The sequence below is a fragment of the Halocynthiibacter styelae genome (assembly GCF_016123485.1).
Classification (GTDB): Bacteria; Pseudomonadota; Alphaproteobacteria; order Rhodobacterales; family Rhodobacteraceae; genus Halocynthiibacter; species Halocynthiibacter styelae.
Genome location: NZ_JADCKQ010000015.1, coordinates 1 through 55316, shown reverse-complemented (window position 1 = coordinate 55316; position 55316 = coordinate 1). Strand labels below are relative to the sequence as shown.

At 55.8% G+C, this 55316-nt stretch carries 62 protein-coding genes (1 of these 62 running past the window's edge); 32 read left to right on the top strand and 30 right to left on the bottom strand.

All coding sequences use genetic code 11. The annotated features are described in order from the left end of the window. Together rsmD and H1D41_RS16150 are read left to right on the top strand one after the other, a co-directional pair. A protein-coding gene (gene rsmD / locus H1D41_RS16155; protein WP_228849890.1) for a 16S rRNA (guanine(966)-N(2))-methyltransferase RsmD crosses the window boundary here: on the top strand, window positions 1–393 show its 3' portion. 171 nt of this gene lie to the left of the window's left edge; the window shows 393 of its 564 coding nt (coding positions 172–564); the start codon falls outside the window, past its left edge; it ends in the stop codon at window positions 391–393. 92 nt (window positions 394–485) lie between these two features. Next, the gene (locus H1D41_RS16150; RefSeq protein ID WP_228849889.1) at window positions 486–1136 is read left to right on the top strand and encodes an HAD family hydrolase; all 651 of its coding nucleotides are present in this window, start codon (window positions 486–488) and stop codon (window positions 1134–1136) included. 51 nt (window positions 1137–1187) lie between these two features. Here H1D41_RS16150 and map read toward each other — a convergent pair whose 3' ends face one another. Together map and sfsA are read right to left on the bottom strand one after the other, a co-directional pair. After that, on the bottom strand, window positions 1188–2045 hold the full coding sequence (gene map / locus H1D41_RS16145) for a type I methionyl aminopeptidase (protein WP_228849906.1): 858 nt from the start codon (window positions 2043–2045) through the stop codon (window positions 1188–1190). 45 nt (window positions 2046–2090) lie between these two features. Beyond that, a complete protein-coding gene (gene sfsA / locus H1D41_RS16140; protein ID WP_228849888.1) occupies window positions 2091–2798 on the bottom strand; it encodes a DNA/RNA nuclease SfsA in 708 nt (235 codons plus the stop codon). A 43-nt stretch (window positions 2799–2841) separates the two neighbouring features. Here sfsA and H1D41_RS16135 point away from each other — a divergent pair, with 43 nt between their 5' ends. Genes H1D41_RS16135 through H1D41_RS16120 form a run of 4 tightly spaced genes read left to right on the top strand, consistent with a single transcriptional unit; the run spans window position 2842 to window position 5811 of the window. Further along, complete coding sequence (locus H1D41_RS16135) at window positions 2842–3573, top strand: competence/damage-inducible protein A (protein WP_228849887.1); 732 nt, start codon at window positions 2842–2844, stop codon at window positions 3571–3573. Further along, window positions 3570–4301 carry a GNAT family N-acetyltransferase gene (locus tag H1D41_RS16130; RefSeq protein ID WP_228849886.1) on the top strand — a complete coding sequence of 244 codons (732 nt, stop codon included), beginning with the start codon at window positions 3570–3572 and terminating at the stop codon, window positions 4299–4301. The genes H1D41_RS16135 and H1D41_RS16130 overlap by 4 nt, the downstream gene beginning before the upstream one ends. Window positions 4302–4303: 2 nt before the next feature. Then, window positions 4304–4873 (top strand): peroxidase-related enzyme, encoded by a 570-nt coding sequence (locus H1D41_RS16125; protein ID WP_228849885.1) that lies wholly within the window; start codon window positions 4304–4306, stop codon window positions 4871–4873. Continuing rightward, window positions 4870–5811 (top strand): OmpA family protein, encoded by a 942-nt coding sequence (locus H1D41_RS16120; RefSeq protein ID WP_228849884.1) that lies wholly within the window; start codon window positions 4870–4872, stop codon window positions 5809–5811. Before H1D41_RS16125 ends, H1D41_RS16120 begins: the two co-directional genes overlap by 4 nt. Window position 5812: 1 nt before the next feature. Here the strand turns inward: H1D41_RS16120 and H1D41_RS16115 are convergent, their stop codons facing one another. From H1D41_RS16115 to ilvD, 5 genes are all read right to left on the bottom strand, one after another. Continuing rightward, a complete protein-coding gene (locus H1D41_RS16115; protein WP_228849883.1) occupies window positions 5813–6718 on the bottom strand; it encodes a LysR family transcriptional regulator in 906 nt (301 codons plus the stop codon). Between the two features lie 165 nt (window positions 6719–6883). Beyond that, a complete protein-coding gene (locus H1D41_RS16110) occupies window positions 6884–8908 on the bottom strand; it encodes an NADPH-dependent 2,4-dienoyl-CoA reductase (protein WP_228849882.1) in 2025 nt (674 codons plus the stop codon). A gap of 96 nt (window positions 8909–9004) precedes the next feature. Beyond that, window positions 9005–9640: a DUF6478 family protein gene (locus H1D41_RS16105; RefSeq protein ID WP_228849881.1), complete on the bottom strand. Its 636-nt coding sequence runs from the start codon at window positions 9638–9640 to the stop codon at window positions 9005–9007. A 218-nt stretch (window positions 9641–9858) separates the two neighbouring features. Beyond that, window positions 9859–10485: a hypothetical protein gene (locus tag H1D41_RS16100; RefSeq protein ID WP_228849880.1), complete on the bottom strand. Its 627-nt coding sequence runs from the start codon at window positions 10483–10485 to the stop codon at window positions 9859–9861. Further along, window positions 10485–12212: a dihydroxy-acid dehydratase gene (gene ilvD / locus H1D41_RS16095; protein ID WP_228849879.1), complete on the bottom strand. Its 1728-nt coding sequence runs from the start codon at window positions 12210–12212 to the stop codon at window positions 10485–10487. Before ilvD ends, H1D41_RS16100 begins: the two co-directional genes overlap by 1 nt. A 168-nt stretch (window positions 12213–12380) precedes the next feature. On the opposite strand from ilvD, the gene H1D41_RS16090 reads away from it, so the two are divergent. The 4 genes from H1D41_RS16090 to H1D41_RS16075 all read left to right on the top strand — a co-directional run bounded on the left by H1D41_RS16090 (window position 12381) and on the right by H1D41_RS16075 (window position 16316). Then, window positions 12381–13271 (top strand): CPBP family intramembrane glutamic endopeptidase, encoded by an 891-nt coding sequence (locus H1D41_RS16090; RefSeq protein ID WP_228849878.1) that lies wholly within the window; start codon window positions 12381–12383, stop codon window positions 13269–13271. Window positions 13272–13348: 77 nt separating this feature from the next. Continuing rightward, window positions 13349–14263 (top strand): acetyl-CoA carboxylase, carboxyltransferase subunit beta, encoded by a 915-nt coding sequence (gene accD, locus H1D41_RS16085; RefSeq protein WP_228849877.1) that lies wholly within the window; start codon window positions 13349–13351, stop codon window positions 14261–14263. A 161-nt stretch (window positions 14264–14424) separates the two neighbouring features. Next, window positions 14425–15696, top strand: a complete 1272-nt coding sequence (locus H1D41_RS16080) for a bifunctional folylpolyglutamate synthase/dihydrofolate synthase (protein WP_228849876.1) — start codon at window positions 14425–14427, stop codon at window positions 15694–15696. Then, the gene (locus H1D41_RS16075) at window positions 15693–16316 is read left to right on the top strand and encodes a LysE family translocator (protein WP_228849875.1); all 624 of its coding nucleotides are present in this window, start codon (window positions 15693–15695) and stop codon (window positions 16314–16316) included. Before H1D41_RS16080 ends, H1D41_RS16075 begins: the two co-directional genes overlap by 4 nt. 55 nt (window positions 16317–16371) lie before the next feature. Here H1D41_RS16075 and zapE read toward each other — a convergent pair whose 3' ends face one another. After that, window positions 16372–17442 (bottom strand): cell division protein ZapE, encoded by a 1071-nt coding sequence (zapE, locus tag H1D41_RS16070; protein ID WP_228849874.1) that lies wholly within the window; start codon window positions 17440–17442, stop codon window positions 16372–16374. A 118-nt stretch (window positions 17443–17560) separates the two neighbouring features. Between zapE and H1D41_RS16065 the strand changes: the two genes are divergently transcribed. After that, window positions 17561–18802, top strand: coding sequence for an MFS transporter (locus H1D41_RS16065; protein ID WP_228849873.1), 1242 nt, complete (start codon window positions 17561–17563; stop codon window positions 18800–18802). Window positions 18803–18809: 7 nt separating this feature from the next. Here the strand turns inward: H1D41_RS16065 and H1D41_RS16060 are convergent, their stop codons facing one another. From H1D41_RS16060 to H1D41_RS16045, 4 genes are read right to left on the bottom strand one after another with little or no spacing between them, the layout of a single operon-like run. Next, a complete protein-coding gene (locus H1D41_RS16060) occupies window positions 18810–19742 on the bottom strand; it encodes an alpha/beta fold hydrolase (RefSeq protein WP_228849872.1) in 933 nt (310 codons plus the stop codon). 24 nt (window positions 19743–19766) lie between these two features. Continuing rightward, window positions 19767–20555: a phytanoyl-CoA dioxygenase family protein gene (locus H1D41_RS16055; protein ID WP_228849871.1), complete on the bottom strand. Its 789-nt coding sequence runs from the start codon at window positions 20553–20555 to the stop codon at window positions 19767–19769. After that, complete coding sequence (locus H1D41_RS16050; RefSeq protein WP_228849870.1) at window positions 20552–21199, bottom strand: HAD-IA family hydrolase; 648 nt, start codon at window positions 21197–21199, stop codon at window positions 20552–20554. The genes H1D41_RS16055 and H1D41_RS16050 overlap by 4 nt, the downstream gene beginning before the upstream one ends. 59 nt (window positions 21200–21258) lie before the next feature. Next, window positions 21259–22233, bottom strand: coding sequence for a DMT family transporter (locus H1D41_RS16045; RefSeq protein WP_228849869.1), 975 nt, complete (start codon window positions 22231–22233; stop codon window positions 21259–21261). 114 nt (window positions 22234–22347) lie between these two features. Here H1D41_RS16045 and H1D41_RS16040 point away from each other — a divergent pair, with 114 nt between their 5' ends. Both H1D41_RS16040 and H1D41_RS16035 read left to right on the top strand, forming a co-directional pair. Continuing rightward, window positions 22348–22659, top strand: a complete 312-nt coding sequence (locus tag H1D41_RS16040) for an ArsR/SmtB family transcription factor (protein ID WP_228849868.1) — start codon at window positions 22348–22350, stop codon at window positions 22657–22659. A 53-nt stretch (window positions 22660–22712) separates the two neighbouring features. Continuing rightward, window positions 22713–23762: a permease gene (locus H1D41_RS16035; RefSeq protein WP_394355418.1), complete on the top strand. Its 1050-nt coding sequence runs from the start codon at window positions 22713–22715 to the stop codon at window positions 23760–23762. 50 nt (window positions 23763–23812) lie between these two features. Here H1D41_RS16035 and H1D41_RS16030 read toward each other — a convergent pair whose 3' ends face one another. The 7 genes from H1D41_RS16030 to mbfA all read right to left on the bottom strand — a co-directional run bounded on the left by H1D41_RS16030 (window position 23813) and on the right by mbfA (window position 29977). Continuing rightward, window positions 23813–24394, bottom strand: a complete 582-nt coding sequence (locus tag H1D41_RS16030) for a DUF4274 domain-containing protein (RefSeq protein WP_228849867.1) — start codon at window positions 24392–24394, stop codon at window positions 23813–23815. A gap of 73 nt (window positions 24395–24467) precedes the next feature. Further along, window positions 24468–24920 carry a YaiI/YqxD family protein gene (locus tag H1D41_RS16025; RefSeq protein WP_228849866.1) on the bottom strand — a complete coding sequence of 151 codons (453 nt, stop codon included), beginning with the start codon at window positions 24918–24920 and terminating at the stop codon, window positions 24468–24470. Beyond that, on the bottom strand, window positions 24917–26374 hold the full coding sequence (gene sthA, locus H1D41_RS16020; RefSeq protein WP_228849865.1) for a Si-specific NAD(P)(+) transhydrogenase: 1458 nt from the start codon (window positions 26372–26374) through the stop codon (window positions 24917–24919). The genes H1D41_RS16025 and sthA overlap by 4 nt, the downstream gene beginning before the upstream one ends. A 22-nt stretch (window positions 26375–26396) precedes the next feature. Next, window positions 26397–27227: an S-formylglutathione hydrolase gene (gene fghA / locus H1D41_RS16015; protein ID WP_228849864.1), complete on the bottom strand. Its 831-nt coding sequence runs from the start codon at window positions 27225–27227 to the stop codon at window positions 26397–26399. An 85-nt stretch (window positions 27228–27312) separates the two neighbouring features. After that, complete coding sequence (locus H1D41_RS16010) at window positions 27313–28032, bottom strand: nitroreductase family protein (protein WP_228849863.1); 720 nt, start codon at window positions 28030–28032, stop codon at window positions 27313–27315. A gap of 4 nt (window positions 28033–28036) precedes the next feature. Next, window positions 28037–28963: an AEC family transporter gene (locus tag H1D41_RS16005; RefSeq protein WP_228849862.1), complete on the bottom strand. Its 927-nt coding sequence runs from the start codon at window positions 28961–28963 to the stop codon at window positions 28037–28039. Window positions 28964–29017: 54 nt separating this feature from the next. Beyond that, window positions 29018–29977: an iron exporter MbfA gene (gene mbfA / locus H1D41_RS16000; protein ID WP_228849861.1), complete on the bottom strand. Its 960-nt coding sequence runs from the start codon at window positions 29975–29977 to the stop codon at window positions 29018–29020. 158 nt (window positions 29978–30135) lie between these two features. On the opposite strand from mbfA, the gene H1D41_RS15995 reads away from it, so the two are divergent. The 3 genes from H1D41_RS15995 to H1D41_RS15985 all read left to right on the top strand — a co-directional run bounded on the left by H1D41_RS15995 (window position 30136) and on the right by H1D41_RS15985 (window position 31580). After that, the gene (locus H1D41_RS15995) at window positions 30136–30282 is read left to right on the top strand and encodes a hypothetical protein (protein WP_157947031.1); all 147 of its coding nucleotides are present in this window, start codon (window positions 30136–30138) and stop codon (window positions 30280–30282) included. Window positions 30283–30410: 128 nt separating this feature from the next. Beyond that, window positions 30411–31028, top strand: a complete 618-nt coding sequence (locus H1D41_RS15990) for a TetR/AcrR family transcriptional regulator (protein WP_228849860.1) — start codon at window positions 30411–30413, stop codon at window positions 31026–31028. A gap of 204 nt (window positions 31029–31232) precedes the next feature. Further along, complete coding sequence (locus H1D41_RS15985; protein WP_228849859.1) at window positions 31233–31580, top strand: DUF2794 domain-containing protein; 348 nt, start codon at window positions 31233–31235, stop codon at window positions 31578–31580. An 8-nt stretch (window positions 31581–31588) separates the two neighbouring features. Here H1D41_RS15985 and H1D41_RS15980 read toward each other — a convergent pair whose 3' ends face one another. From H1D41_RS15980 to H1D41_RS15970, 3 genes are all read right to left on the bottom strand, one after another. Next, window positions 31589–32416, bottom strand: a complete 828-nt coding sequence (locus tag H1D41_RS15980; protein ID WP_228849858.1) for a C40 family peptidase — start codon at window positions 32414–32416, stop codon at window positions 31589–31591. Then, complete coding sequence (locus tag H1D41_RS15975; protein ID WP_228849857.1) at window positions 32413–33798, bottom strand: leucyl aminopeptidase family protein; 1386 nt, start codon at window positions 33796–33798, stop codon at window positions 32413–32415. The genes H1D41_RS15980 and H1D41_RS15975 overlap by 4 nt, the downstream gene beginning before the upstream one ends. Before the next feature lie 75 nt (window positions 33799–33873). Beyond that, a complete protein-coding gene (locus H1D41_RS15970) occupies window positions 33874–34299 on the bottom strand; it encodes a hypothetical protein (RefSeq protein ID WP_228849856.1) in 426 nt (141 codons plus the stop codon). 110 nt (window positions 34300–34409) lie between these two features. On the opposite strand from H1D41_RS15970, the gene H1D41_RS15965 reads away from it, so the two are divergent. After that, complete coding sequence (locus tag H1D41_RS15965) at window positions 34410–35057, top strand: carbonic anhydrase (protein WP_228849855.1); 648 nt, start codon at window positions 34410–34412, stop codon at window positions 35055–35057. On the opposite strand, the gene H1D41_RS15960 is transcribed toward H1D41_RS15965, so the two are convergent. Next, window positions 35044–35967, bottom strand: a complete 924-nt coding sequence (locus H1D41_RS15960; RefSeq protein ID WP_228849854.1) for an MYG1 family protein — start codon at window positions 35965–35967, stop codon at window positions 35044–35046. The two genes, H1D41_RS15965 and H1D41_RS15960, sit on opposite strands and share 14 nt — an antisense overlap. A 79-nt stretch (window positions 35968–36046) precedes the next feature. Next, on the bottom strand, window positions 36047–37069 hold the full coding sequence (locus H1D41_RS15955) for an aspartate-semialdehyde dehydrogenase (protein WP_107498448.1): 1023 nt from the start codon (window positions 37067–37069) through the stop codon (window positions 36047–36049). 144 nt (window positions 37070–37213) lie between these two features. On the opposite strand from H1D41_RS15955, the gene H1D41_RS15950 reads away from it, so the two are divergent. The 6 genes from H1D41_RS15950 to H1D41_RS15925 all read left to right on the top strand — a co-directional run bounded on the left by H1D41_RS15950 (window position 37214) and on the right by H1D41_RS15925 (window position 43111). After that, window positions 37214–38068, top strand: coding sequence for a DMT family transporter (locus H1D41_RS15950; protein ID WP_228849853.1), 855 nt, complete (start codon window positions 37214–37216; stop codon window positions 38066–38068). 299 nt (window positions 38069–38367) lie between these two features. Then, window positions 38368–39666: a DEAD/DEAH box helicase gene (locus H1D41_RS15945; protein ID WP_228849904.1), complete on the top strand. Its 1299-nt coding sequence runs from the start codon at window positions 38368–38370 to the stop codon at window positions 39664–39666. A 237-nt stretch (window positions 39667–39903) separates the two neighbouring features. After that, the gene (locus H1D41_RS15940; protein ID WP_107498445.1) at window positions 39904–41436 is read left to right on the top strand and encodes a flagellin; all 1533 of its coding nucleotides are present in this window, start codon (window positions 39904–39906) and stop codon (window positions 41434–41436) included. 93 nt (window positions 41437–41529) lie between these two features. Then, window positions 41530–41910, top strand: a complete 381-nt coding sequence (flaF, locus tag H1D41_RS15935; protein ID WP_107498444.1) for a flagellar biosynthesis regulator FlaF — start codon at window positions 41530–41532, stop codon at window positions 41908–41910. Continuing rightward, window positions 41907–42320 carry a flagellar biosynthesis repressor FlbT gene (gene flbT, locus H1D41_RS15930; RefSeq protein WP_228849852.1) on the top strand — a complete coding sequence of 138 codons (414 nt, stop codon included), beginning with the start codon at window positions 41907–41909 and terminating at the stop codon, window positions 42318–42320. Before flaF ends, flbT begins: the two co-directional genes overlap by 4 nt. Next, window positions 42317–43111 (top strand): DUF1217 domain-containing protein, encoded by a 795-nt coding sequence (locus tag H1D41_RS15925; RefSeq protein WP_228849851.1) that lies wholly within the window; start codon window positions 42317–42319, stop codon window positions 43109–43111. Before flbT ends, H1D41_RS15925 begins: the two co-directional genes overlap by 4 nt. Window positions 43112–43116: 5 nt before the next feature. On the opposite strand, the gene H1D41_RS15920 is transcribed toward H1D41_RS15925, so the two are convergent. Next, the gene (locus H1D41_RS15920; protein ID WP_228849850.1) at window positions 43117–44472 is read right to left on the bottom strand and encodes a FliI/YscN family ATPase; all 1356 of its coding nucleotides are present in this window, start codon (window positions 44470–44472) and stop codon (window positions 43117–43119) included. 92 nt (window positions 44473–44564) lie between these two features. Between H1D41_RS15920 and H1D41_RS15915 the strand changes: the two genes are divergently transcribed. From H1D41_RS15915 to H1D41_RS15875, 9 genes are read left to right on the top strand one after another with little or no spacing between them, the layout of a single operon-like run. Continuing rightward, window positions 44565–44951: a FlgB family protein gene (locus H1D41_RS15915; RefSeq protein WP_228849849.1), complete on the top strand. Its 387-nt coding sequence runs from the start codon at window positions 44565–44567 to the stop codon at window positions 44949–44951. A 9-nt stretch (window positions 44952–44960) separates the two neighbouring features. Then, a complete protein-coding gene (flgC, locus tag H1D41_RS15910; protein WP_107498440.1) occupies window positions 44961–45353 on the top strand; it encodes a flagellar basal body rod protein FlgC in 393 nt (130 codons plus the stop codon). An 11-nt stretch (window positions 45354–45364) separates the two neighbouring features. Beyond that, window positions 45365–45655, top strand: coding sequence for a flagellar hook-basal body complex protein FliE (gene fliE, locus H1D41_RS15905; RefSeq protein WP_107498439.1), 291 nt, complete (start codon window positions 45365–45367; stop codon window positions 45653–45655). Window positions 45656–45665: 10 nt separating this feature from the next. Then, a complete protein-coding gene (locus tag H1D41_RS15900; protein ID WP_228849848.1) occupies window positions 45666–45932 on the top strand; it encodes a flagellar biosynthetic protein FliQ in 267 nt (88 codons plus the stop codon). 1 nt (window position 45933) lies between these two features. Continuing rightward, complete coding sequence (locus H1D41_RS15895) at window positions 45934–46653, top strand: flagellar hook-basal body complex protein (protein WP_228849847.1); 720 nt, start codon at window positions 45934–45936, stop codon at window positions 46651–46653. Window positions 46654–46665: 12 nt separating this feature from the next. Beyond that, window positions 46666–47451 (top strand): flagellar basal-body rod protein FlgG, encoded by a 786-nt coding sequence (gene flgG / locus H1D41_RS15890; RefSeq protein ID WP_228849846.1) that lies wholly within the window; start codon window positions 46666–46668, stop codon window positions 47449–47451. Beyond that, on the top strand, window positions 47451–47876 hold the full coding sequence (gene flgA / locus H1D41_RS15885; protein WP_228849845.1) for a flagellar basal body P-ring formation chaperone FlgA: 426 nt from the start codon (window positions 47451–47453) through the stop codon (window positions 47874–47876). The genes flgG and flgA overlap by 1 nt, the downstream gene beginning before the upstream one ends. A gap of 12 nt (window positions 47877–47888) precedes the next feature. Beyond that, entirely contained in the window at window positions 47889–48617 is a 729-nt protein-coding gene (flgH, locus tag H1D41_RS15880) for a flagellar basal body L-ring protein FlgH (RefSeq protein WP_228849844.1), read from the top strand. 15 nt (window positions 48618–48632) lie between these two features. Beyond that, window positions 48633–49142, top strand: coding sequence for a flagellar basal body-associated protein FliL (locus H1D41_RS15875; RefSeq protein ID WP_228849843.1), 510 nt, complete (start codon window positions 48633–48635; stop codon window positions 49140–49142). Here the strand turns inward: H1D41_RS15875 and H1D41_RS15870 are convergent. The 5 genes from H1D41_RS15870 to H1D41_RS15850 all read right to left on the bottom strand — a co-directional run bounded on the left by H1D41_RS15870 (window position 49139) and on the right by H1D41_RS15850 (window position 54557). After that, window positions 49139–50689, bottom strand: coding sequence for a polyamine aminopropyltransferase (locus H1D41_RS15870; RefSeq protein WP_228849842.1), 1551 nt, complete (start codon window positions 50687–50689; stop codon window positions 49139–49141). The genes H1D41_RS15875 and H1D41_RS15870 overlap by 4 nt on opposite strands. Before the next feature lie 82 nt (window positions 50690–50771). After that, a complete protein-coding gene (locus H1D41_RS15865) occupies window positions 50772–51359 on the bottom strand; it encodes a hypothetical protein (RefSeq protein WP_228849841.1) in 588 nt (195 codons plus the stop codon). Window positions 51360–51389: 30 nt separating this feature from the next. After that, a complete protein-coding gene (locus H1D41_RS15860) occupies window positions 51390–52658 on the bottom strand; it encodes a rhomboid family intramembrane serine protease (protein WP_228849840.1) in 1269 nt (422 codons plus the stop codon). A 23-nt stretch (window positions 52659–52681) separates the two neighbouring features. Next, the gene (gene speD, locus H1D41_RS15855) at window positions 52682–53083 is read right to left on the bottom strand and encodes an adenosylmethionine decarboxylase (RefSeq protein ID WP_228849839.1); all 402 of its coding nucleotides are present in this window, start codon (window positions 53081–53083) and stop codon (window positions 52682–52684) included. A 304-nt stretch (window positions 53084–53387) separates the two neighbouring features. After that, window positions 53388–54557 carry a sugar transporter gene (locus tag H1D41_RS15850; RefSeq protein ID WP_228849838.1) on the bottom strand — a complete coding sequence of 390 codons (1170 nt, stop codon included), beginning with the start codon at window positions 54555–54557 and terminating at the stop codon, window positions 53388–53390. Window positions 54558–55316: the final 759 nt, after the last annotated feature.

The following is a 55316-nucleotide window of genomic DNA, read 5'->3' as shown; positions in this document are numbered from 1 at the left end:
TTTGCAGGCACCGGTGCGCTTGGATTTGAGGCCCTGTCGCGCGGCGCGGCGCATGTGACGTTTGTTGAGAACGGGCGCGTGGGGCAGCGGCTTATTCAGGCGAATGGCAAGCTTTTGGGCGCAGAGGGCGCGATGACGCTTTTGCGTGTTGATGCCGCACGTCTGCCGACATGTCCGGGGAACAGGGCTGATCTGGTATTTCTGGATCCACCTTATGGCAAAGGCCTTGGGGAAAAGGCGATGGCGGCGGCGATGGCCCAGGGCTGGATTGCACCTGGCGCGCTGATTGTCTGGGAAGAAAGCGCTGAAATTGAAGTGCCAGATGGCCTTGAGCTTCTGGATCAGCGCAAATATGGCGACAGCCGGATTAACTTTCTCGAGTACCTGGGGTAGGTGAAGGTAAAACAGCCTGAACCCACCAACCAGAAAACCAGAATTTTGTTTTTGTTAACTCTGCAAGTGTAAATACACAGGAAAGGCCCGATATGATCAACACACTGCCAAAGCTTGTGATTTTTGACTGTGATGGTGTGCTGGTCGACACTGAGGGCCCGGTGAATGAAGTCATTGCCGACAGCCTGACCCGATACGGCCTGCCCGTGTCTGCCCATGAATGCCAGGAGCTTTTTGTCGGCGGCACGATCTTTGGTGTGCATGACGAAGCAAAACGCCGGGGCGCGGATCTGCCGGACAACTGGGTGGATGAAACCCTGCTGGCAATTTTTGCCCGGATCGAAGCCGGTGTTGAAGTGATTGACGGCATTCCTGAGCTGCTGGATCAGCTGGAAGCCCAGGGCATTGCGACTGCCATTGCATCAAATGGGCCGATGGGGAAAATGGAACGTTCCCTTGGGCCATCAGGCCTGTGGCAGCGGTTTGAGGGACGGATTTATTCCCGCGAAGGCTTCACGCCCAAACCTGCCCCTGACATGGTTATCCAGGCCCTGAAAGATGCCGGTGTGGACGCCGCAGGTGCTGTGATGATTGATGACAGTTCAAACGGCTGCCTTGCCGCTGTACGGGCGGATGTGCGGGCGATTGGGTATGCTGCGGAAGGGCAGGACGAAACCTTGCGCGCGGTTGGGGCCGAGGTTGTCACATCCATAGATCAGATCGCGGAACTGATTGGTCTTTAGCGGGGGCCAGCCCCCCACACCCCCGGGATATTTACAGAGACAAAATAAGGATCAGCCCGGGTAGTAGATGCCTTTGGGGGATTCTGTGAAGATTTCGAACCCATCGGAGGTGACTGCGATGGAGTGTTCGAACTGGGCGGACAGGGTTTTGTCCACGGTGATCGCCGTCCAGTCATCGGACAGGACTTTGGTTTCCGCACGACCCAGGTTCAGCATGGGTTCAATCGTGAAAATCATGCCTTCTTCCAGCACAGCACCAGTGCCGGGCTTGCCGTAATGCAGCACATTGGGCGGTGAGTGGAAGACGCGGCCAATGCCGTGCCCACAGAAATCACGCACCACAGACATTTTACGGGCTTCAGCGAATTTCTGGATCGCATGGCCGATGTCACCAAAGGTATTGCCCGGCTTCACCGCATTGATGCCTTCAAACAGGCTGTCATGGGTGATCTGCACCAGGCGTTCTGCGAATTTCTTTTGCGGGCCGACGGTGTACATGCGGGAGGTGTCGCCAAACCAGCCATCGACAATCACGGTAACGTCGACGTTCAGAATGTCACCATCTTTCAGGATGTCATTCTTGCGTGCCACTTTTTCATATTTGCTTTTCGGGATCTCACTGCCGGGAATGCCGTGACAAACCACATGGTTCACCGAAATGCAGGAAGCGTGCCTATAGCCTTTATACCCAATCGTTGCGGACAGCGCGCCGGCGTCATCGACCATCTGTTCAACCGCAGCATCAATCGCGTGGGTCGTGGCGCCGGCTTTGACCAGAGGACCCACCGCATCCAGAATTTCCGCCGCCAGTCGCCCGGCCTTACGCATGCCGTCAAAATCGGCGGGGTCATAGATGCGGATGCCTTCGCGGGTCTCGCGCAGATGCGTATCGTTCACGTGTCTCTCCATCACTGAGTGGCGCATAAATAGTGCAGCCAGTGAAAATGTAAAAGCTTAATCGAAGCTGAAGGGCACGGACCTGTGCAGGGTGATGCCTTCGGGGGTGATTTTACAATCGTAAGCCAGCACTTCCAGCCCGGCCTGACGCGCTTCACGAAACGCCTGGGCATAGGTCGGGTCGATGTCGTCCGCCAGGGTGACGGCGGTGCAATCTGTACGCTGGATCAGGTAAAACAACATGGCACGATCCCCCTTGCGCGCCTGTTCCGCGAGATCGTTCAGATGTTTTGTGCCCCGCGCGGTCACGCTGTCGGGGAATTCTGCCAGGCCTTCCTTACGGCACAGCGTCACGGATTTTACCTCAAGCCAGAGATCGGGTTTATCTTCATCCGTCAGCAAAAAATCCACGCGGGAGTTTTCGCCGTATTTCACCTCGGGCTTCACCCGCGCATATTCCGCAACTTCCGGCACCTCACGCGCCATGAAGGCGGCTTTCAGGGCGCGGTTGGGCAGGCTGGTATCAACCCCCGTGAAATGGCCGTTTTCATGATCCACCAGACGCCAGCCATATTTCAGCTTTTTCTTCGGGTCGTCATTGGGTTCCAGCCAGCAGAGCTGCCCTTCCTCCTTCAGCCCCATCATGGAACCGGGATTGGCGCAATGGGCAGTGACTTCCTGCCCATCCGGCAGGCGCATATCAGCAAGGAAGCGCTTGTAGCGACGAATGAGCCTGGCGGGGACAAGCGGGGTTTGAAATTCCATGGGGCGGGCCTATACCGGGGTGACGATCTTCAGGGAACAGAACATGACAAATCCTTCGGCTGCAATGCTTGTTATCGGTGACGAGATCCTTTCCGGGCGCACGCGCGACGCAAATATGCATCATCTGGCGCAGGTGCTGACGGAAAAAGGCATTGATCTGAAAGAGGTACGGGTTGTGTCTGATGATGCGCTAGCGATTGTTGCGGCGATCCGGGCGCTGAGTGGCAGTTATGATCATCTGTTCACCTCCGGCGGGATTGGCCCGACCCATGATGATATCACGGCGGATTGCGTGGCAGAGGCTTTTGGTCAGTCGATTGATGTGCGGGATGATGCCCGCGCCCTGCTGGCGGCGCATTATGAACGGCAGGGGTCGGAACTGAACGTGGCCCGTCTGCGCATGGCGCGGATCCCGGAACATGGGGTGTTGATTGATAATCCGGTGTCGGTTGCGCCGGGGTTTCAGGTTGAGAATTGCTATGTGATGGCCGGGGTTCCGTCAGTGTTCCGCGCGATGGTGGAAAGCGTGATGCCGGGGCTGACCGGGGGTGCGCCGCTGCTGTCTGAAAGTCAGCGGTTCCTTGTAGGCGAAGGCGATATTGCCGCGCCGCTGGGGAAACTGGCGAAAGAGAACCCGGATCTGTCAATTGGGTCCTATCCGTTCCATTTTGAGGGACGCTACGGCACGAATATCGTGATCCGGGGCACGGATGCGGTGGCTGCAAAAGCGGTGATGGATGTGCTGCGGGAAAAGTTCGCGGGAGAGATGATATGAGCCAGCCTGATGTATTTGCACTGTATGACGTTTGTGAAAACACTTGGCCTGCGAAAGCGGTGACAGAGGAAAACGGCTGGAGCATCCGGGATGGGGCTGGCGGTGGGCAGCGGGTCTCTGCTGCAACGGCTGTGAACCCCGGTGAAGTTCCCGATATCGCTGAGGCAGAGGCCGCGATGGACGCCTTAGGGCAGAATCCGCTGTTTATGATCCGTGAAGGGGAAGACGCGCTTGATCAGGCGCTGGAGACACGCGGATATAAGGTCAAAGACCCGGTTACGCTGTGGCTGGCGGAAATTGATGAAATCGCCAGTGAAGATGCCCCGCGCATGTCGGCTTTCACCGTCTGGCCGCCCGTCGGCATTATGGAAGAATTATGGGTTGAGGGCGGCATTGGCCCGGCGCGCCTTGATGTGATGCACCGGGGTTGCGATCCGAAAACCGGCATCTTCGGGCGTACAAATGACAGGCCCGCAGGCGTTGCTTATGTTGGCATCCATAACGGTATCGCCATGTTACACGCCCTTGAAGTCACACCATCCCAGCGCCGTAACGGCAGTGCGGGACGCATCCTGCGCAAGGCGGCGACCTGGGCGAAGCATCATGGGGCGAAGCATTTCTCTGTGATTGTGACGCAGGAAAACCAGGGGGCCAATGCGCTCTATTCTTCCCTGAACATGCGTTCTGTGGGACAGTATCATTACCGCGTAAAACCAGTTGAGGCCTGAACATGACAGATAAATCCGTAACCGCCCTTGATCTTCCCATGGTCGACCCGCTGCCGGAGGCGACAGCAAAATATTTCGATATCTGCCAGGACAAACTGGGGCTGATCCCGAATGTGTTGCAGGCCTATGCATTTGACATCAACAAGCTGAACGCCTTCGCAGCGCTTTATAATGACATGATGCTGGCGGAGTCAGGCCTGACCAAACTGGAACGCGAGATGATCGCTGTTTGTGTATCATCCATCAACAAATGCCATTACTGCCTGGTCGCCCATGGGGCTGCGGTGCGCGAACTGTCCGGTGATCCGCAGCTTGGCGAAGCCCTGGTGATGAACTGGCGCGTGCTGGATCTGCCGGAACGCCAGTGGGCGATGCTGGAATTCTCTGAGAAGCTGACAAAGACAAGTTCAGAAGTTGTGGAAGCTGACCGTGCGAAACTGCGCGATGTGGGGTTCAGTGACCGCGATATCTGGGACATTGCGTCTGTTGCGGGGTTCTACAATATGACCAACCGGATCGCGTCTGGCACCAAAATGCGCCCCAATGACGAATACCACGCGAGCCACCGATGAAATCTGCGCTTTCCTTTATTTTTTACCTGGTCGCATGTATTCCGGGGGCAGCTTTTGCGTTTACACCGGCTTTCCCTTTGCCTGCGCAACCGAATGCCAGCGAGGTGTCTGATCTTAGCAGTTTTGGCCTGATTTCCGGGCCCTGGGATGGTGACAAACTGCCTGCGGTGCAGCTTGAGGGGCAGGTCAGCAAACAATCCTGGCGTATCCCGACATCAGAGCTGACCAGCCTGCAACTGCTGAGCCCGCTGCGCGATCAGTTGACCGAACAGGGCTATGATCTGGTGTTTGAATGCGACACAGAGGCATGCGGCGGGTTTGATTTTCGCTTTGCCGCTGATGTGTTTCATGAGCCGGGGATGCATGTGAACCTTGGCGACTACAGGTTTCTGTCTGCCCGGAGAACTTCAGCAAACGGGGACAGCCAGGCGCTGAACATTATGATCAGCCGCACGCCTGAGACAGGGTTTGTGCAGATCAACCAGCTTGGATCAGCCGCCGACACGCCATCAACAACTGAACCCGTGATCACCCCGGTCCCGGTGACGCCTGTGGTGTCTTCCGATCTCGGGCAGGCCCTTGAAACCCGTGGGCACGCTGTGCTGGAAGGTGTGACATTCCGCAGTGGCGGCACGACGCTGGCGGAATCCGGCATGTCATCGCTTGCAGCGGTTGCCGAATACTTGCAACAGAACCCCAGCCGTCGCGTGACCCTGGTCGGGCATACAGATGCGGTAGGCGGCCTGGCGGGGAATGTTGATTTATCGAAACGCCGTGCACAGGCTGTGATGCAGCACCTGATCGCAGAGCTGGGCGTCAGAGCGGATCAGATTACAGCGGATGGTGTGGGATATCTCGCCCCGCGCGCCAGCAATCTTACAGACGCAGGGCGTGAAGCAAACCGACGTGTTGAAGTCACTTTGACCTCAACTGAATAAATCACCACTCAGTCGGGCCTTTGTCGGCAAATGAACGTATCAGAAAGTCGATAAACGCCCTGACTTTCGGCTGAACATAGCGCCCGGGCGGATAGACTACATAAATTCCCTGACATTCAACGGGGAGGTCCGGGATCGCTTTGACAACCAGCCCTTTTTCAAGCGCATCTGCGTAGATAAAGCTGGGCAGATACGCGACCCCAAGGCCAGACACCGCCGCGTTCAGCAACGATTGGCCGTCATTTACAGACAACCAGCCGGCTGTGCGCACCTGACGCTGTTCCCCGGAAGGGGACGTCAGTTTCCAGACAGCTGCGGAGGATTCGTTCGAATAATGCAAAAGTTTATGATCATTCAGATCATCTATTCTTTCCGGGCGACCGTATTTTTCGAAGTAGGACGGTGCGCCTACCATGCATTTTTCAGTTTCCGCGAGCTTGCGTGTCCGCAACGTATTGTCTTCCTGCTCACCAATCCGAATGGCCAGATCAAAGCCCTCGCTGATCAGTTCGACATAGCGATTGTTCAGTTCCATATTGACGTTGATGTCAGGGAATTCCTGAAGGAAACCCCCGATCACCGGGGACAGAAGGTTCACCCCGAAATCCGTTTCCACAGAAACCTGAAGCTGGCCGGAAGGCACGCCCTGCATTGATGTCACAAGCGAATCTGCTTCGCCTGCATCATTCAGAACCCGTCGGGCGCGATCATAGTAAGCAAGGCCTATTTCCGTCGGAGACACCCGGCGCGTTGTCCGGTTGAGAAGGCGCGCACCAAGGCGGCCTTCAAGCGAAGAAACGTGTTTTGACACTGCAGACTTAGAAATCCCCATCTTCCGTGCCGCATCTGTGAACCCGCCCTGATCAACAACGGTGGCGAAAGCTTCCATTTCTGTCAATCTGTCCATGTGCATACCTGATTTACCGTAACCATAGGTCAACTTCGACGACAAATCGGGCAACAATGGGTCACATCACAGACAATACCAGGGTTTAAAGACGCCGCCCAAAAGATAGAAACCATAAATATTAACAACCACTTACGGAAAACCCAATCTAACCTTAAAGCAAACTCACAACTTCAGCGCGAGGGTCACGCCCTGCGAGATCGCCCTTTTGGCATCCAGTTCGGCAGCAACATCTGCGCCACCAATGACATGACAGGGGATGCTTTTTGCCTCCAGCTGATCCGCCAGGTTCCGTTCCGGAAGCTGCCCGGCGCAAAGCACAATCGTATCCGCAGCGATCAGGCGTGGGTTTTCACGGGCTTCACCGGTGGAAATATGCAGGCCTTCTGCATCGATGCGTTCATAGTTCACGCCACCCAGCATTTTGACGCCCTTCATATGAAGCGTGGCGCGATGGATCCAGCCGGTGGTTTTGCCAAGGCGGCGACCGGGTTTCTCTGCCTTGCGCTGAAGCAGCGTCACCTCGCGTTCCGGCGCATCAGGTTGCGCACCATCCGGGTGCAGACCGCCGCGGGTGTCTGACGGATCGCCCACGCCCCACTCAGTCTTCCAGGCCTCAAGATCTTCGGTCGGGCTGTCACTGGTTACAAGGAATTCGGACACATCAAACCCGATGCCCCCGGCCCCGATCACCGCCACACGTTTACCAACCTCAGCCCCATGACGCAGCACGTCGATGTAGTTCACGACATTCGGTCCATCCTGACCCGGGATCTGTGGATCGCGTGGTGTAACGCCGGTGGCGATCACAACCTCATCCGCCCCTTGCAGGACGTCTTCGGTAGCCTCCGTATTCAGACGCAGATCAATGCCGGATTTTACGACCATGGTTTCGAACCAGGCCACAAGCCCGTGGAATTCCTCTTTGCCCGGCACTTGCTTTGCCATGTTCAACTGGCCGCCAATCCTGTCAGCGCGATCATAGAGCGTCACCTTATGGCCACGTTCCGCAGCAGTAATCGCGGTCATCACACCTGCCGGGCCGGCACCAACAATGGCGATATTTTTCGGCGTGTCGGCGGTAGTCACATCAAATTCAGTTTCGTGGCACGCCATAGGATTCACAAGACAGGTGGTCAGCTTACCGGCGAAGGTATGATCAAGGCAGGCCTGATTGCAGGCAATACAGGGGGCGATTTCATCTGCGCGACCCTCAGCAGCTTTGTTGACGAAATCCGCATCCGCAAGGAAAGGCCGCGCCATTGAAATCATATCGGCACAGCCATCTTCCAGGACACTTTCCCCAACTTCAGGCGTGTTGATGCGGTTTGAGGTGATCACAGGTATGGACACCTCGCCCATCAGTTTCTTGGTGACCCAGGAAAAGGCGCGACGCGGGACAGAGGTGGCGATGGTGGGAATGCGGGCTTCGTGCCAGCCGATGCCGGTATTGATGATGGTTGCGCCTGCGGCCTCAACGGCTTTGGCAAGCGTCACAACCTCTTCCCAGGTCTGGCCGTTCGGGATCAGATCAATCATCGACAGGCGATAGATCAGGATGAAATCCGTGCCAACCGCTTCGCGCACACGCCGCACGACCTCAATCGGCAGGCGCATGCGGTTTTCGGCAGAACCGCCCCATTCATCTTCGCGCTTGTTGGTATGGACCACCAGGAACTGGTTCAGGAAATACCCTTCAGACCCCATGATTTCCACGCCGTCATAGCCCGCCTCACGCGCGCGGGTGGCGGACGTCACAATATCGGCGATCTGTTTCTCGATACCAACCGCATCCAGTTCTTTCGGCGGGAAGGGGGAAATCGGGGATTTCACAGGCGATGGCGCAACGCAATCGGGGCTATAGGCATAGCGGCCTGCATGCAGGATCTGCATGACGATTTTACCGCCCTCGCTGTGCACACGATCCGTCACATGGCGGTGGTTTGTGATGTCTTTGTCAGAAAACAACCCGCCCGCACCCGGGAACACGCCACCTTCGGCATTCGGAGACATGCCGCCGGTGACAATCAGCCCAGCCCCGCCACGCGCCCGCGCGGCGTAAAATTCCGCCACACGGTTCCAGTCGCCGCGCTCTTCCAGATTGGTGTGCATGGATCCCATCAACACGCGGTTTTTCAGCGTGGTGAAACCAAGATCAAGGGGGGCAAGCAGGCGTGGATAGCTGGTCATTGGCGTTTCCTTTATACTGCGGGCAGTCTGCGCAGAAACGCACGTGCTGTCACCCCGGGACGCCGCGTTAACCAGTTGAATGATGTTGTCGCTGTGTCAGAGTTCTGCGCGCGGACGACGGCTGAGCTTGATATTACGCAGGGTGAAGGTCTTGCCTGCCGGATCCTCAAAAATCAGATCAAGCCAGATTTTCTCCAGCCGGCCAATGTTCAGCTGCGTATAGGCCAGATCAAATTCTGCGCTGATGTGGTCGCTTCCTGCCCCCATATGTTGCAGGATTTTTTCAACATTCGGGCCGTGTTTGGCGTTCAGGCGCGCATAGATCGAAACCTCCTGCGGGCAATCCAGATCAGCTTCGAACCGGAAAACATGACGTTTTTTCAGGTCCTGCCAAGCATCCCCCGGCAGATCGCAGGCAAGTGAAAGAAAGCTGCCGTCGAATGTCCCGATCTCAAATTGCAGGCCGAAATCAGTTCTGTCATCAGCATCATCGCGCCTCTGGCGGGCTGTGATTTCCTGGGTTTCGCAATCATGGAACAATACAGCACTGTCCCCGATATTCTGACGTTTCGGGCAATGTGCAAATTCTGAAGGTGATATCGCCTGATGACTGATATCGGGCTGCCAGAGCCAGTCTGTGCCGAAAGGTGCATCCGGAAACTGAACCTGCTGTCGTGGAGGGGACAGCCTGACCACAGGTTTTTTACGAGAGGTACGAAACAGTGAGAACACGAGAGATCCGAATTGTTAAAACAGTTTATTTTTACTCGCACGCCCCCGATTGAAACATGGCAAGCACACCACGACCGGGGTTACAATGACTACTAATGCCCAAGCATACACCCCCGGAGAAGAAACCTGAATCACAATTTCAGACAATTCTTCTGGTTTCAGAAAATATCTGATCATCAGGGCGACGGGCAACCTGTCTGATAGGCCAGGCCCTGACGTTAATGGGTGGATCGTACAAAGCGATGGAAGATCGCACGCCCGGCCAGGGAATCCTCTGCACTGTCTGCGGCGGGGTAAAACCGGAAGCTGACCTTGTGGCCGGATATTTCTGTCAGGGCAAACCAGATCCAGGGACTGAAGATACGGTCTGTTGCGCGTGTTTCTTCGGCCCGCAGCCAGAAATAATCATCATTCGCATTGCTGATTTCATGCACCCGGACAGAGCCGCCGGATCGGCGGGACAATAGTCTTTGCCCGGTGGTGGTGCCGAAAAATTCCGTCAGGTTTGCGTGATCCCCTGCCCCCGGCGCAAGCGGCCCCTGAGAAACGGTGGCGGTCAGCAACCCCATGACTTCGGGCACAGAGGCATGTGCGCCGCCAGACAGGGCGTGACAGCTGACGAACAGGAACACCGGATTTTCGCTTTGCGGCGTTGATCCCGCCTGATCCAGACAATAGCCGCGCGGCGCACGCAGGGTGACATCGCCATCAAAAGCTGTGGCGCTGCGTTGCAAATTCACAGCCCCTTCCGGCGCAGGTGCTGTGACACAGGCGGCGAGCACTGAGCAAATCAAAAGGCCCGGAATGATCCGGGCCTTTGACATCATATTTGCGAAAAAACGCATCAGAGATCCATATACTGGTGCTTTTCGGCTTTGCCACCCGGATGGGTCACAGCGCCTTTGTAGGTCGCGCCAACCTGCTGCGCGTATTTCCACAGCGCACCGGATGCGTAGATGGTTTCGCGCGGGCCTTTCCAGTTGGCTTTGCGTTCCGCCAGAACTTCGTCTGTCAGATCAATGGAAAGCTCACCAGTCAGGGCGTTCAGGGTGATCATGTCGCCATTTTCAACCAGAGCAATCGGGCCGCCGTGGGCAGCCTCAGGACCAACGTGACCTACGCAGAAACCACGTGTCGCGCCAGAGAAACGGCCGTCAGTGATCAGCGCCACTTTCTTGCCCATGCCCTGACCAGACAGCGCCGCAGTGGTTGCCAGCATTTCACGCATGCCAGGGCCGCCGGATGGGCCCTCATTGCGGATTACGAAAACATCACCTTCGGAATACTTGCGTTCCTGAACCGCATCAAACGCGTCCTGTTCACATTCAAAGACCAGCGCCGGGCCGGTAAAGACCTGCTGTTCTTCGGACATGCCAGCGACTTTCACAATCGCACCTTCCGGGGCAAGGTTGCCCTTCAGGCCCACAACGCCACCGGTTTTTGTGATGGGTGTTGCGGCTGGATAGATGACTTTGCCGTCAGCTTCGCGGGTGACGATGTCAATTTCTTCACCGATGGAACGGCCAGTCGCAGTCATACAATCACGGTTCACGAGGCCCGCTTTGTCCAGTTCCTTCATGATCACAGGAACGCCGCCCGCTTCATAAAGGTCTTTGGCCACATAAGCGCCGCCTGGCTTCAGATCGACGAAGTAAGGTGTCTCACGGAAGATATCGCAAACGTCTTCGAGGTAGAAATCAATACCAGCTTCATGGGCAATCGCAGGCAGGTGCAGGCCGGCGTTGGTGGAACCACCAGTACAGGCCACAACGCGTGCGGCGTTGATCAGGCTTTCACGCGTAACAATGTCACGGGCTTTGATGTTGTTTGCGATCAGGTTCATCACCGCACGACCGGACGCCTCACCATATTGGTCACGGCTTTCGTACGGCGCAGGGGCACCGGCAGAGTTTGGCAGCGCAAGGCCGATGGCCTCAGACACACAGGCCATGGTGTTTGCCGTGAACTGACCACCACAGGCACCTGCGGATGGGCAGGCAACCTGTTCGAGCTTTTCAAGTTCACAGGAAGACATGTTGCCCGCCTGGTGTTCGCCAACAGCTTCAAACACATCCTGAACGGTCACGTCTTTGCCGTTGTGACGGCCCGGAAGGATGGAGCCACCGTAAACAAATACGGAAGGCGTGTTCAGACGTACCATCGCCATCATCATGCCTGGCAGGGATTTGTCACAACCAGCAAGACCAACGATCGCGTCATAGCAATGGCCGCGCATGGTCAGCTCCACGGTGTCGGCAATGGCTTCGCGGGACGCCAACGACGAACGCATGCCTTCATGGCCCATCGCAATACCATCGGTCACGGTGATGGTTGTGAATTCGCGTGGTGTGCCCAGCGCTTTTTTCACGCCTGCTTTTACAGATTGCGCCTGACGGTTCAGGGCAATGTTACAGGGCGCTGCTTCGTTCCAGCAGGTGGCAACGCCAACCAGAGGCTGGTGAATTTCTTCTTCTGACAGACCCATCGCATAAAGATATGAACGATGTGGCGCGCGAGCCGGGCCTTCAGTAACATGACGGCTGGGGAGTTTGGTTTTATCAAAGCTGGACATAGCTGGCCTTCCTGAAACGGGATCGTGTCGGGAATACTCTTCTGCGGCCCCGGGAACAAGTATGATTGCGTCACAGGGGGCATTTTTGTACGAAGATTTCACCACAGGCAGCGATTTGTCGCAATTGCATCCGACATGCGCAGGCAAAAGAGAACCGGCAGGACAGATATGCATTACCCCTACTATGAACCGCTGATTGCCCCTGCGCGGGAAAAGAATGAGATCTGGCGGGTGGTTGTCGGCTGCCTGCTGGGGACAGTAATTTACTACATCAGCACATTGTATTTCCTGTCACTTGTTGCCGGAACGCAGGGCATGAGCACAGTCGAATATATCGCCTGCCTCACTGAGATCATCTCACCATCGACAACAGCGATCACATTGTTTTCCTTTGTCTTTATGATGTTTCCGGTATTCCTGATCACAGAAACCCTGCAGAAACGGCGTTGGCACACGCTTTTCGCCCCCTGGCGGATGGAACTGAAAGTTTTCATCGCCGTGACCTCAGCCCTGCTGACACTGGGCCTCGCGATTGAGCTGTTGCCGCCCTGGACCTACAGTCTGCTGGAATGGAACCCGAACCTTGGTTTCACCCGCTGGGTGGTTCTGTTGCCCGTGGCCCTGCTGGCCGTCCTTATTCAGACAGGCGCGGAAGAACTGGTGTTTCGTGGTTATCTGCAAAGCCAGCTGGCGGCGCGGTTTAACAGCCCCTGGGTCTGGATGGTGATCCCCTCTGCGATCTTTGGTTACCTGCATTATGATCCCGCGACATGGGGCGACGGGGCGATCTGGCCGGTGCTCTGGGCGTTTGTCTTTGGCCTTTGTGCCGCAGATGTTGTGGCCCGCAGTGGCACGCTTGCCGCCGGGATTGCCTTTCACTTTGTGAACAACCTTTACCCATTGGTCTGGGCCGGGATCCCCGATTACCTGAGCGGATTTGCGCTGTTTCACCTGCCCTGGACCAGCGAAGAAATGCTGGAAGCGAACCCGATGTTGCTGACAGACTTCCTTTTTGTGGTCTGTTCCTGGCTTATGATCAGGCTTGTGCTGCGGCGCTGATTGCAATTTACGTTGCGACAGCGTATTTCAGGGCAAACACCTGCATATGCAGACCAGAGAAATACCTGAGGGGCCAAATGAACTGGATTTCAAATTACGTCCGACCGACGATTAACTCTTTGTTTTCACGTCGTGAAACACCGGACAACCTCTGGATCAAGTGTAAAGAATGCGGCACCATGCTGTTTCACCGCGAGATGGCAGAAAACCTGAACGTCTGCACGGAATGTGATCACCATATGGCGATTACACCACGCGAACGTTTCTCTGCACTGTTTGACGGTGGCGTTTTTGGCGAAATCGAAGTGCCGGCTGTCACCACTGACCCGCTGCAATTCAGAGATCAGCAGAAATACCCTGATCGTATGAAAGCGGCGCGCAAGAAAACCGGCGAACACGAAGCAATGCTGGTGGCCGAAGGTGAAATCGGGCGCACCCCGATTGTTGCGGCCTGTCAGGACTTTTCCTTCATGGGTGGTTCCATGGGCATGTATGTCGGCAACGCGATTCTCGCCGGTGCCGAGCGTGCGGTGAAACTGAAACGTCCGTTTGTCCTGTTCTCTGCCGCCGGTGGCGCGCGCATGCAGGAAGGGATCCTTTCCCTGATGCAGATGCCCCGCACCACCATTGCGGTTGAAATGCTGCGTGAAGCGAACCTACCCTATATCGTTGTACTGACCCACCCGACCACCGGTGGTGTGACTGCGTCTTATGCGATGCTGGGTGATGTGCAGATCGCGGAACCAAATGCGCTGATCGGTTTTGCCGGTGTACGTGTGATTGAACAGACCATCCGTGAAAAACTGCCCGAAGGCTTCCAGCGTTCTGAATATCTGCTGGATCACGGTATGCTGGACCGTGTGACACACCGCAAAGATATGCGCGAGGAACTGATCACAATCACCCGTATGCTGATGGGTCTTGGCCCTGCGGTGAAGGGCGATCTGCCAAAGCCTGCACCAGAGCCGAAGGCGGACAAACCGGCAGAATGATCTGCACTTGTATATGAAATTCAGGGCTGCCCATGGGCGGCCCTTTTTCTTTGCCGATGTCGCTTCTGGCCCGCAGCATGGCTGATCGTCCGCTGCCGGCCCTTTTCTTTTGCCCTACTCTGGTGCAGACAGCGTGAAACCCGCAAATATTAGGTGTGACTATGGCCCAGACATCCGATCTTATCCTTGAGCGCATGATGGCGCTGCACCCGAAAATCATTGACCTGACGCTGGATCGTGTCTGGCGTCTGCTGGCAGCACTGGACAATCCGCAGGAAAAACTGCCCCCGGTCATCCATATCGCGGGCACCAATGGCAAAGGCTCCACCCAGGCCATGATCCGGGCGGGGCTGGAAGGCGCTGGAAAATCTGTGCACGCCTATACGTCTCCGCATCTGGCACGTTTTCACGAACGTATCCGCCTGGCCGGGGAACTGATTTCGGAAGAACATCTGACCGAAATGCTGGATGAATGCTACAACGCCAATGGTGGCGAAAGCATCACCTATTTTGAGATCACCACTGTTGCAGGCCTGCTGGCCTTTGCCCGTAATAAAGCGGATTACACCTTGCTTGAGGTCGGCCTTGGCGGACGTCTGGATGCGACCAATGTAATCACCCCGGAACTGTCTGTGATCACTCCGATTTCCATCGACCATGAACAATTCCTGGGCGACACGCTGACCAAGATTGCAGGTGAAAAAGCCGGAATCATCAAGCGCGGCGTGCCGGTCGTGGTTGGCCCGCAGCAAGACGAAGCCATGGATGTCATTGAGGCCACCGCCACCCGTCTTGGCGCGCCGGTGATTGCCCATGGTCAGCACTGGCATGTGTCTGAGGAACGCGGGCGTCTGATTTATCAGGATGAAACCGGCCTGCTGGATCTGCCCCTGCCCGCGCTGCCCGGCGCACATCAGATTGAAAACGCCGGTGCCGCCCTTGCCGCCCTGCGTCACCTGAATGTGAATGAGGCCGCTTATGAAGCTGCCATGAACAACGTCACCTGGCCTGCCCGTATGCAGCGCCTGAGTGAGGGTGCATTTCAGGCGCGCGTGCCAGAGGCCGAGCTTTGGCTGGATGGTGGTCACAACCCCGCCGCCGCCGAAGCCCTTGCCAAACACCTGGGCAATCTGCCCAAACGTCCGCTGCATCTGATCTGTGGCATGCTGAACACCAAAGATGCCTCTGGCTATATGGGGCCGCTGGCGAAAGTGGCTGACAGCCTGACAGCAGTGTCCATTCCCGGTGAGCCGAACACATTGCCCGCCAAGGAAACCGCGCGTTTTGCGGCAGACGCTGGTATGAAAACCGACACGGCGGAAGATGTGGACAGCGCGTTGAAAAAGCTTGCGGAAACGGACCCGACTGCGCGTATACTCATCTGTGGCTCGCTTTATCTGGCGGGTGAGGTTCTGCGGAGGAATGAGGCATGATCCCTTTTGAAACCCTGACGCTGTTTTTCGGCGCATCCGTGATGCTGGCGCTGGCCCCTGGGCCGGACAACGTCTTTGTCCTGACGCAATCCGCGATGAACGGACGCGTGGCCGGGCTGTTTGTGACCCTGGGCCTGTGCACGGGCCTGCTGTTTCACACAACCGCCGTGGCGCTTGGGGTGGCTGCGATTTTTCAGACGTCAGAAATTGCCTTTACCCTGCTAAAATTCGCCGGTGCCGGGTATTTGCTGTACCTCGCGTATAAAGCCTTCCGCGCGGGCAGCACTGCGATTGAGGGCGAGCGGGCAGAAGCCAGCCTGAAGTCGCTTTATCTGCGCGGGCTGATCATGAATATCACCAACCCGAAAGTCGCGATTTTCTTCCTCGCCTTCCTGCCACAATTCGCCCGCCCGGAGTTCGGCCCGCTGATCCCGCAACTGATGATCCTGGGTGCCGTCATGGCGGTGTCCACGATCCTTGTCTTCGGCAGCGTCGCCATTGGCGCGGGTTCGCTTGGTGACTGGCTAAAGGCCCGCCCATCGGCCCAGATCTGGATCAACCGCGTGGCAGGACTGGTCTTCGTGGGTCTGGCGGCAAAGCTGATCACAGCACAACGCTAAACCGTTTCATCTTGCCATAAATACTCAAAAAAACGCGGGCCCTGTGCCCGCGTTTTCATTCTGCGCCCCAGCTTTCGTCCTGCATTTCGCGCAGGCGGGATGCGGTGCGTTCAAATTCGAAACTGCCTTCACCCTCTACATACAGCATCTCAGGTTCCGCCGCGGCAGAGGCGATCAGGCGGACCTTTGCTTCATAAAGCGAATCTACAAGCGTCACGAAGCGCTTGGCTTCGTTGAAGTTCGTGCGCCCCAGACGCGGGACATTATCCAGCAGAAGAACACGCGCGTTCTGTGCCAGTTCCAGGTAATCGCCAGCCCCAAGGAATTTGCCGCAAAGATCAAAGAAAGACGCCCGCGCCACACCATTGTGAAACCCGGGAATCTCGACCTCGCGCCCTTTCACGGTCAGGATCAGCGGTTCTGATTTCCCGCCCGTCAGATCATGCCAGATCGCATCCATCGTCGCCCGTGTGTCCGCAGTGACAGGGGAAAACCAGACTTGTTCGCCCTTCAGGCGGTTCTGGCGGTAATCGTTTTCAGAGATGATCTCGACCACTTCCAGACGGGTTTTGATCAGCTCAATAAACGGTAGAAAAAGGTTCCGGTTCAACCCGTTTTTATACAGATCATCCGGCACGCGGTTCGAGGTTGTGACAATCGCCACGCCCGCCTCATGCAGTTTATCAAACAGCCGGCCGACAATCATTGCGTCGGTAATATCGGTGATCTGCATTTCGTCAAAAGCCAGCACTTTCAGGCCCTTGGCAATATCTGTGGCAACAGGTGCAATCGCGTCATCCACACCGGTTTTGCGGGCTTCGTGCAGGGCGGCGTGGACTTCTTGCATGAAGGCGTGGAAATGCACGCGGCGCTTTCCGGGGATATCGAGGTGATCGACAAACATATCCATCAGCATGGATTTCCCACGTCCGACGCCGCCCCAGAGGTATAAGCCTTTCGGCACATCAACCGGCACGGCTTTACGGAAAAATCCGCGTTTGGGTTCCGGTGCCATCAGCGCCTGGGAAATAAGTTCAAGCGCAGGCAGAATCGACAGTTGTGCGGCGTCTGATGTCAGCTCGCCTGCGCCAACTTTGGCACGGTAAATATCACTAAGCGTTTCCATACCCCCACATAGACCGCGCAGGCGCATTAGAAAAGATGATGTAACGTCATCACGAGAATGAATTTGACCCCAGGTGCGCCGAAAGGCAGGGTCCGCAAACGCCACAGGAGAGACCGCCATGACTGACTCACGCAATTCAATAATGACGCCGGTCCTGATTGGTGGCTGTATTTTTATCCTTCTGAGCTTTGCTGTGCGGGCGTCTTTTGGAGTTTTTCAAATCCCGATTGCCGATGAATTTGGCTGGGCGCGGGCGGAATTTTCCCTGGCCATCGCCATTCAGAACCTTGCCTGGGGCATTGGTCAGCCAATCTTTGGCGCAATTGCCGAGAAAATCGGGGACCGCAAAGCGATCCTGATGGGTGCTATTATCTATGCGGCCGGGCTTGTGTTGTCATCCTTCGCTGTGACGCCAACGGAACATCAGATCTATGAGATCCTTGTGGGCTTTGGCATCGCGGGCACGGGGTTTGGCGTGATCCTGGCCGTGGTTGGCCGCGCAAGTTCCGACGAAAACCGGTCTATGTCACTGGCGATTGTCACCGCTGCCGGGTCCGCGGGCCAGGTCATCGGCGCGCCAACCGCGCAATATCTGCTGGGCTTCATGACCTGGCAATCTGTGTTCCTGGTCTTTGCAGGCGTGATGATCGCCGTGCTGGTCTGCCTGCCTCTGATGCGCTCGCCCGTGGTGGCCAACAAAGCAGAGCTGGAAGAAAGCATGGGTGAAATCCTGATTAAAGCGTTCAAAGACCCAAGCTATACGCTGATCTTCCTCGGTTTCTTTTCCTGTGGCTATCAGCTGGCCTTTATCACCGCACATTTCCCGGCTTTCGTGCGCGAACTTTGTGGGCCGATTGCCCCCGACGGGTTGCTGGCCTCTGTTGGCGTGGGCACGACCTCTGCCCTGGGCGCTGTTGCGATTTCCCTGATCGGGGCGGCCAATATCGCGGGTACATTGCTGGCGGGCTGGGCTGGCAAACGCTGGAGCAAGAAATACCTGCTCGCGGGCATCTACACCGGTCGCACAATCGTGGCCGCGCTGTTCATCATGATGCCGATCACACCGACCAGCGTCATTCTGTTTTCACTTGCGATGGGTTCCCTCTGGCTGGCGACTGTGCCGCTGACCTCCGGCCTTGTCGCGCATATCTACGGGCTGCGTTACATGGGCACGCTTTATGGGATCGTGTTCTTCAGCCATCAGCTGGGCAGTTTCCTGGGCGTCTGGCTGGGCGGGCGTATGTATGACACTTACGGCAGCTATTCCCAGGTCTGGTGGCTTGGTGTAGCGATTGGTGCGTTTTCAGCGATTGTGCATCTGCCCGTGCGAGAGAAACCTCTGGAAACAAAACCTGCCTGAATTCAGATCAACCGTTCAGGTTTTCCAGCGCGGCCCGCAGATCATCCGGGTGCGTATAGGTCAGACCGTGCGGGGCCGCGGGGATTGTGACCTGCGTGGCATCCGGGTTGATCGCGGCCAGCTTGTCGCGGCAGTCAATCGGGATCACCGTGTCACCTTCGCCCCAGATCGCGAGCAAAGGCAGATTGGCATCGCGGATGGTTTCATGTTCGGCGCGCAGATCACCGCGCAGGAAATATTGCAGGCTTGATGTGATCGCGGGAATATAGCCTTTGATCATCAGTTCTTCCGCCTGCATGTCCCAGATGCCTGGCACCGCAGAGGTGAAACCAGCGGCTTCGGATTTTATCCCTTCGCGCAATTCCGCCGCGCCACGTGTCTGCATCAGCCAGTTTGCGATAAATCCGGGGTTCTTTGTGACATAGGCACTGGTGCCGCCCAGATCATGACCAAGCCCGGCAGGCGCGATGATCACCGCCTGTTTCAGGCGCTGCGGCGCGCGGGCGGCGAAACAGGTGACAATCGCGCCGCCCATGGAATAGCCAAGCAGGGTGAAGCCATCGGCAACCTTCTGATCCGCCAGCAGTTCGTTCAGCTGACGCAGATGGAAATCGCCGCTCTGACCGCCGGGCGCACGGTCAGAGAGGCCACGCCCGTAGAGATCATAAGTCAGCACGCGAAAGCCCTGATCTGTCAGGGCCGCTACCGCTGCGCCCCAGACGAAAGACGGGGTGGACAGCCCGTGGACACAGACCGCCACCCGGCCATCCTCCGGCCCGGACCAATTGTACCAGGTTTTACCGGAAGGCAGATCAGCCAATTGCCCCGGGCGGGAAGTACTGACACGCACCTGTGCCACATCCGGGCGCAAGGCTTCACGGATAAAAGGGAACGCGGTGAGGCCCAGGACGGGCAGCATCAATATCGAAAACCAGAGCATAGGCGCGCCTTTCTAAGCGGGAGATTAAAACGGAACGACCGGGAACCAGTCCTCACGCAGCTTCTGGCCCTGTTTCATATCATGGCCCGGGAATGGCGGCGACGTGCGACCGGGGCGTTCCACATAACGCGCATCATCACCAACCCAACGCAGGGACAGCGCGCGCCGGCCGATGCCGCCAGGATTGCCACGCGCGCCATGCACGGTGCGATAATCAAAGATCACCGCGTCGCCCGGTTCCATCTTCCATTCGCGCACATCATGCTTGCCATAATCGGTGCTGTCCGGGTCCGGCACTTCGATCCAATCGGTATCATCGCCTTCATAGAAATCACTGTTGTCAGCCCAGCTGACCGGACGCACGGGTTTGTCCCATTTGTGAGAGCCCGCAATCAGACGCAAAGACGCGGTATCCACCGGATCAAGCGGGATCCAGAAGCTGATGGTCTGTTCGCCTTCCACGAAATAATACGGTCCATCCTGATGCCATGGCGTGGGCGTCGGGGTGCCGCCATCTTTGACCAACACGTGATCATGAAAGAACTGGGCGGTCTGTGATTTCATGGCCTTGGCCGCAATTTCCGCTGCAGGGCTGTCGCGCATGATGCGTTCAAATTCCGGGATGCGCTGCCAGTTGCAGTAATCATCAAAGAACCGCCCCTGTTTCACGTTGTTTTCAGACGCATATTCACCGGGCTCCGCCAGGTTGCGGGCCACACCTTCGCGCATGACTTCGACCCAGTCTTTGAATGCGCCGGGAATGAAGGCGACGCCGTCGCGCTGGAATTCTTCGATCTGCTGTTGTGTGATCATGTCTTGTCTTTCTCTGCTTCTGGCCAGGTGGCCTCTTCCCGGGTCAGCAGGCCTTCAGACACCAGGCGATCTGCCCAGCCCTGCGGGTGCTGAAAATGATGTGTCTGCCAGCCACGCGCGCTAGCGGCATCCAGGTTTTCCTGACGATCATCCGCAAACAAAAGCGTGTCCGGCGCGTGCCCACAAGCGGCCTCAACCGCCGCATAAATCGCATCGTCCGGTTTTACGAGCTTCATTTCACCGGAAACATAGAACTGATCGAAATCCTGCAAAAACGTATAATGTTTCTGGGCGCGTGCGAAAATCTCATCTCCTAAGTTCGTCAGGGCAAACACCGTCACGCCCTTTGCCCGCAAAGCCCGCAAAAGATGTACGGAATGATCAATTGCAGGTGTCGCAAGTTCAAACCAGCGGTCATGCCACATGCGGATCTCATTCCGCCACTTCGGGTATTTATCGGCTGTGCCGTAAATGGTTTCGCGAAAGGGGCCGCCCAGATCAACGTCATTGTTCATGTCATGCAGGTCAATCTGCGCGAACATTTCACGCCGCCGGGCTTCGCCAATCTCGGAATCATAGAACCGTTCCGGCTGCCATTCTATCAGCACATTACCGATGTCAAAGATGACTGCTTCTACCGCCATATTTCCCCGCTTTCAGGCGTTATTGATACAGAGCATATGCCCCGCGTAAAGCCCCGATTTCAGCGTTGAATTGTCCGGCGGCGCAAGCGCACGTTATGTATGGTTTCACGCCAGAAGACATACAGCCCTGCCCCGATAATCAGGGTGATCCCGATCCAGGCCACGGGATCAGGCCATTCACCAAAGATGAACAGCCCTGCCATCACGGAAATTGGCATGGCGACATATTCCAACGGTGCCACAACGGAAGCCTCAGCCAGGCGATACCCCTGGGAAATGAAATAGCCGCCAAAGCCACTGGCCATGCCGATCAGCACAAACAGCCACCAGTCTGCCATCGGCGGAATACCCCAGGGGCGTAGAAGGAAGTGGAAGATTTCCGGGCCCTGCCCATCCCAGCGCCCATGACCCAGCATAAGCCCAATGACGATACAGGTCACGATGAAGGTCAGCTGCATATAGAACGTCATGGTCACAGCAGATTCAGCAAGGCCGATTTTGCGTGTCAACACATGAAGCGCAGCATAAGCCGTGGCAGAAAACAACGGCAGGGTCATCGTCAGGTTGAAGCTTTCGGTACCCGGGCGCAGCATGATCACCACACCGACCAGGCCGACGGCCACAGCGCCCCACCGGTGGATCCCTGCCTTTTCACCAAGGAAAACCACTGAGAATGCTGTGATCAGAAGTGGGCTGACAAAGAAAACGGCAATCGCATCAGCAAGTGGCAATACTGCGAGCGCTATGAAAAACGTCATATTCGCGAAAACCACGCAGAAGCCGCGGATCAGGTGCAGGCCCAGGTTGTTGGTTTTCAATAGTCGCCAGTTGCCTTCCAGCGGCATCAACACCGCAAGCAGAATACCAAGCCCGATGATCGAGCGGATCAGCACGATTTGATGCAAGGCGTAGCCGCCGGACAGGAATTTGATCGTTGTGTCGTTAACGGAAAAACACAATACCGCAATCAGTACGGAAAGCGCACCATAAAGAGTGCTGCGGGATGAAATCTGAGAAAGCTCTGCCTGGGTCATATTCGCATACAAACAGATTTTGCGCGCCCGTCTGTGCCGGGTGCGACATGGGGTCGTTTTCGGCCTTCGCCCCCATATATTGACATAACCGGTTTTTTAGTTATATTGAGTCGCATGAGTACAAGCAGCCCCAATGCACGTGCGCTTGCCGCACTTGGCCACGACGCCCGCCTTTCGATCTTTCGCCTTCTGGTGAAGGCCGGGAAAGAAGGTTTGCGTGTGGGGGAGATTGCCGCGCACATCAAAATAGCTCCCTCAACCCTGGCCCACCATATGTCGACACTGGTGGATTCAGGCCTTGTTCTTCAGGAAAAACAAGGGCGTGAGGTCTTTAGCATGGTGGATTACGACAAGATGCATGCGTTGTTGGGCTTCCTGGCCGAAGAATGCTGCGTCGGCGTCAGAACACTGGAAACCGTCAGATAAGGGGTTTTCCCCTTTTTTTGGCAAAAAGAAACTATAAAACCGGATATATGGAAATGTCAAATACCTGCTGCACCCCGGCCCCGAAAACCCCATTCCTTGTGACGCTTTGGCGTGATCATCGCGTCTGGCTTGCTTCCCTGGTCATATTCACTTTGCTCGTGATCTTTGACCGGGCACAGGCTAGCGCCAGCCTTGATAAGGTCTGGGTTTCTCTTTTACACACAGCACCTTACCTGCTTCTGTCCATCGGCATCGCAGCCTGGGCCGGGGCAAGTGATGCGGATGGGCTGATCGCAAGAGCGTTCACCGGGACGCCGGCGTTGATGATCTTTCTGGGTGCGGTTGCGGGTGGTTTTTCGCCTTTCTGTTCCTGTGGCGTCATCCCGCTGATCGCAGCCCTTCTGGCGATGCGCGTGCCCCTGTCCGCGGTTATGGCCTTCTGGCTGGCATCCCCCGTGATGGACCCGTCGATGTTCTTTCTGACATCCGGTGTTCTGGGGTTTGAATTTGCCATTGCCAAGACCATCGCGGCGGTGGGCCTGGGCCTGTTTGGCGGCTGGAGCGTGCATCTTCTGTCCGGCACATCAGCCCTGCGTGACCCGTTGAAAGAAGGTGTCGGCGGAGGCTGTGGCGCATCTGCGGCGCAGGGCACAAAACCGGTTGTCTGGGCCTTCTGGAAAGACGCAGATCGTCGAGGCAAATTCACGAAAGAAGCCATAAAAACAACGCTGTTCCTTGCAAAATGGCTGATCCTCGCCTTCCTGCTGGAAAGCCTGATGCTGGCCTGGATCCCGGCTGAAATGGTAACACAGGCGCTTGGCGGCACAGGTGTCGGGCCGATTGCAGTGGCGACCTTCGTGGGGGTGCCGGCTTATCTGAACGGCTACGCTGCGCTGCCGCTGATTGGCGGGCTGATCGAACAGGGCATGGCACCTGGTGCGGGGCTTGCATTTCTTGTTGCCGGAGGCGTGACCTCCCTGCCTGCGGCGATTGCCGTCTGGGCCCTGGTGAAGCCAAAAGTCTTTGGATTATATATTGCCCTGTCCCTGTCCGGGGCCTTTATGGCGGGTGTTCTGTTTCAGGCCTGGAGCGCATTTGGCTAGGATAAATTACACGCGAATGTCGGGGCATTCCCCAGACATTCGCGGCGATGTTATCTATCAACCGCAGGAACACCAAACATCGGCCACATGGGTTCCGGAACATTTGTTTTTATGTCCCAAAGGCCAACCTCATCACTAAAATATTCTGTGTAGATTGCTGGCACGTCCGGATATACATGGTCGAGAAGCTGTTTAGGTACAGGCAGATACGGCCCTCCGGCAGATCCATCAAGCTTATGACAACCTTCCTCGACCTGCCCCTTTAACTGCGCAGGCTGCCATGCAGTTTCTACATCCTGCAGGCCAATCTCAGATCTTTTGTAAAAGCCCTGCTCAGAGTTTTCACAAATCGTCCTGGCTATTTCACTGACTGCGCCGCTTTCAGTTTCATATGACATGCGAAAAATATGTTCGTAAGCGGCGGTAATGCCTAACACAGTCAAGGCCGTTGCCTTATCGCAATCTGGTTGTTCTATAATCCATTGCAAAAGTGGGTAGGAATCGCAATCACAGTTCACCGCGCAGGCAACCTGATGATACAAGTCCGGATTTCCTGCCAGTTTCAGTTTTTCGCAAACTTCTCCGTCTGAAAAAATAAGTGATTTATTTTCAATATCTGCATCAATATTCATGGGTTTTCCTGCTGAAATTATAATTCAACCATCTCACTACTTAATATACTTACACGATTGAAACCGCGAATGGTCAGTCTTTCTGCGCCGCCCGGGTTTCGCGTTCCATCACATCGAGAAACCGGGAACGGTCGGCCTTTGAAAACGGCCGGCCACCGCCCTGACGAAACGGATTAGCTTCGCGCAGGTCAGCCATCAGATCACGGGTGGCAAGCTGCTGGCCGATATTGGCCTCAGTAAACATTTCGCCATTGTGACGCACAACACGCGCGCCAGAGGCCACACATTTCGCCGCCAGAGGAATGTCGCCGGTGACAACCACATCGCCCTTAACCGCACGATCCGCGATCCACATGTCGGCCACATCCGGGCCATCGGGCACAATCACGGTCTCCACCAGCGGATTTTGCGAAGGGCGCAGACCACCGTTACAGACAACATACATCTTCACCTTGTGGCGGGTTGCCACGCGCTCTGCCTCGGCTTTTACCGGGCAGGCGTCGGCGTCAATGTAGATCGCTGTCATTTGTCTTTCGCACCCTTGTCGTCGGATTTTGCGGCTTTGGCCTTAGGCTTCTTCCTGAACTCTTCCGGGATCGGCATGCGGTTGAAAGCATCAAGACCGGCAATTTTATAAGCCTCGGCCAGGGTTGGATAGTTGAAGGTGTTCTGAACGAAGTAATCCACCGTGCCCTTCAGGTTCAGCACCGCCTGGGCAATATGGATCAGTTCTGTCGCGCCTTCACCCACAATCTGCACGCCCAGAAGGCGGCGGGTTTTCAGGCTGACCAGCATTTTCAGCATGCCATGTTCCAGCCCCATGATGTGCCCGCGCGATGTTTCACGGAAACGCGCAACGCCGACTTCATAGGGGATCTCACGTTCCTGAGCTTCCTCTTCGGACATGCCACAGGTGGACATTTCCGGCACGGAATAGATGCCATAGGGGAACCAGGGGGATTCACTGAGCGATGGCGTGTCCAGCGCGTGACAGGCGGCAACACGGCCTTGTTGCAGCGAGGTTGACGCAAGGCTTGGGTGCCCGATCACATCACCGGCGGCATAGATATGCGGTACATCGGTCTGATAGGTTTTACGTGCAACTTTCAGACGCCCGCGGTGGTCGGTTTCAAGGCCCGCGGCTTGCAGGTTCAGCGCATCCGTTGCGCCCATACGGCCCGCAGCGAACAGCAGCATTTCCGTGCGCACGTGACGACCGTTATCAAGGGCAACCTCAATATGGCTGCCACGATCTTCCACGCTTTCCACCGCTGCGCCCAGACGCAGATCAACACCGTTTTCGCGGATCTGATGGGTGAATTCATCAATCAGCTGACGGTCGATGAAATCAAGGAAACTGTCACGTGGTTCGATCAGGGTGACGCGGATATCAAGAGCCGAGAACATGGTGGCATATTCCACGCCGATCACGCCCGCACCGACAACAACCAGACTGCGCGGCAGGTCATCCATATCGAGGAATTCATCGCCATCCAGAATGGTTTTGCCGTTGAAAGGGATGTATTCCGGGCGATAGGGGCGGGTGCCGGTCGCAATGAGGAATTTGTCGCCTGTAAGGGTCAGAACCTCACCAGAGGGTTGTTTCACCTCAACTTCGTTCTTTGAGACAAAATGCGCCTCGCCCTGGATCGTATCAACGTGGTTGCGGTTGAACTGATGTTCCAGCACGTCAACCTCGTGGTCGATGGTCATATGCAGGCGCGCTTTCAGGTCAGACGCGCCAATGTCATCGCGTGCCCGGTAGCTGCGGCCATAAAAGCTGCGTTCACGCCAGCCCGACAGGTTCAGCACGGTTTCGCGCAGGGTTTTGGATGGGATCGTACCCGTATGGGCAGACACACCGCCCAGACGTGGCGCGCGTTCCAGCACGACAACACGACGGCCCAGTTTCCCAGCCTGGATCGCAGCGGAACGCCCTGCGGGGCCGCTGCCAATAACAATCAGATCATAATGGTTCATAACAGTGCCCCTTACCTTATTCTTACGCCCAAAGGGCCTCTGCGTGGAAATTCACATGATCTTCCATGAAACTGGCCACAAAGAAATAGCTGTGATCATAGCCCTTTTGCATGCGGAAAATTCCATCCTGACGTTTCGCCGCCATGGCTTGCGCCAGGGCTTCGGGTTTCAGAAGGTCCAGGAACTGATCATCTGCGCCCTGATCGATCAGGACCGGGCCGTCAAAGCCCTTGTCCGCCATCAGAAGGCTTGCGTCATGTTTCGCCCAGCTGGTTTCATCATCGCCCAGATAGGCTGACAGCTGTTTGCGGCCCCAGTCACTTTGGCTTGGGTTTGCGATTGGGGAAAACGCCGAAACCGAACGATAGCGCCCCGGCAGGTTCATCGCCAATGTCAGCGCACCATGCCCGCCCATAGAATGGCCGGTGATGCCCTGGCGGTCCATGTCGATGTTGAAGTTTTCGCCCAGAAGCGCAGGCAGTTCCTCAGCCACATAATCCCACATGTTGAAATGCGGGGTCCACGGGTCTTGGGTTGCGTTCACATAAAAGCCCGCGCCCTGGCCCAGATCATAGGCGTCATCATTGGCCACACCTTCGCCGCGTGGGGATGTGTCCGGGAAACAGATCGCAATGCCCTGTTCCGCCGCCCAGGCCTGGGCGCCGGCTTTGGTCATGGCGTTTTCATGGGTGCAGGTCAGGCCGGACAGATACCAGAGGATCGGCACCGGGCCGTCTTTGGTCTCTTCCGGCAGGAACAGACCAAAGGTCATCTCGGTGCCAGTTGCGGTGGAATCGTGGCTGTAAACGCCCTGTGTGCCGCCGAAGCAGGTATTTTCTGAAACGGTTTTCATGATGCGTTTTTCCCTGATGTCTTTTCTTTGATTTATAAACTGCATAGCAGGCATGGTGGTTCCGGCAAACCCGGTTTGCGCCGTGTTAGTCGCTGTTTTCGCCTTTGGCCGGGCCCGGGTTCACCGACATGATTTCATCAAGCGGTTTCTTCAGTTTGGCAACGGCGGGCACGGTGGCGTCTTCAGACGGGTGACCGACAGCCACAATCATCAGGGCTTTTTCCGATGCAGGCCGCCCGCACATTTCATTCAGGAACTTCATCGGATTTGGCGTGTGGGTCAGACTGACGAGGCCCGCGTGATGCAATGCGGCCAGCAGAAAGCCCGAAGCAATCCCGGTGCTTTCCGGCACATAGTAATTTTTATAGCGATGCCCATCTTTGGTTTCGCCCCAGCGCTGCGCGAAGATCACAATCAGCCAGGGGGCTTTGGTCAGGTGCGGCTTGTGTTCATTGGTGCCGACAGGTTCCAGCGCCTTCAGCCATTCATCCCCTGCGCCACCGGCGTAGAAGGCTTTCTCTTCCTCTTCCGCAGCCTCGCGAATGCGGGCTTTCATATCCAGATCGGAAATCGCGACAAAATGCCAGGGCTGGTGATTTGCGCCAGAGGGGGCTGTGCCTGCGGCGCGGATACATTCGGCAATCACGGCTTCATTCACCGGACGGTCCGAATAATCGCGCACGGTATGGCGTTCTGTCATGAACTGCGCAAACGCCTGCGCAGCTTCCTGCATCTGCGTATCATCCATATCGGCACGGTCTGGCAAAGCCAGGGCTTCATATTTGATATCATCAAGAAAAAACATGTGTTTACCCCTGTAGCATGGCGATGGTCAGCGTGACGGTCAGCACGCTGATGACAGTTGAAATGAGGATCGCGGCAGAGACCCGTTGCGGCGCAACCCCGTAGTGTTGCGCAAGAATATAGACGTTCCCGGCCACCGGAAGGGCCGCAGCGGTAACCATAACCATGGCCGCAAAAGGATCGACGTCGAAGATGTGGAAGGCGGCAATATAGACCGCCAAAGGGTGTATGACGAGCTTCAGGAAGGACAACCAAGCGGCGACAGAAACACGTTCCGCCGATTTCCCGGCCAGCGATGCACCGATTGCAAAGAGCGCGCCTGGCGTGGCGGCCCCTCCCAGAATATCCGTGAATTCAGCAACCGGACCGGGCAAGGTCCAGCCCATGGCCGACACCGATAACCCAGCCACAATAGAGACTATCATGGGGTTTTTCAGCAAGCCCAGCGCGAGTGTTCCAACAATTGCCGGGCTCATACGGCCATCGCGTGCACCGGTGATCAGGATCACGATCAGGCTGGAAAACACCACAAGGTCCAGGGTCAAAACCATCAAGACAGGGCCAGCTGCTGTGGCGCCAAACAGCTTGACCAACATCGGCACCCCCAGAAAGCCCGTATTGCCGATGGTGGCAACCTGGGCTTCAACGGCGGCTTCTTCGATGCCGCGTTTGCGGATTAAGGCCGCGATGGTTGCGATGATGTAAACGAAGAAACACCCAGCGAGATAGGCCAGCGCAAATTGCACATCAAATATTTCGGCAACGGGCAGACTGGCGGCAAAGCCAAACAGCATTGCGGACAGTGCAAAATAGAAGACAAATTTCGTCAGCCAGGCTGCGGCTGCTTCCGGAAAGAAACCACTGCGACACGCACCATAGCCCAGGCCAATGATGGCGAAAAACGGCAGGGTCTTCAGGAAAATTTCGATCATATAGCAGCGCTAACATGTCAGGCGGGCTTTGCCTATCCCCTGAAGCTACGGTGTTCAGCCGCCGCCGATCAACACCCCCGCCGCGAAGACAAGGGCACCGCCCAGAACCACCTGAAATGTCGCCCGCAGAAACGGCGTATCCATGAAACGGTTCTGGATCCAGGCGATCGCCCAGAGTTCAATGAACACCACAAGGATTGCGATGGTCGTGGCGGTCCAGAAGTCGGTGATCAGATAAGGCAGCGCGTGGCCCAGCCCGCCAACCGTTGTCATAATGCCCGAGGCAAATCCGCGTTTCACCGGCGACCCGCGCCCGGACAGTTCGCCGTCATCGGATGCGGCCTCGGTAAACCCCATGGAAATCCCTGCCCCGACAGAGGCCGCAAGGCCCACAAGGAAGGTTGTCCAGGTGTCGCCCGTGGCAAAAGCGACGGCAAAGATCGGGGCCAAGGTGGACACGGACCCATCCATCAGCCCCGCAAGACCCGGCTGCACCCAGGTGAGAACAAACTGACGATGGGCAGCGCGGTTTTCTTCTTCGCCCGCCTCACCGGTAAGGTTTTCATGCAAGCCTTCGGCGCGGTTTTCATGCCCGGCCTCTGCCGCGGCCAGTTCATTCAGCAATTGCCGGGTCTGCGCATCAGAACTGTATTGCGCGGCTTTCGTATAGAAGGCCGCGGCGTCATGTTCCATCTTTGCAGCCTCACCCCGCATGGTTTCAAGCGACAGGTTTTCCACCAGCCAGACCGGACGACGCGCATAGAAACCTGACACATGTTCGCGCCGGATCAGGGGGATCACGTCACCAAAGCGTTTCTGGTGCATGGTGATCAGGGCGCGGTGATGGTCATCCTCCTCTGCGGCCATTTCATCAAACATCGCAGCACTTTCCGGAAAATCCGGGCGCAGACGCTGGGCGTAAAGCCGGTAGATCCGCGCATCATCTTCTTCGGAAGAAATCGCAAGCGCGAGAATTTCCTGTTCCGTCAGATCTGAAAAACGTCTGCGATTCATGCGGCCGGAAAACATCTGAGCACCTCTCTTTAGAATGATTCTAATTTATGCCTTTTCTGACAAATTGAAAGAAAAAAATGCATCTACCTCTTGTATTCTGAACTAAACGGTTTAGATCAATTGTACGAAACAGTTTAGTTCATAGAAAGGAGATGAACATGTCTTTTATCCGTACTGCCCTCGCCCTTGCCCTGGTTGCGACCCTGGCCGTTCCTGCCGCTGCATCTCCGACAGGCGACACCTGGTTCCCGACCCTGACCTGGCCGACCGAAACCTCCCCTGCGGACGCTGACGCAGGAAAGTAATTCCCTCTTTCATCCCTGAGGGTAAACTGGCGGCAGGGTAACCTGCCGCCCTTTTTGTATTTTAAGGCAGCTTGTTGTAAGTGAACTGTTCAGTTTATACTCGCCTGATCTGAAAAAGAGGACACCGCATGGACGCCACCACAGACACCAACCGCAAGGGCCGCAAATATGACGACGTGCTGACAGGCGCGCAGACGGTGTTTATGCGGGACGGGTTTGACGGGGCAAGCGTGGATGACATCGCGCGTGAGGCCGGCGTGTCAAAGGCGACGCTATACAGTTATTTCCCGGACAAGCGGGAATTGTTTTTGGAAATCATCCGCTTGCAATGCCTGTCCCAGGCAGATTCTGCGTTTTGCAACAACATTCTGGACGCCCCTGCCCGCGAAGCCCTGACCCGCGCCGCAGATATTTTCGTGCGTTTTATGGTGTCACCGCTGGCGATTTCCATGCACAATCTGATCCATGGTGAAGCCCGGCGCTTTCCGGAACTGGCGCAAAAATTCTACGCCATGGGGCCGGAAATGGCGATGACCCGGATTGTTGAACTGTTTGAAGCCCTGGTGGCCCGCGGTGAGCTGGTGATTGACGATGTGGAACTGGCAGCAGACCAGCTGGGCGGGTTGTGCAAAACCGATCTGTGGATCAGATGTTGCCTGCACATGGAAAGCAATCCGTCAGAAGAAGAGATTCAGCGCGTGGTGAACGGTGCTGTCGATACATTCCTTGCCCGCTATGGTGCCTGATTGGGCGGCCTGATTTTGTCTGAAAGTTATCCGGTGTCACGCACAGGTGGGGGCAAGATTGGCGCGACACCGGAAGTAGCATCTAAGCTATGATGCCTGTATTGCAGGCAATCCGGGCAGCTGAATGAAAATTAAGAGGTATAATTGTGTCGCCTTTCAGGCGTTTACCTTGCCTTTGATGCAATCCGGGGGCAAGCTATCCCTATGACAAAGCATCTTTCGACCCCCCTGGCCAACAGCATGGGCATTCAGGACCAGGTGAGCTTCCACCGCACCGAACTTGCAATCATTCTTTCACTATACGGACGCATGGTGGCAGCAGGTGAGTGGCGTGATTACGGAATTTCAGCGCTGAAAAATCTTGCTGTGTTCTCTGTGTACCGCCGCACGGCAGAAGTTCCGATGTACCGGATCGAAAAGCGCCCGAAACTGCGCCTGCAACAGGGGCAATATTCTGTGGTTGGTATGGATGGCAAGGTGCTGCGCCGGGGCCGTGACCTGAAACAGGTGCTGCGCGTGCTGGAACGCAAACTAATCCGCGCTGTGGACTGACGCCAGATTTACAGCCTGATCCGTGATGTCACCGGCCCATCGCCCTGGGTTTCAATCCGGGCGATGGCCTCGGCTATCCCTTCACGTACAACAGCCATTGCACCTGCATTGGCGTGGATCAGTGTTTGTTCATCCAGAACCAGCGCCACATGGCCTTTCCAGAACATAAGATCATTGCGTTCAGGCGTGTTGCCCATGGGTTTCCCCGGGGCCAGCCCTTTTTCCTGCAAATCGCTGTCACCGGGAATGGTCACGCCGCAAGCCTGAAACGCCGCCTGCACAAGTGCGGAACAGTCAAGGCCCGAACGGCTGTTTCCACCCCAGAGGTAATCCGTGCCAAGCAAGCTTTCCGCAACCATGGCCGGGTCGTCAAAACGGAAATCCAGCGGGGCGATATGCTGCAGCGGCACCCAGAAACCGTCATGGGTTTTTCCGTATTTGTCGGTGGTTTCCACGATGCGCAGCTCTGCCCCCAAACACAGCAAAGCGTGATCCGGGGATTTGAAATCGGCCTCTGCATAGAGGTGACTGGCAGGGGCTGTCACCCAATGGGTGGTCTCAAAATCTGCGCCCAGCGCGGCCTTAGCCACATACCCGCAATAGCCATCTCGCAGGCTTTGCAGATAGGCGTAACCGTCGTGCAGCTCAAACACACGCACCGCCTGCCCCATCAGGATCTGCCGGTCACGTTTGCCGCCAGGGGTCGCAAGAATATCTGCGACCGGCGCGATCACGCGCATGGGCGTGCCCGTGTTGTAATTCTCAGCATCAACCTGCCCGCGCAGTTCTTCGGCAGCGACACGTGTGTTTGCAGGCGTAATACGGCGATCCATCATTCCAGCCCCAGCAGATCCGGCAGCGCATCCAGCACCGCGCGCGTTGCCTGACCCACCCCGCCTTTCGGACGCGCAGGCGCGGCAGAAGGCTGCCAGCCATACATGTCAAAGTGAATATAGGGCTGATCATCGCTGACAAAACGGCGCAGGAAAAGCGCGGCGGTGATAGAACCCGCGAAACCGCCTTTGGGCGCGTTATCAAGGTCAGCGATGCCGGGTTCGATCATTGCCTCATACGGGTCATGGAAAGGCATACGCCAGAGCGGGTCGCGCACCCGATCTGCGGATTGTGCAAGGCTGGCGGCGGTCGCGTTACTATCCGTGTAAAACGGTACAAGATCCGGGCCAACAGCCACACGGGCCGCACCTGTCAGGGTCGCCATGGAAATGATCAGATCCGGGTTTTCTTCGTCGGCCAGCGTCAGCGCATCGGCCAGGACAAGCCGCCCTTCGGCATCGGTATTGTTGATTTCCACCGTCAGACCTTTGCGCGACGTCAGGATATCCTGCGGGCGGAAGGCATTGGCAGACACGGAATTTTCCACAGCCGGGATCAACACGCGCAGGCGCAGCTTCAGGCGCAGCGCCATGATCATATGCGCAAGGCCCAGGGTTGCGGCGGAACCGCCCATATCTTTCTTCATCAGCCCCATGGAGCCACCGGGTTTCAGGTTCAGACCACCGGTGTCAAAGCAAACGCCCTTGCCCACCAGCACCAGCTGTGGGCCGCTGTCGCCCCAGGACATATCCAGCAGACGCGGCGCACGATCTGATGCACGCCCGACTGTGTGGATCATCGGCAGATTGGCCGCGTGCAGATCGTCGCCGCGTGTCACAGCCAGGGTCGCGCCATGTTGATTCGCCAGGTTTTGCGTGGCCTCTTCCAGTTCCTGCGGGCCCATATCGGAAGCGGGCGTATTGATCAGGTCACGTGTCAGGGCCTCGCCTGCGGCAATCGCCTCAATGCGCGCGCCATCAATGCGATCCGGGGTCACAAGCCGGGCTTTGGGCGCAGATTGGCTGGCGTAGCGATCATAGCGATAAGTGGCCAGCAACCAGCCCAACGCGGCTTCTTCCAGGTCGTCCTGTGGCAGATCTGTCGCGATCTTCCAGGAAGCCTCGGGCAATTTCGTCACCACAGCGGCTACATGGAAACGCCCACGCGCCCGGGTAGCGACGGAACCGTATCCGACAATCGCACCGGCAGGTGCGCCACCTTCCCCTGGCAGCACAACAACCGAACCGGCAGCCCCGGTAAAACCCGAGGTCTCAACCCAGACCCTCTGCATGACGGGCAGGCTGTTCAGGAAATCCCCAAGCGCGTCTTTTTCAATGATGTATAGCGGCAGTGCATTGGTATCGGTGGCAAATTGCAGGGACATTTGTGACCTTTCTGGCTGACTGGCGCCAGATTGCCCCCCGCCCGCAGGCGCTGCAAGGGGGAAATGAAGGGTGGTTCAGATCGACAGATCACGGTGATCCCAGATCGTTGTCAGGGACTTTTCACCAATGCGCAGCATCCGGGTTATGGTGGCTGCCCGGGCGGGGTAATCTTTGAAATTCAGACAATATTCCACATCAAGCGCCACGCGGGACAGGCTGGTGAGGCCGATTTTCCCGGCAAGTTCCGCGATATTGCGTACGGCTTGCTGCAGCAGTTGATCATCTGCAATCCCCTGCACGTCATGAATATCGGCAAGCCGTGTCGCCAGATCTTCCATCACGCGGCAAATCACATCTTCCGCCCCGGCCTCGCCAAGTTTCACATAAAGTTCTGTCAGACGGTCCGGGTCAAATCCCGGCATCTCATTCTGACGCAGATATGTCACCACCATCATATTCACCCAATTCGCATGCCCCCACGCATCTTCCCGTTCTGGCATTCAATTCCTTCGAAAAGGTTGAGGCCGGACAGAGAATTCTCTCGAATTAAGTCCAGTTTTTGCGTAAAAGCACTGAAACCCTGCCACTCTGACCAACTTACGAGGCACATATGAAACACGCAAAACGCCTGCCCGATTACCTGACGCATCGCTATCAGGGCTGGAAAGCAACCACATATGAGGGCAACAAAGCCTGGTATCGCCGCCTTGCCGATGGTCAGCATCCCCGCGCGATGGTGATTTCCTGCTGTGATTCCCGTGTACATGTGACAGCACTGTTTGGGGCTGAACAGGGCGAATTCTTCATTCACCGTAATATCGCCAACCTCGTGCCGCCCTATGCGCCGGATGGCGATCACCACGGCACATCCGCGGCGATTGAATATGCGGTCAACGCGCTGAAAGTGGCCCATGTGATTGTGATGGGCCATTCCAGCTGTGGCGGTGTTGCCGGTTGTGACGGCATGTGCAGTGGCACTGCCCCGGAACTTGAAGAAAAGATGAGCTTTGTCGGCCGCTGGATGGATATTCTGCGCCCGGGTTATGAACGCGTGAAGCACATCGAAAATGAAACCGAACGTCGCACAGCCCTTGAAAAAGAAGCTGTGCTTGTCTCGCTGGAGAACCTGATGGGGTTCCCCTTTGTTTCCGAGGCTGTCAAATCCGGTGACCTGTCTATTCATGGCCTGTGGAATGACATCGCCAGTGGTGGGCTGGAATGTTTTGATCCAGCCCAGGGCACCTTTATTCCGGTGTAAGCGACGTCACAGCGATTGCGGCCATTTCCATGATCGCATCACGTGAATCTGCCACGGCAATAAACCGTTTGCTGTGGCAGAACTTTGCCCCTTTGACACCGCTGGCCTGTTCCAGATCCGCATCGGTCAAGCCGGCCCATGCCGCAGGCAAGTCGGCACGCTGATCAAAGGTATCCCGCGACAGTTTGATCCCGTTCAACGTCCAGTCACTGCCCCGTGGCGTCACCATAAACAGGATATGACCCGCGTCCGCTTCGTCCAGGGCAGAGGCGAAGGGCATGCCCATGGGCAGTTCAAGAATAGCAGAATCGCCCGCAGCTGCGATTGCGTCAACAACGATGCTTTTGGCACGCGCTTTGGCGGCAAGATTGGCGATATTGGCCTCAACAAAGCTGCGCGCGATTGGCAGGGCCGCCATGAAGGCGTCATCATCTGCGGTTGGTGATGTATCGTCAAACACCGGTTTCAGGCTACCCAGAAGCGCCGGCAGTGTCAAAGCGGACAAAGGGCCTGCGACGGAAGGTTCCATCGCGCCATTGTCGAGCAAATCAATCGGCAGCACGAAGCGCTTATCAAAAGACGCGTGAATAGCGTCGATATCTGCCTCAGGCACATTCAGGTCCGTCAGATACTGACGCCCATAATGCGCCCAGATAAGGCCAAAGGAACTGTAGGGTTGTTCATCGTCACGCAAAGGTCCCGGGCGTTGGTGGTGATCAAATATCTGCGCATCCGCATTATAATCGCCTCCGACATCATAAATGATCTTATCCTCTGCGGGTGTCAGCCAGTCGCGGTCTCTGGTGCGGCGAATTTCTGCATCCGGGTAAAGACGCGTCAGCACGACTGAAGATAAAAGTTCATCCGCGTGGAAGCCGCCGGAATGGGTCACAAGGTAAGAGATAGTCATGCAGTCCTCCTGGACTCGCGGATGGTGAAAGCAAAATGGCCGGACAACTGCCCGGCCATTTGTGTTTATATCGCTGTGATCAGCCCTTTTTCAGGATTTCACGGCCGTAAAGTTCGGCGATCTGCACCGCGTTCAGAGCAGCACCCTTGCGCAGGTTGTCAGACACGCACCACAGGTTCAGACCGTTTTCAACGGTGCTGTCCTGGCGGATACGGCTGATGAAGGTTGCGAAATCACCGACGCATTCGATCGGGGACACGTAGCCGCCGTCTTCGCGTTTATCGATGACCATCACACCAGGTGCTTCGCGCAGGATGTCACGGGCTTCGTCTTCGTCGAGGAAATCTTCAAATTCGATGTTCACGGATTCAGAGTGGCCAACAAACACAGGCACGCGCACGCAGGTCGCGGTCACTTTGATGTTTGGATCAACGATTTTCTTCGTCTCAACAACCATCTTCCATTCTTCCTTGGTCGAACCATCTTCCATGAAGACGTCGATGTGCGGAATCACGTTGAAAGCGATCTGTTTTGTGAATTTCTTAGGGGGTTTGTTGTCGGTCGGGTTGTAGATGGATTTGGTCTGATCCCAAAGCTCATCAATCGCCTCTTTACCGCCGCCGGACACGGATTGGTATGTGCTGACAACAACGCGTTTGATGCGTGCGCGATCATGCAAAGGCTTCAGCGCGACAACCATCTGTGCTGTGGAACAGTTCGGGTTCGCGATGATCATTTTGTTTTTATAATCAACAATCGCTTCTGGGTTTACCTCAGGTACGATCAGCGGGATTTTTGGATCATAGCGATACAAAGATGAGTTATCGATCACAAGACAACCGGCCGCCGCCGCTTTGGGCGCGTAGATTTTGGTGGCTTCGGAACCCACGGCAAACAACGCCATGTCCCAACCCGCGAAATCGAAGGTGTCGAGGTCCTTGGTCGTGAGTGTGGTATCGCCAAAGCTGACCTCGGAACCGAGGGACCGGCGGCTTGCAAGCGCGACGATCTCGTCTACAGGAAACTGGCGTTCGGCCAGAATGTTCAGCATTTCGTGACCCACATTGCCTGTGGCGCCAACGATAGCAATTTTATACCCCATCACGGGACTCCTCTTTGATCTGCCCATAGCGGGCGAGAGGTGTCATAGCGCAAAGCCCCCTTGCATGGAAGAGGTCGATTTACCCCCTTGCTGTGCTATTTGAACACATTATGGTCAGCCCGGGTATGAACAGGGAACTGCGAAATGGATAATACAAAAGGCAGTTTTCTGATGGTGGCCGCTATGGCCTGCTTCGCGGTGGAAGACATGTTTCTGAAAAGCGCGACACAGCAGGTGCCCGTCGGGCTTGCGCTGATTCTTTTTGGTCTGATGGGCGGGGTGATATTCGCGGGCATGGGGCGTGTGCGAGGCGAGGATCTGATCCATCCGCAGTGGCGATCAAAGCCCATGCTGTGGCGGGCGTTCTTTGAAATCGGCGGGCGGTTGTTCTTCACCCTGGCGATTGCTTTCGCGCCGCTGTCCACCGTTTCCGCCGTTCTTCAGGCGACCCCGCTGTTTGTGTCTTTCGCTGCGATTTTTCTGTTTGGTGAAAAGGTTGGCCCGAAACGCTGGATCGCCATGCTGATCGGTTTTGCCGGTGTTCTGCTGATCCTGCGCCCCGGCCCCGAAGGGCTGGAATTAACCGCACTGTTCGCCCTTCTTGGCACGATCGGGTTTGCCGGGCGGGATCTGGCGACCCGGGCCAGCCCCGCGACCATGACCAATGCACAGCTTGGGGTCAGCGGCTTTACCATGCTGGTGATTGCCGGTGTGATTGCGCTGACATTCAGCGGCGGGCTGGTGATGCCAGCCCCGCTGACTCTTGCGAAAATCCTGGCAGCAGCTGTGATCGGTGTGATCGCCTATTCCGCCCTGACAGGTGCAATGCGATCAGGCGAAGTGTCCGTCGTATCCCCTTTCCGCTATTCCCGTCTGATCTTCGCCATGCTGATCGGAATGGTCGTGTTTGGTGAAAAACCGGATGCCTGGACCATCGCGGGTAGTGTGCTGATTGTGCTGAGCGGCCTTTATACTGTGATCCGCAGCCGGAAGCGATAAAGACGGTCACCATTGACTTTGCCGGGTTTTAGCGCCATATGCGCCTTGTCCCTGCCCGCTGCCGCGTGAGCAGCCGCCGGACAACCGGCAGAAGCAGGCACAAAATTCCAATACAGTTCCCAAATCACGCGGGGGTCTGGCAGAGCGTAACATCGCCCTGCAACCGCAATCCGCGCGCCTTTCAGGCGCTGGTGTTTCCGTTTTCGGAAAGACCTGTCTTCTTTGGGCTGTATGCGCCCCAGATACGAAAGGGTCATCTTTTGACCGACAATACCAAATCAAACCTGCAATTCGCAGATATGGATTTCACACCCAAGCTGATGGCGTCCATCGCCGGTGCGGGCTATAAGAACCCGACCCCCATCCAGCAAAAGGCGATCCCGCTGGTGCTTGAAGGCCATGATGTTATGGGCCTCGCACAGACCGGAACCGGTAAAACCGCCGCCTTTGGCCTGCCCCTGATCAACCGCCTGATGCGCGAACATGGCAAGCCAGAGCCAAAGCAGATCAAAGCGCTGATCCTTGCCCCGACCCGGGAACTTGTGAACCAGATCGCTGAGAACCTGACAACCTACACCCAGGGCACACCGATCCGCGTTGTGACCGTTGTGGGCGGCGTTTCCATTAACAACCAGATCAAGAAGCTGGCCAAAGGCACGCATATTCTGGTGGCAACACCGGGCCGCCTGATCGACCTGATGGAACAGAAAGCCCTGTATCTGGACAGTGCGACTTACCTGGTTCTTGATGAAGCCGATCAGATGCTGGACATGGGGTTCATCCATTCTCTGCGTAAAATCGCGCCAAAGCTTGGCACACCGCGCCAGACGCTGCTGTTCTCTGCGACCATGCCCAAAGACATGGATGAAATCGCGAAAACCTATCTGCATAATCCGAAACGCGTGCAGGTTTCGCCTCCGGGTAAGGCTGCGGATAAGGTCACGCAGTCGCTGCATTATTGCGCGAAGGAAAATAAGACAGAGCTGCTGAAAGAATATCTGCGCAAAGATCCTGATGGGATTTCCCTGGTGTTTGCCCGCACCAAACATGGTGCTGAAAAACTGAAGCGTCACCTTGAAAGCGAAGGTTTTAAAGCTGCGTCTATCCATGGCAACAAAAGCCAGAATCAGCGCGACAAAGCCATCCGTGATTTCAAATCCGGTGAGATCAATATTCTTGTCGCAACCGACGTCGCTGCACGCGGGATTGATATTCCGGGCGTAAGTCATGTTTTCAACTATGAGCTGCCAGAAGTTGCTGACAACTATGTGCACCGCATCGGCCGGACCGCGCGTGCAGGCCGGGATGGCGAAGCTGTGGCGTTCTGTGCCGCGACTGAAATCGGCTATCTGCGTGCCATTGAAAAGCTGATGAAGATCACCATTCCCGTGATCGGCGGCGCACGCCCACAGGAAGAAAAACCGGAACCGCGCGGTGGTCTTGGCAAGCACAAACCCCGCCGTCACGGTGGCGGAGGCGGCGGTGGCCGCAATGGTGGCGGTGGCGGTGGTCGCAACGGTGGTGGCGGACGCCCACAGGGACAGAAACCGGGGGGCGGAAAACCCCGTCGTCCACGTCGCCGCAAGCCAGCAGCATAAGACAAACAAAGCCTCGCAATTCAGTTGCGGGGCTTTTTTAATAAAATTCGCTGAAAGTTCCGGGCAACAAAATGCAAAGCTTAGGAATGTTTTAGCACTTAGCGCGCAGTTTGTTCCTGCCTCAGAAGAGGTGATCTGCGCTGCGGTCAGATCCCGTCAAAATGACATCAATGCCGTCACTAGGGGCGGGTTACATAACTCAGTGCAAAAGCACTGATTGGAGTAAGGAACAGCATTATGTCCAGTATTCTGACGAACACCAGTGCGATGGTCGCGCTGCAGACACTGAATTCTATCAACGACAATCTGACGAAAACACAAGCCGAGATCTCTACCGGGAAAACCATTGAATCCGCGAAAGATAACGCCGCAATCTGGGCGATTTCTAAAACGATGGAGTCAGACGTGGCAGGTTTTCAGGCAATTTCAGACAGTCTCGCCCTTGGCGAAAGTACAATCACCGTTGCACGTTCTGCGACTGAAACCGTAACCGACCTTCTGACACAGATTAAAGGCAAAGTTGTTGCGGCCCAGGAACAGAACGTTGACCGTGAAAAGATCCAGACGGATATTGAGGCCCTTACCGGTCAGGTAACATCCATCGTAGAAGCCGCGCAGTTCAATGGTCTGAACCTGCTGAAAGGCACAGAAGATGTGAACATCCTGTCCTCACTTGATCGTCAGGGCAACGGCGTCGTCAACGCGAGCAATATCACAGTCAATCGCCAGGACCTGAGCACCTCTGCCGGTGTGAACGGCGTTGGTACTGGCAGCTCACTGAGCGGGCAGATCGTCAACGCGGACGTCGCGGAACCAGATATCACCAATGATGCCAACGAAGCGATTGTAACGCTTGGATCAGGTTCCTGGACTGCGGGTCAGACAGCTTCCATCACCGTTGCAGGGCAAACTGTGACCTATACCGCCGCGACGGGCGGTGAAGATCAGGATGCGATGGCCGCCGGTCTTTCGACCGCTCTGCAAGCGCTTGATCTTGATGGCATTGTCGTAGATGGCAGCACCGCTGGTACAGTTTCAATTTCCTCGACACGGGCATTTGAAGAAGTCAGCATCTCCACTGCGACAGATGCGAACACCAACCAGATCACGGATCTGAACGGTGCATCAGGCCTGACGGACACCTCTGGCGACATCGCACAGCGTGCAGAACAGATCGACTTCACCACAGCGGCAACACCGCAGGAAGGCAACAGCTATCAGGCATCCGTTGGCGGAACTGCATACTTCTACACCGCAGGTAAAGGTGAAAGCTTTGCAGATGTGGCCCGTGGCCTGAAGACAGCTGTCGACAGCGCAGCCCTTGAAGGGGTTACGACCCAGGTTTCAATCGACAGCACCACAGGACAAGCCAGCCTGAAGATCGACAACAACAGTGACACCGATTTGTCGATTGCCCTTGCCGCTGCTGACGGCGGCACTGCCTCGGGTGGTCTGTTTGGCCTCGACAGCATTGATGTGACCACAAATGAATCCGCCAATGCGGCCCTTGGGAACATTGAAACGCTGATCAACACCTCGATTGACTCAGCTGCCGCGCTTGGTTCGGCACAGGGGCGAATTGAAACTCAGTCAAGTTTCATTGGCAAACTGACCGACTCTCTTAAGTCGGGTATTGGTACGATGGTCGATGCAAACATGGAAGAAGCCTCCACCAGACTGCAGGCCTTGCAGGTGCAGCAACAGCTGGGCGTACAATCCCTGTCGATTGCGAACCAGGCACCACAATCCATCCTGTCGCTGTTCCGTTAACAGCCATAATTCCGGCAGAGCCCCCAGGGGCTCTGCCATCCAGCCCACGGTAAAACCCGTGTATTGAATTTGCTGTCATTGGAAGGAAATGACGTGAACGCATATCACATGGCCAAAACGGCCTATTCCGGTGCAAATGCCTCGACCATCCGCACCCCAAGTGCAAATGAATACGAAGCCTTCGCCACAGTTACGCGTAAGCTGATGTATGCAGCGGCACGTGACCCCAAAAACATCCCTGAAATTGCCCATGCCATCCATGACAACCGACAGCTCTGGTCACGCCTGGCTTCGGCGGTTGTCAGTGATGACAACGCCCTGCCGATGGACTTGCGCGCCCGGATCTTCAGCCTTGCAGAGTTCACAACACAACACAGCAGCAAGGTTCTGCGCGGCGATGCAGATCTGACAGCCCTGGTTGAGATCAACACAGCCATAATGCGCGGCCTGCGCGCCCAGGATGGCACGTCATGAGTGGTCTTGTTCTGAAACTCGCCCCGAGAGAACGGGTTCTGATCAATGGTGCCGTTATTGAGAACGGCGACCGGCGGTCCCGCCTGTCCATTATCACCCCTAATGCCAACATCCTTCGGCTGCGTGATGCAATCCACCCCGAAGATGTCAAAACCCCGGTCAAACGGGTTTGCTATATAGCCCAGCTTATTCTGTCCGGTGATGCGGACAAAGAAGAGGCCCGAATGCAGCTGATCCGCGGGATTGAACAGCTTAGCCAGGTGTTTACAGATGATGACAGCCGGCGCCAGATGGCCGTAGCAACCGAAGCTGTGGTGAGTGATCAGTTTTATCAGGCTCTGAAAGCTTTGCGCGCTTTGCAGCCCCGCGAAGAGCGGTTGCTGGCCAGTGCACAGGCAGCCACGTCATGAGCTTTCAGCCCGTCCTGCCTTTCATGGGCTATCCAGGCTGGACCTTCCTTTCCCGCACACTGGATCAACAGCAGGAAACCTTCGAACAAGGCGCGCAAATCACACGCCAGGTGCAGAATTTTGAACAGAAGATCGGGGCTGTTCAGACAGCCGAGCAACTGGTCAATGATCGACAACTGCTGGAGGTTGCGCTTGGGGCTTTCGGGCTTGAAGAAGACATCAACAGTAAAGCTTTTATTCAACAGATCCTGGAAAGCGACACACTGGATACCGCAAGCCTTGCAAACAGGCTGGCCGACAAACGGTATCTTGAATTCGCCCAGGCTTTCGGATTTGGCGATTTTGACGTGCCGCGCACCCAGCTGTCCGACTTTCCGACGGAAATTACGACGGCTTTCCAGAACAATCGGTTTGAAATCGCGGTAGGGGATCAAAACGCAGATATGCGTCTTGCGTTGGGTGCGGAACGTGATTTGCAGGTTCTTTCTGACAGAAGCATATCGGATACAGCAAAGTGGTATACCGTGATGGGCAATGCGCCGCTAAGGCAGGTGTTTGATACAGCTTTCGGGATGCCTGCAAGTTTCGCAGCCCTGGATCTGGACAGACAGCTGGAAGTGTACCGTGACAGGGCAATACGGGATTTTGGGACTGACAGCATTGAACAATTCAATCAGCCTGAGATGCGGGAAAAACTGATCCGGAACTTCCTGATCCGATCCGAGGCACAGAACTTCAATGCTCAGACATCAGCCAGCCAGACGGCCCTGACGTTGCTACAGTCAGGATAAATATTTCAGGTTCCGCCTTCTGCTGCCAGAACCTGTTCAAGCCGTGCAAAGCTATCCGCACAGCGGCCAGTGTCATCTTCTGACAAAAACCGATCAAGGCCCGGCCAGACCCGAATGGCGGCATCAACAACCGGATCTGACCCGGCAAGATATAGCCCGGACTGAATCATCATTTCCGCCCTGTCATAAGCCCCAAGCAATCGGCGTGCACGGGTGATCAGTGTATTTTCCGCATCACTTGCGGCACCGGGCAGACTGCGGGACACAGACCGCAACAGATCTACCGCCGGAAACCGTCCGCGTTCAGCAATCTGACGATCCAGCACGACATGCCCGTCAAGCACGCCCCGCAAAATATCTGCAATCGGTTCATCCATATCTGATCCGGCCACAAGGACGGAAAATACACCCGTGATGTCGCCCCCGTTTTCGCCACTAGGCCCGGCACGTTCGCAGAGAGACATAATCATATGGCTTGTCGACGGAGGAAAACCCCGCAAAGAAGCTGGTTCACCTGACGCAAGGGCAATTTCGCGATGGGCTTCGGCAAACCGCGTGATGGAATCTGCAAGCAGTAATACATGTTGCCCCTGATCCCGGAAATTTTCTGCAACACTCATCGCAGTCAGTGCACATTGGCGGCGCACAAGCGGTGACTGATCGGACGTCGCGGCCACAACAACCGCCCGCGCCATGCCTTCTGGCCCCAGCACATTTTCAACAAATTCCCGGACTTCGCGACCACGTTCACCGATCAGGGCGATCACCACAATATCGGCCTGCACGTTGCGTGCGAGCTTCGCCAGCAAGGTAGATTTACCCACGCCCGAACCCGCAAAAAGACCAATCCGCTGACCCCGCACAATGGGCAGCAACGTATTAAACACAGCGGTACCCGTTTCAAGACGTTCCCCAAAACCGCGCCGTTCGGTGGCAAGCGGGGGTTTTCCATGCAAAGGGTATTCGTTCACACCCCGCATCAGAAAAGATCCGTCAATTGCACGACCAAAGGGATCAATCACATGGCCGATCCAGCTGTTATCTGGTGCAATCGTGTTCTGGCCGGTCAGGATGACTTCGTCCCCAATGGCGACCCCTTCCAGATTCTGATCCGGCATAATCGTCAGAACTTCCCGGTTCAGCTGCAGCACTTCGCCCCCGGACACAATCCCGCTGGAACAGTGAATGCAGACCTGATCCCCAAGCCCTGCCTTATAAGACAACCCTTTGACAGAAAGCGTGTTTCCGAAAACTTCCGTGATCCTACCGACGGGCTGTGTCGCCCTGAGAGTTGCGAATTCGGCCAACAGGTTTCTCAGCCCTGCCTTGTGATCTGGTCTGGTGTTCACGGTCTCTGTCATGGGCTGCTTTCACTGCGTTCATATCGATTGAAACCATTTCTAAAGGAATCAGGGTTAAATCTTGGTTGAAACCGCACGTGGGAGAAGCCCCGATGCTTAATAAGATAGAAATCTTCAACATGGCCGATGCCATGGCCCGACACGCCGCCACGCGCCAGAGTGCCGTGGCGCAGAACATCGCGAACGCCGATACCCCCGGGTATAAGGCACGGGATGTTACCTCTTTCAGTGACACATATCAGAACCAGACCAGTGATGGCCTGCGCAGCACCCGACCCGGGCATTTTCTGCCGGGCGAAACTGCATATTCGGTGCCGCTGCAGATCCGCCAGGATCCGGGAACAGAAAGCCCCAATGGCAACACTGTTTCCCTGGAACAGGAAATGCTGATCGCGACTGATGTGAAACGCCAGCATGACAAAGCACTGACGGTTTACAGTTCTTCCCTGAACATCTTGCGCACAGCCATTGGCCGATAGGAACACATGATGACTGATTTCAGCGATACTCTGGCCCTGTCCGCAAGCGGCATGAAGGCACAATCCACCCGCCTGCGCCATGTGTCAGAGAATATAGCAAATGCAGATACCCCGGGATTTCACCGGAAAACCGTGAACTTCGAAGAAGTTCTGTCCCAGGGGGCACGCACCGGACAGGTGCAGACAGGTCCAGTGCAACTGGACCGCAGCGCGCCAGAGCAGATCTTTGATCCGTCTCACCCGCTCGCTGATGAAAGTGGCCATTATGATGGATCGAATGTCGATCTGGTGGTCGAAATCGCAGATGCGCGCGAAGCACAGCGCAGCTATGAGGCGAACCTCAAAATGTTTGATCAGGCGCGGCAAATGTCGTCCAGCCTGCTTCAGCTTCTGCGCCGGTAAAGGAGAGAAGAATGGATATCCGTTCCACACTCGCCGCGCAGCAATATGCGGCAACACGTCCGGCCACTGCCCCTAAAACGGGGGCAGAGGAAGCGGCGTCAGGCTTTGGCCAACTGGCCGGAGATTTCGCACAAACCCTGCGACAGGGTGAAGAAACTGCAAAGGCCGCCATGACCGGCGGGGCAGATTCCCACGCATTGGTTCAGGCGCTGGCCCAGACGGAACTTGCGGTGGAAACCGCCGTGACCGTGCGGGACAAAGTGGTTGAAGCTTACCAGGAAATCCTGCGGATGCCGGTGTAAGGGGCGTGTTATGAGCGAAGCTGTCTTCTTCGATGTTCTGCGCCAGGGCCTTTGGGTCGCGGTGATCACGTCAACCCCGATCCTGGCCGTGGCCCTGATCGCGGGCCTGATCGTCGGACTATTCCAGGCACTGACATCGGTGCAGGAAATGACCCTGACATTTGTGCCAAAGCTTCTGGCGATTGTCATCGTGTTCTGGGCCTCGATGAACTTCATGTCGAAAACCCTGGTCAGCTTTTTTCAGGGTCAGATCATCCCTCTGATATCAGGAGGTTAAGATGGATAACGCAGGCTATACCACCCTCACCCGGCAATCCGGTTTAATGCGCGAAATGCAGACCGTGGCCAATAACCTGGCCAATATGTCGACAAGCGGTTATCGCCGGGAAGGTCTGATTTTTGCAGAACATATCAAACGGCTGGACGGTGAAAGCGACAGCCTGTCGATGGCAACCGCCAGCGCACATAATACATCCATGTTACAGGGCACACTGACCCAGACCAATGGGACTTTTGATTTTGCGATTGAAGGCCCGGGGTTTTTCCTGATCGAAACCCCGGCGGGCGATCGGTTAAGCCGCGCGGGCAATTTCACCCCCAGTGCGGAAGGCGAACTGGTCACGCCCGAAGGCTATCGCCTGCTGGATAATGGCGGCGCGCCGGTTTTTGTGCCACCTGACGCCGACACAATTAGTCTGGCGGCGGATGGCACATTGTCAGCTGGGGATACGCCGCTTGCGCAGATTGGCCTGTATCAGCCTGTTGATCCGAACCTGATGCAGCGCGAAGACGGCGTGCGTTTTATTTCAGAGGCAGGCGTTCTGCCGGTGGAAGGCAGCGCGATTGTGCAGGGGTTCATTGAAAATTCGAACGTGGATCCTGTGGCCGAAATCACCCGGATGATCGAAGTGCAGCGCGCTTACGAACTGGGCCAGGGCTTTATAGATCAGGAAGACGAACGCATTCGCAGCGTCATGCGCACGCTGGGTGCATCATAAGGAGGGACGGATATGCGCGCACTGAAAATAGCCGCAACGGGCATGAGCGCCCAGCAAATGCGGGTTGAAACGATTTCCCAGAACCTCGCGAATATGAACACAACGGGTTACAACGCGCGGCGGGCGGAATTTGCCGATCTGCACTATCAACAGATGACCCGCCCCGGCACGATCAATGCCGCCGATGGTACGGTCGTCCCGACGGGCGTGCAGCTGGGCCTGGGGGTGCGGCCAACATCGGTTTCGGTGCAGTTGGCACAGGGTTCACTTTCAGCCACCGGCAATGATCTGGATCTTGCGATTGAAGGCAACGGATATCTTGAGGTCACCATGCCGGATGGGGCCTCTGCTTATACGCGTGACGGCGGGTTAAAGCGCAGCGGTGAAGGGCAGATTGTGACATCAGACGGTTATCCCGTGGTGCCTGACATCACGATCCCCACAGATGCGCGCAGCATCTCCATCAACGCCGAAGGCGAAGTTTACGCCTATTTCACCGGCCAGGTTCAGGCACAACAGATCGGTACATTGACGCTGGCAAATTTCACCAACTCCAAAGGGTTGGAAGCGATTGGGTCAAACCTGTTCCTGGAAACTCCGGCATCCGGCCCCGCAACGGTGGGAACGCCCGGTGTCGATGGGCTGGGCACGTTGCGGCAAGGCTATCTTGAGGACAGCTCTGTGGATGCGGTGCGCGAAGTGACCGAACTGATCGAAGCCCAGCGCGGGTATGAACTGAACGCCAAAGTCATCACCGCCGCCGATCAGATGCTTGGCGCAACCACGCAGATCCGCTGATGAAACATCTTATTTTCATATCATCCCTGTGGTTCTTCATGTGGGAATCCGCCCTTGCTGAAACCCTGATCGCCGCCCGCACCATCCGCAGCCAGACCATTCTGCATGCATCTGATCTGATCGTGTCTGAAGGAACCGCCACCGGCAGTTTCACACAGGTCAGCGATGTGGAAGGCTTGGAAACACGGGTTACGCTATATGCCGGGCGTCCGATCCGGCCAGGTGATGTCGGCCCCGCGACTGTTGTGCAACGCAATCAGGTTGTGCCGCTGATTTACAGTTCAGCGGGTCTTTTGATTACAACGGAAGGTCGCGCGCTTGATCGCGCCGCCCCCGGTGAATTTGTCCGCATTATGAACCTGTCCTCCCGCACCACCGTCAGTGGTCGTGCCATGGCTGATGGGTCTGTGCTTGTTCAGAATTAATAAGGAAACCCGATGATACGTTTATGCCTGACTTTGCTGTCTCTCTTGTCACTTATGGCCTGTTCTCGTCTGGAAAATGTCGGGCGCGCACCGGCCTTTATCCCACCAGAGGGCGGCGCAGAACAGGCCGCAATGGTGACGCCGGGCCTGCCCGTTTCGATCACGCCTGAACAGGCCACAGATGGGGCATCGTTATGGACGCGCAACCGGGGATCTTTGCTGGGCGACAGACGGGCTGCGGTCCGTGGCGATATTCTGACGGTCGTGATCGAAATCGACGATAAGGCCGAAATTTCCAATGCCACCAACCGTTCGCGATCAGGGAATGAAAGCATGGGCGTTCCGCAGCTTCTGGGCATTCCGCAACGCATCGCAGAAGGTCTGCCCGCCGGGGCGACGGTTGATCCGCTGATTCAGACAAATTCATCCAGTGCGTCCGCCGGCAGCGGCACCGTCAGCCGGAATGAAAAGCTTGAACTGCGCGTTGCGGCCACTGTGGTTGAGGTTCTGCCCAATGGGGTTCTGGCCCTTCAGGGATCGCAGGAAGTACGGGTGAATTTTGAACTGCGCGAATTGCTGGTATCGGGCTATGTACGGCCTGAAGATATCTCGCGTCAGAATGAGATCACCTATGACAAAATCGCGTCAGCCCGGATTTCTTACGGCGGACGTGGACAAATTTCGGATGTTCAGCAACCGCGGATTGGCCAGCAGATTGCTGACGTCATCCTGCCGTTCTGATCAACGGAGATTCTGATGTTGGGAAAACTTTTACCTGTCCTTCTTGCCCTGGTGGGCACCGGTATTGGCATTGGTGCAGGGGTTGCTTTGCGCCCCCCACCGCCCCCCCCAATGGAAATCCACCCCTGCGGCCCGGGGAACGACATGATGGCTGAGGAAACAGAGGCTGAGCCGGCTGAAGAAGAGGTCACAGATTCCACCCAGAATGAGTTTGTGCGCTTTTCCAATCAGTTCGTGGTTTCCGTCGTTGAAGACGACAAAATTGTTGCCCTGGTTGTTATGTCGCTAAACGTCGAAGTGCTGCCCGGAAACACAGAGGAAGTCTTTCGACAGCAACCGAAACTGCGCGACGCTTTTCTGCAGGTCATGTTCAATCATGCCAATATCGGCGGGTTTAACGGGGCGTTTACCGATACCAATAAAATGACATTGCTGCGCAATGCGTTGCTGGAAACGGCACGTCGGCAGCTGGGCGAACCGATTGTTGCGATCCATATCCAGGATCTGGTGCGGCAGGACCTTTAGTAGGTTTTGATGTCGCGTGCATATTCTTCATAGATCGTCGGGTTGAAAATGGAATTCACCCCAAGGTCACGACGCGGCAGAAGGTCAGATGTAAAAACACGGCTGGCGCTGAAACTGGCGCTGGTCAGGGATCTAAGCCCTTCGGGGAAATCCTGCACCTGTTGCCCGGCCTGTGCGGACGCCATGTGGAACCCCCAGATCCCAAAGGACGGAATGCCCGTCTGATAGCTGATGACTTCGGGGAAGCGTTCTTTCAGGGTTTCCGCCACTGTCCAGTAGGAATGCGGGGCGAAGAATGGGGAAGAGCTTTGGGATACAATCGTGCCGTCATCATCGAGAATCGCAGCGACCATGGCGTAGAATTCCACGGAATAAAGCTTGGCCAGGGCTTCGTTATGGGGATCGGGGAAATCAATGATGATCCGGTCATATGTCTGATTGGTTTCTTTCACGAAAAGGAACGCATCCTGATTAAACACATGGACCTTTTCAGATGACATACTGCCACCATTCAGTCGGACAACCGGAGCAAATTCCCGGCCAAGTTCGGTCATTTCAGGATCTAGATCCACCAGATCAATACGCTGCACGTCCGGGTATTTCAGGATTTCACGGATCGCCAGACCATCGCCGCCGCCCAGCACCAGGATGTTCTCTGCCGGGCGGTCCCCCCAGGACATCACCGGATGCACCAGGGCTTCGTGATAGCGATATTCATCCGTTTCGGCGAATTGCAGGTGGCCATCAATGAACAGGCGCACATCGTTTTTCTGCCAGGTGTTGGTGACGACCAGCGATTGATAGGGGGACTGACTGCGCCAGACCACCTGATCGAAATACAGATGATCCTGGGCATAGGCCGTGATGCGGGATGCCAGAAGTGTCAGCCCGAACAACAACAGGATCGCCCCACATGTCAGTGCCAGCATCCGGCGTGGGGCAACAAAATGATCGCGCAGCCAGAACACATTCAGCAACGCTACGGTGGCGTTGATCAGGCCAATCGCGAAAGACGAGGTGATCAGGCCAAGCGACGGCAGCAACAGCATCGGGAAAGCAACCGATCCGATCAGGGCACCGATATAGTCGAGCGACAGAACATCTGCGATAGATTCGCGCGTGGTGGATCGGTCAGACAGAACCCGCGTCAGCAGCGGGATTTCCAGACCAACCAGAAACCCGATCAGCGAGATAAAGGTGAACATGCCGGTGGTGTAAAGCCACGGGGCAAATGGAAAAAGCATAAACAAAGCAATGCTGCATAGCCCCCCGACCAGAGCGAGGATCAGTTCAACATAGACGAAGGCCGCGATCAGATTGCCCATGATAAAGCGCGACACATAGGATCCAACGCCCATGGCAAACATGAAAAAACCGATGGTCAGCGAGAACTGATAAACAGAATTGCCCATCAGATAGCTCGAAACCGTGCCGATGATCAGCTCATATACAATGCCGCAAAGTGCAACGACCATAATGGAGATCAGCAGAATGGTAGCCTGTCGTGCAGGCAGATCCTGATAATTTATTTCATTTTCCCGGGACATGCCCCTGCCTCAGATTTATTTGCAGAAATAAGAAAGCCCGGCGCAGTTCGCGGCCGGGCTTTGTGTTGGTATTTGCGTCGGCTTATTTGCCCGCGCGTGGGCCACCGGAACGGGCACTGCGCGGTGCCTGATACTGGCTGCGCGGTGTGACGTTGCGGTTGTTAAAGCTGTTCGGGGTCACCCCTGCAGCACGCTGACGGCCAAGAAGATTGCCCAGCAGCATACCTGTCAGAAAACCTGTACCGGAGAACCGCAGACCGGAAGAGTTGCCAGCCACATCCGTTGCGATCAGACGGTTGTTTGCTTCGTCGATTTCGACGGTGAACACTTTACCTTCGCCTTCATCCTGAACGCGGTTGCCGTTGTCATCCGCATATCCAAGGAATGTCGCATCGTTCTGAACCGTCAGGCCCAGGGATGTGCCATAAAAGCGCGGATCCGCATTCAGAACATCGGTATAATAGCCGGTAAATTCTGTCATTTGCTCTTCAGCGACAGAGTCAAAGCTGTTTGTTTCAAGGTACCCCTGGTAGTTCACCAGGGCAAATTCTGTACGATCAAGAACCTGACCAAGATCTGCTGTTTGTTCTGATTTTCCGCCAAGGAAAACGCTGTAAAGAATGAAGCCAACGACACCCAGAATTACGAGGCCTTTAAGTTGTCCGAACATGTGTGAATCCTTACTTTCAAAATCTGTATTCTATTTATTTGCCAAAGAACATATCCACCAGTCCTGATGCAAGCCCGGTGCATAATAATCTTTCAGCGCACCGGTTTTTTCAAACCCATGTGCAGCCAGTGCGTCACTATTTGCCTCTGAAAGATCAGACGGCACCGCCAGCGACACCTGTTTGGCGTATTGACGGCGGGCATCCTGCAAAGCGTCTTCCATCCCGCTCAAACCTTCGTCTGTCTCACGCCAGACAAGCCCGATGACACGATCTGATTCCGCCTCAGGCGCACCATCGCGAATGCGCAGGCCGGTTTTCTGTGATGCCGCCTCAGCCGGCCCCGGCACAAATTCAGGATTGTTCAGCCCATAGATGATCTTTGCTTCGCGTGTGCCGTGAAACTGCGGGATCTTCAGTTCAACTTCTGCACCGAAATCCTCATACATCCGGTGCGCATCAGCATAAAGCTGTTTGCCGAAGTCATCATAATCACTGGTGGCAATAAACAGTTTACGTACACCCTGGTCTTTCAGTTTGCCCAGCAGATTGTTCATCATCTGGCTGCCATACCCTTCGCCAGTATGGCTTTTTGTCAGATAGGTCCAGGACAGCCAGGCAATATCGGGCACCTGTTCGTCAAGATAATATCCGGTCACGCCAAGAACCTGTCCACGCTGTTGCAGGACAAACATTCCGTCAAAGCCTTCTTCAAGCAGGGTGCTTTCTGCTTCGCGCGCGTCGTCATCATCTGTTTCATCAATGATCGCGATGACCGCAGAAAGATGCGTCATCTGCATCGGTTTCAGAACCGGTTCCTTGCCGCCAAAAAGAGATCCGAACATGGCATATCCTCCGCCAATCAGAATGGATGTTATATGTGTGTATATTGCAAGTTGATCTGATTGAAACCAGACTTCCAGCGCCAGAAACATCAGGATCAGCACCCAGGTCTGCACCAATTTTTCCGTGGGGGTGCTATGTAGAATTGCGTAAGCTAGAAACCCGTATGCCGCCGCCGATATTCCCAGAAAATCCGGGCCTGTGATCAGGAACTGCGCAAGAGATCCCAATACGACACAGGCCAGCGCCAGACCTGCGCTACGCAATGCCCCGATATCACGTTCTGTCACCGCCCCCGCCACAGCGATCAATCCCAGATTCATCAGCATATGTGACAGGCTGCCATGCCGCAGAACCGCGCCCAGGCTGTCCTGAAAGTTCTGTAGTTGCGCCGCATCTGTCAGTGGTCCGGCCTGAAACCAGACCCAAAGTATCGCCAGACACAGAAAAGGCGTCACCCGAAGCCGCCGCAAATCCTGCATCAGACCGGGGCTTTCTGATCCGCCACCTGCGGCACCTGCCCGCGATCAAGGATCTGGATGCGTTCTTCACCCGGGGCAAAATACGCCTTGAGAACGGAGAGAGCCTTTTCGGCATCCGACTGTCCGCACATAAAAATATCAATCGCGACATAATCGTGTTCCGGCCATGTGTGCACCGAAATATGGGATTCAGCGAGCAAGGCAAAGCCTGTGTATCCGAACCCTTCGCCAAAATCATGTAACTTCAGATCCAGCACAGTGGCATCCGCCGAAGCAGCCGCGTCAGACAAAAGCTGCGCGACCGACCCCGGAGAACTCAGATACCGCGCCTGATAAAAGTCCGCCAGGATATGGCGCCCCAGTCGTGGGGAAGGATCAGATTGAAAATTCATCTTATTCATTCAAATATCTGCCAAAATCACATACGAGCCACGCTTGTATATTTCGAACGCAGCAGTTCAGGTTACATAACCTGTTTTCCAGGCCAGATACATGCTTACAGAGGTAAATTTCTCACGTGCGCAAATACCCGCAGACAATCAATCCGGATTGAAACAGGCGGTCATTCAGCTCCTCGGTACATTTTGCATGCGAAGTGCAACAGAACACGCGCGGTAGATGTTGCATTGATCTGCCGCGTTACATATTTCATCCGCCCACTAAGGAGAAACTTATTGGTTCGTTTCTCAGAACAATCACAACAGATCATCCTCGGTCACGAATTGAGTATGCCACCATAATCGTAACAGCCCAGCCCAGAAGCAACAAAGCAAACGACACCAGTATGATCATCAGGGAACGCGGATAAAGCGCTGTGTCAGGTAATGTCGGCTCGATATGGACAGCAAGATATTTGGTGCGCCGTCCGGCCTCTGCCCGTGCAACATCGAAAGCAGCCGCCGCCGCAACAAAGGCCTGCTCGGCAAATTCGCGTTCGACAAGCAGCGCTTCAAAACGCCCGACAATCTCGACCATGCCACTGTTCGCGTTTCCCGATAAAGCCTGTCGTTCTTCCTCGAGGCGGCTTTCAATTGCGGAAACCCGCCGGCGCAACTGCGCAAGCCGCGGGCTATCCTCACGTGTCGTCGCGGCAGTCAGAAGATCAAGCTCAATCCAGGCGTTCGCCAGTTGCTGCTGCAAAGCCGCTGATATCCCGCCCTGACTTTGCACTGCAATTGTAGGGTCAATTACACGGGCTGCTGAGCGGAATTCGCTCAAGCCCTGACGCGCGGTTTTCAGGCGTTCACGAGCACTTTCAAGGTCAGCCTCTGCATATCTGATCGCATCCTGGCGGGCAAGAAAGCTCAGTTGGTCCACAAGGCTCTGTGATTGCAGCAAAATACGCTCATTGATATGCCTTGCGCCCTCTGGATCAAAAGCAAAAGCCTGAACACGAACGATACCACTTCCCTTATCCAGGTTCACTTGCACCATACGGTTCCAGTGCTGCACCAGTTCTTCCACAGAAACATTATCGGCAATAGTGAACACCGGATCATGTTCCGGTGCAGCGTAGACGGCGCGCAATCCTATCTCTTCTTCCAATGTCCGAACGATCTTCTGGCTCCGAATAAAATCAAATACGATCTGCGCATCAGAAGTTGTACCCGATGACAACTCACCAAGACCAGATAATGCATCAAACGGATTTGCAAATTCCTCAGAGCGTACGGAGAATGACATTGAGGAGCTGAACTGAGGTGTTGCGAGCCCCCCTAGATAGAGCGCAATCAAGCTGACCGGCAACTGAACAATCAACAGGAAAGACCAGATCAGCATTTTATGCCGGCGCTGTATACGCGTTCTTTGCGCCGGTCGCCGAATCCCCTTGCGAACCTGCGCAGCCTCGACCTGGTTCGTTGAGTTGGCTGTCATACTCCAGCCCCTGTTTTGAAATACCTGAGTAACACTTACAGCAATTATGCCTGAGTTCAATTGCCTATAACTTTACGCTATGAGAAAGCCTACCTCGCCACATAACTTGCAACGCAGGCATGTTCCATTTCAGACTGCACGCGTTATTGCCGCTTTGTGCATGCGTGAAATGACAACTGCATTTTTCATGCTCAGTGACCTGCTTGTTTACACAGGTTCACAGAATGCTGAATTTGGTCAAGTATTTGGCATATCCCTCCCCTCGTGCAAAAGGCGCACTTCTTGACGAAACTGCGTGTTCTCCTTTTCCACATTTTCATGTGGTCCTGATATCAGATCATCATGTTGATGCTTTTGGACCCATTTGTTCAGCGTTGAAAACCCGCCCCTGAATCCAATGAAAATTGAGGCCGCGTACACCACTGATCGCCGTCATCCACACTGCATCACGCCGGAATTCGAGTGTATATCTCGCTGCCATTCTCAATCTTTGAATAGCAAACATTGCTCAAAAGAGACCGGAACCTAACTGCGACAGGACCTGTCTTCAGCTGTATACCACCACCCCCATCTCTTTTGCTACGCTGCCTTTTTGTAGCGCCTGGCTCATCGACCATTCAACCGCCGCTGCTTTAACTTGTCACTGTAGGATATGGGTTTCTGTGCAATGGGGTGCTTCCATCACGCCTGCTGTTTCGCAACGGCTCCCGGCCCAATGTTGTTTAGGCCGGGAAGGCTCAATTCCTCTAGATAAATACG

Excerpts from the sequence above, each read along its gene's own strand:
- H1D41_RS15850 (WP_228849838.1), bottom strand. The coding sequence starts at position 54,557 with ATGACAGCCAACTCAACGAACCAGGTCGAGGCTGCGCAGGTTCGCAAG.
- H1D41_RS15970 (WP_228849856.1), bottom strand. The coding sequence starts at position 34,299 with ATGCCAGAACGGGAAGATGCGTGGGGGCATGCGAATTGGGTGAATATG.
- accD (WP_228849877.1), top strand. The coding sequence starts at position 13,349 with ATGAACTGGATTTCAAATTACGTCCGACCGACGATTAACTCTTTGTTT.
- H1D41_RS15945 (WP_228849904.1), top strand. The coding sequence starts at position 38,368 with ATGGATTTCACACCCAAGCTGATGGCGTCCATCGCCGGTGCGGGCTAT.
- H1D41_RS16150 (WP_228849889.1), top strand. The coding sequence starts at position 486 with ATGATCAACACACTGCCAAAGCTTGTGATTTTTGACTGTGATGGTGTG.
- H1D41_RS16135 (WP_228849887.1), top strand. The coding sequence starts at position 2,842 with ATGACAAATCCTTCGGCTGCAATGCTTGTTATCGGTGACGAGATCCTT.
- H1D41_RS16080 (WP_228849876.1), top strand. The coding sequence starts at position 14,425 with ATGGCCCAGACATCCGATCTTATCCTTGAGCGCATGATGGCGCTGCAC.
- H1D41_RS15995 (WP_157947031.1), top strand. The coding sequence starts at position 30,136 with ATGTCTTTTATCCGTACTGCCCTCGCCCTTGCCCTGGTTGCGACCCTG.
- flgG (WP_228849846.1), top strand. The coding sequence starts at position 46,666 with ATGCGCGCACTGAAAATAGCCGCAACGGGCATGAGCGCCCAGCAAATG.
- H1D41_RS16055 (WP_228849871.1), bottom strand. The coding sequence starts at position 20,555 with ATGATCACACAACAGCAGATCGAAGAATTCCAGCGCGACGGCGTCGCC.
- H1D41_RS16025 (WP_228849866.1), bottom strand. The coding sequence starts at position 24,920 with ATGACAGCGATCTACATTGACGCCGACGCCTGCCCGGTAAAAGCCGAG.
- H1D41_RS16075 (WP_228849875.1), top strand. The coding sequence starts at position 15,693 with ATGATCCCTTTTGAAACCCTGACGCTGTTTTTCGGCGCATCCGTGATG.
- H1D41_RS15925 (WP_228849851.1), top strand. The coding sequence starts at position 42,317 with ATGAGCTTTCAGCCCGTCCTGCCTTTCATGGGCTATCCAGGCTGGACC.
- H1D41_RS16035 (WP_394355418.1), top strand. The coding sequence starts at position 22,713 with ATGTCAAATACCTGCTGCACCCCGGCCCCGAAAACCCCATTCCTTGTG.
- H1D41_RS15975 (WP_228849857.1), bottom strand. The coding sequence starts at position 33,798 with ATGTCCCTGCAATTTGCCACCGATACCAATGCACTGCCGCTATACATC.
- flgH (WP_228849844.1), top strand. The coding sequence starts at position 47,889 with ATGATACGTTTATGCCTGACTTTGCTGTCTCTCTTGTCACTTATGGCC.
- fliE (WP_107498439.1), top strand. The coding sequence starts at position 45,365 with ATGGATATCCGTTCCACACTCGCCGCGCAGCAATATGCGGCAACACGT.
- map (WP_228849906.1), bottom strand. The coding sequence starts at position 2,045 with ATGGAGAGACACGTGAACGATACGCATCTGCGCGAGACCCGCGAAGGC.
- H1D41_RS16065 (WP_228849873.1), top strand. The coding sequence starts at position 17,561 with ATGACTGACTCACGCAATTCAATAATGACGCCGGTCCTGATTGGTGGC.
- H1D41_RS15915 (WP_228849849.1), top strand. The coding sequence starts at position 44,565 with ATGCTTAATAAGATAGAAATCTTCAACATGGCCGATGCCATGGCCCGA.
- H1D41_RS15895 (WP_228849847.1), top strand. The coding sequence starts at position 45,934 with ATGGATAACGCAGGCTATACCACCCTCACCCGGCAATCCGGTTTAATG.
- H1D41_RS16060 (WP_228849872.1), bottom strand. The coding sequence starts at position 19,742 with ATGCTCTGGTTTTCGATATTGATGCTGCCCGTCCTGGGCCTCACCGCG.
- H1D41_RS15920 (WP_228849850.1), bottom strand. The coding sequence starts at position 44,472 with ATGACAGAGACCGTGAACACCAGACCAGATCACAAGGCAGGGCTGAGA.
- H1D41_RS16100 (WP_228849880.1), bottom strand. The coding sequence starts at position 10,485 with ATGCGTTTTTTCGCAAATATGATGTCAAAGGCCCGGATCATTCCGGGC.
- H1D41_RS16130 (WP_228849886.1), top strand. The coding sequence starts at position 3,570 with ATGAGCCAGCCTGATGTATTTGCACTGTATGACGTTTGTGAAAACACT.
- flgA (WP_228849845.1), top strand. The coding sequence starts at position 47,451 with ATGAAACATCTTATTTTCATATCATCCCTGTGGTTCTTCATGTGGGAA.
- H1D41_RS16030 (WP_228849867.1), bottom strand. The coding sequence starts at position 24,394 with ATGAATATTGATGCAGATATTGAAAATAAATCACTTATTTTTTCAGAC.
- H1D41_RS16040 (WP_228849868.1), top strand. The coding sequence starts at position 22,348 with ATGAGTACAAGCAGCCCCAATGCACGTGCGCTTGCCGCACTTGGCCAC.
- sthA (WP_228849865.1), bottom strand. The coding sequence starts at position 26,374 with ATGAACCATTATGATCTGATTGTTATTGGCAGCGGCCCCGCAGGGCGT.
- H1D41_RS15900 (WP_228849848.1), top strand. The coding sequence starts at position 45,666 with ATGAGCGAAGCTGTCTTCTTCGATGTTCTGCGCCAGGGCCTTTGGGTC.
- H1D41_RS15875 (WP_228849843.1), top strand. The coding sequence starts at position 48,633 with ATGTTGGGAAAACTTTTACCTGTCCTTCTTGCCCTGGTGGGCACCGGT.
- H1D41_RS15865 (WP_228849841.1), bottom strand. The coding sequence starts at position 51,359 with ATGTTCGGACAACTTAAAGGCCTCGTAATTCTGGGTGTCGTTGGCTTC.
- flgC (WP_107498440.1), top strand. The coding sequence starts at position 44,961 with ATGACTGATTTCAGCGATACTCTGGCCCTGTCCGCAAGCGGCATGAAG.
- H1D41_RS16125 (WP_228849885.1), top strand. The coding sequence starts at position 4,304 with ATGACAGATAAATCCGTAACCGCCCTTGATCTTCCCATGGTCGACCCG.
- flbT (WP_228849852.1), top strand. The coding sequence starts at position 41,907 with ATGAGTGGTCTTGTTCTGAAACTCGCCCCGAGAGAACGGGTTCTGATC.
- H1D41_RS15870 (WP_228849842.1), bottom strand. The coding sequence starts at position 50,689 with ATGTCCCGGGAAAATGAAATAAATTATCAGGATCTGCCTGCACGACAG.
- H1D41_RS16090 (WP_228849878.1), top strand. The coding sequence starts at position 12,381 with ATGCATTACCCCTACTATGAACCGCTGATTGCCCCTGCGCGGGAAAAG.
- H1D41_RS15990 (WP_228849860.1), top strand. The coding sequence starts at position 30,411 with ATGGACGCCACCACAGACACCAACCGCAAGGGCCGCAAATATGACGAC.
- H1D41_RS15965 (WP_228849855.1), top strand. The coding sequence starts at position 34,410 with ATGAAACACGCAAAACGCCTGCCCGATTACCTGACGCATCGCTATCAG.
- mbfA (WP_228849861.1), bottom strand. The coding sequence starts at position 29,977 with ATGAATCGCAGACGTTTTTCAGATCTGACGGAACAGGAAATTCTCGCG.
- zapE (WP_228849874.1), bottom strand. The coding sequence starts at position 17,442 with ATGGAAACGCTTAGTGATATTTACCGTGCCAAAGTTGGCGCAGGCGAG.
- speD (WP_228849839.1), bottom strand. The coding sequence starts at position 53,083 with ATGAATAAGATGAATTTTCAATCTGATCCTTCCCCACGACTGGGGCGC.
- H1D41_RS16120 (WP_228849884.1), top strand. The coding sequence starts at position 4,870 with ATGAAATCTGCGCTTTCCTTTATTTTTTACCTGGTCGCATGTATTCCG.
- H1D41_RS15980 (WP_228849858.1), bottom strand. The coding sequence starts at position 32,416 with ATGATGGATCGCCGTATTACGCCTGCAAACACACGTGTCGCTGCCGAA.
- H1D41_RS16050 (WP_228849870.1), bottom strand. The coding sequence starts at position 21,199 with ATGGCGGTAGAAGCAGTCATCTTTGACATCGGTAATGTGCTGATAGAA.
- H1D41_RS16110 (WP_228849882.1), bottom strand. The coding sequence starts at position 8,908 with ATGACCAGCTATCCACGCCTGCTTGCCCCCCTTGATCTTGGTTTCACC.
- sfsA (WP_228849888.1), bottom strand. The coding sequence starts at position 2,798 with ATGGAATTTCAAACCCCGCTTGTCCCCGCCAGGCTCATTCGTCGCTAC.
- H1D41_RS15960 (WP_228849854.1), bottom strand. The coding sequence starts at position 35,967 with ATGACTATCTCTTACCTTGTGACCCATTCCGGCGGCTTCCACGCGGAT.
- fghA (WP_228849864.1), bottom strand. The coding sequence starts at position 27,227 with ATGAAAACCGTTTCAGAAAATACCTGCTTCGGCGGCACACAGGGCGTT.
- ilvD (WP_228849879.1), bottom strand. The coding sequence starts at position 12,212 with ATGTCCAGCTTTGATAAAACCAAACTCCCCAGCCGTCATGTTACTGAA.
- H1D41_RS15950 (WP_228849853.1), top strand. The coding sequence starts at position 37,214 with ATGGATAATACAAAAGGCAGTTTTCTGATGGTGGCCGCTATGGCCTGC.
- H1D41_RS16005 (WP_228849862.1), bottom strand. The coding sequence starts at position 28,963 with ATGATCGAAATTTTCCTGAAGACCCTGCCGTTTTTCGCCATCATTGGC.
- H1D41_RS16045 (WP_228849869.1), bottom strand. The coding sequence starts at position 22,233 with ATGACCCAGGCAGAGCTTTCTCAGATTTCATCCCGCAGCACTCTTTAT.
- H1D41_RS15940 (WP_107498445.1), top strand. The coding sequence starts at position 39,904 with ATGTCCAGTATTCTGACGAACACCAGTGCGATGGTCGCGCTGCAGACA.
- H1D41_RS15955 (WP_107498448.1), bottom strand. The coding sequence starts at position 37,069 with ATGGGGTATAAAATTGCTATCGTTGGCGCCACAGGCAATGTGGGTCAC.
- H1D41_RS16115 (WP_228849883.1), bottom strand. The coding sequence starts at position 6,718 with ATGGACAGATTGACAGAAATGGAAGCTTTCGCCACCGTTGTTGATCAG.
- H1D41_RS16010 (WP_228849863.1), bottom strand. The coding sequence starts at position 28,032 with ATGTTTTTTCTTGATGATATCAAATATGAAGCCCTGGCTTTGCCAGAC.
- H1D41_RS15985 (WP_228849859.1), top strand. The coding sequence starts at position 31,233 with ATGACAAAGCATCTTTCGACCCCCCTGGCCAACAGCATGGGCATTCAG.